This is a genomic window from Rhodococcus erythropolis NBRC 15567, assembly GCF_001552595.1.
Lineage (GTDB): Bacteria > Actinomycetota > Actinomycetes > Mycobacteriales > Mycobacteriaceae > Rhodococcus_F > Rhodococcus_F erythropolis.
In genome coordinates, this window is sequence record NZ_BCRM01000009.1 from 169,736 (window position 1) to 226,394 (window position 56,659).

Below are 56,659 nucleotides of genomic sequence, written 5' to 3' on the forward strand. Positions count from 1 at the left end.
TCCGGCGCGCGCTCCGCACAGGGCGAAGCGGCCTCCACCTGCGCTGGCCACTGTGTAGTCGGAATCGCGTCCTATGTAGGCGAAGTCGCTCGGTCCGTCGAAGACCGACGCGCGGCCGGTCAGGGCGATCTCCGTCCCCTCGGCAACTATCACGGCCGAACCCGACAGTGGAACGACGACTATCTCGTTCTCGCCGGACTGCAAGCGGACGCTCGCGCCAGGGGCGAGTTCGAGTGTCCACAAGCTGGATTCGGTCCAACCCGCGGACTCCGGCGTGACCACTGTCGTGAAATCACTGTCGGCGGACGATCCGGCGGGGACGTAGTACTTGCTGAACATCTTGCTCCTGCCAGGTCGGTTCTAGTGGACGAGCTTGACTGCGGTGTCGACGGCCGCGGTCACGTCGCCGTCCGGTGGGTAGAGCAGCGCGCGCCCGACGATCAGTCCGCGCACGGACGGCAGCTGAAGGGCAGCGTCCCACTTTGCGTACGTTTCTTCCGGCGCGATCTGCGGATCGCCGCCCAGGAGGAGCGTCGGGAGGGTGGTCGCATCCATGACGCGTTCCATCTCGTCGACGACCGGCAGTTTCATCCACGTATACGCCGAGGTGGAGCCGAGACCTTGGGAGATGTGGATGGACTTGATGACGGCGTCGGGGCTGAGATCGTTGACCACCTTGCCGTTGACGCGACTGGAGAGGAACGGCTCGAGCATCGCGATCAGTCCGGCCGCGGCCAGTTCGTCAACGGCCTCGGCACATGCCGTCATGGTGGGCAGGGTGCCCGCGTCGTCGAGGGCGATGCGCAGCAGCATCTTTCCGCCGTTCATTCCGAACTTCGCGGTGCCCGCCGCGGTATATCCGGTCATGCGGTCGTCGAGTTCGAAGCTCGCGCCCGCCAGGCCGCCGCGGTTCATCGACGAGAAGACGACCTTGTCCTCGAGGGCCCCGAGGAGGAGCAGATCGTCGAGAATGTCCGCGGTACCGAGAACGCCGTCGACTCCGGGATTGTCGAGCGCCGTGCGTAATCTGTCGAGCAGATCGGTACGACTGTTCATCGCTGTCGGCTTGCCGCCGACAGACAATGCCCCACGCGCTGGATGATCGGCAGCGACGATCATCAGTCGTCCGTTGCCTCGAACGGTGGCGCGAGGAGTTCTTGCTGCCCAGGACTTTTCGATGATCTGCGGATCGCTCGCACGCAGTTCCGTCACGTCGGCGTAGGTGGTGGCGAGGGGGCGGGCGGCGAGCTTGTCAGACATTGACTGCCTCCGTGGCTGTGGCTTCGGCGAGATCGTGGACTTCTTCAGCGGTTGGCATCGCAGTGGAGCATTCGAGCCGAGATGCGACTATCGCACCGGCCGCGTTGGCATAGCGCAGTACCTTCTCCAGTGGCCACCCGGCCAACAGTCCGTGGCACAGTGATCCGCCGAAGCTGTCGCCAGCACCCAGCCCGTTGACCACGTCGACGGCGTTGGGCGGCACGGTGATCGATTGCTTTCGTGTTTTGCCGAGGACACCCTTCGGGCCCTGCTTCACGATGGCCAGTTCGACTCCGAGGTCGAGAAGCGCGTCGGCGGCCTTGTTCGGATTGGTCTCACCGACCGCGATCTCGCACTCTTCGCGGTTTCCGACGGCTACCGTCACGTGCGCGAGAGCGCGCTGCACCTGAGTGGTCGCTTCTTGGGGTGTCGACCAGAACATCGGGCGGTAGTCCAGATCGAGGACCGTCAGCGGGCGTCGTTCGCGGGCTTCCCAGGCAGCGAAGTGTGCACTGCGACTCGGTTCTTCGGACAGCCCTGTCACAGTCGACCAGTAGAGGGACGCTGTTCGAACGGCGTCGAGGTCGATATCGTCCGGGGTGATCCGAAGATCGGGCGCATGCGGCTTGCGGTAGAAGTACAGCGGGAAGTCGTCAGGGGGGAAGATCTCGCAGAACGTCACCGGTGTCGGGTACTCGGAATTGGTGACGACAAACCTGTTGTCGACGCCCAGACGTGCCAACTCGCGTGTGACGAACTTTCCGAAGGGATCGCTGCCTACGCCGGAGATCAGTGCTGCTCGCCGGCCGAGGCGTGCAGCCGCCACCGAGACGTTTGCCGCGCTGCCGCCGAGAAACTTGCCGAAGGTCTCGACGTCTTCGAGTCCGACACCGGTTTGAAGTGGGTAGATGTCCACCCCCGATCGGCCGATGGCAAGCACGTCGAATGGTGCGTCAGGGATGTGTGACCCGCTCTGGTGAGTGTTGATGCTTGTCAAGACTGACTCCCGAGAGTTCGTGGTGGGCTGCCCGCGCAGGGCACCGTTGTATGACTGAAACTGTGCGCCGCGACACAGCGATTGTCAATAGTTTGTCTGGACATTATGACTTGCGGTCAAGTGAATGTTAGTGTTCGCATACACTGCCGAGAGAAGTAGCGTCGATACGGCGCCTTCCCAAGACAGATCGGAGTTGACCGTGGTCGCAGCACTCGCCGTCGAGTTGGACCGCTCGAGCCCGGTGCCGCTGTATTTTCAGCTGGCCCAGGCAATCGAGGGCGCTATTCTCGGTGGCGAACTTGCCCCAGGTGATCGCTTCGAGAACGAACTGGCGTTGGCCAAACGGCTCAATCTCTCACGTCCGACCACTCGACGTGCGATCCAGGAACTGGTGGACAAGGGCCTACTTGTTCGTAAGCGGGGAGTCGGAACTCAGGTGGTGCAAAGTCCGGTGCACCGCCCGGTCGAGCTCACCAGCCTGTTCGACGACCTTGCGAGGGCCGGCCAGGCGCCGACGACCAAGCTGCTCGAGTTCACGGTGGGAGTTCCCGTCGAGGACGTTGCCGCGGAACTCAACCTCGAACCTGACGCCGAAGTGGCCACCATCAGGCGTCTGCGAAGCACCAACGGCGAACCGCTTGCAGTGATGACCAACTACATTCCGGTGGACATCGCACCCGATCCCGAGGAGTTGGAGACGCAAGGGCTGTACCAAACCTTGCGAACTCGCGGCGTTCACATCCGTGTGGCGCGGCAGCGAATCGGCGCTCGGGCGGCGACTCGCGAAGAAGCAGGATTGCTCGACGAGAAAGTGGGTGCTGCCCTCTTGACCATGAGCCGCACTGCATTTGACGATTCAGGTAGTGCCGTCGAGTACGGCAGCCACTGCTACCGAGCGTCGCGTTACTACTTCGACACCACCGTGGTCGACCGCTAGATCTCGATCCCGGTGACACGAGTACCCGCCTGACCGAGTCAGTGGGGGTGATTTGTGATCCCAGCATTTCTGCGATCCTTCGATCATTTGACCCGAACGGAGCCTCATGACAGGCATTTCAGTAGCAGTTGCCGGATTCGGATGGATGGGCCGCGTACACACGCAGGCGTATCTGCGTCTGCGGCAGCACTATCCCCAGCTTCCCGTGATCCGCCTGGCCGCCGTCGCCGACGAGGTGCCGGGCCGAGGGGAGGAAGCGGCGGACCAATTCGGTTTCGAAGCTTTCACCCAGGACTGGCGCGATATCGCAGCCGATCCGGCCATCGACGCGGTGAGCATCACGGCCCCGAACTTCTTGCACCGTGAAATCGGCGTCGCAATGGCAGAAGCCGGCAAACACATCTGGATCGAGAAGCCCGTCGGCTTGTCCACGGAAGACGCCAAAGCTGTTGCCGCAGCGGTCTCGAAGGCCGGTGTGCAGTCGACCGTCGGCTTCAACTACCGAAACGCGCCGGCTGTAGCCCTGGCAAAAAGCCTGATCGACTCAGGGGAGTTGGGCACGATCACGCACTCGCGGTTTCGTTTCCTCAGCGACTATGCGGCCCACCCTGAAGGCGCTTTGAGTTGGCGATACGAGCGTGAGCGCGGCGGCGCCGGCGTCCTGGGCGACTTGGCTTCGCACGGCATCGATCTGATTCGTCATCTTCTCGGTGACGTCGACGCTCTCGTTGCTGATACTGCGATCTTCATCCCGGAGCGTGCGCGTCCGTCCGCCGCTACCAGTGGACATGCCCGAGCCAGCGGCGGGGAGATGGGAGCTGTCGAGAACGAAGACTTCGTCAGCGCACTGCTGCGGCTCGGCTCGGGCGGCCGCTGCACCCTCGAAGCGTGCCGCGTCGCCGTGGGAGAGCAGAACAACTACGGATTCGAGATTCACGGTACGAAGGGTGCCGTGTTCTGGGATTACCGCCGGATGGGTGAACTGGGCACCAGCCTCGGCTCGAAGTATCAGGACCAATCCGTCACGACGGTTTTGGTCGGCCCCGAGTCGGGAGAGTTCGGCCGCTTCCAACCCGGCGCGGCCAACGCCATGGGTTATGACGACCTGAAGGTCATCGAGGCTCGCAATTTCGTCTCCTCGATCGTGGACGGAGCGCCGCAGGGCGCGACCATCGCTGATGCTGTCGCGTCGGCGCAGGCTCTGGACGCGATGGTTGCCTCGGTCTCCTCCGGTGGCTGGATTTCTCTCGGCTGATCGAGAATTGCTCCGAAAGGCTCTGGCGCAGTGACATTTCCCCGCGGACTGGCGTTGCTGGTGGCAGCAGCACTGTTCATGGAGATGCTCGATGCGACGATTCTCGCAACCGCACTGCCGTCGATCGCCCAATCCTTCGGAGTTGACGCCGTCGACGTCAATGTCGCCGTTTCGTCGTATCTCCTGGTGTTGGCCGTCCTGATCCCGGCGAGCGGATGGATGGCCGACAGGTTCGGAACGCGACGTGTCTTCATCTCTGCCATAGCCGTTTTCACGGTGGCGTCGGTGGGATGTGCACTGAGCACGTCCCTCCCGATGCTGGTGGGAATGCGCGCACTACAAGGGGTAGGCGGCGCCATGATGGTGCCGGTAGGGCGGCTCGCAGTATTGCGGGTGACGTCGAAGGCGGAACTCGTACGGGCTATCGCTTACTTGACGTGGCCGGCGCTCACAGCGCCGGTTCTTGCGCCCGCTGTGGGTGGAGCCATCGTGTCGATCGCTTCGTGGCGCTGGATCTTTCTGATCAACGTTCCGATCGGGATCGTCGGGTTTCTGCTGGCATTGCGCATGGTGCCCGACATTCGGCAAACGCAGAAACGGAGCCTTGACTGGCTGGGATTGGTGGTGATCGGAGCAGGCGTCGCAGTGCTTGTCGTGGCGCTCGACAGCGTGCACAGTGCCGGAACCGACTGGCTACGAGTGGGCCTCGGGATCATTGCGGCTCTGATCTTGTTGAGCTTGGCCGTCATTCACCTCGTCCGGTCGGATCATCCGCTCATCGCGCTCCGCGTCCTCCGACTTCGATCGTTTCGGCTCGTCGCGTCGAGCGGCTCGCTGTACCGGCTCGTGATCATGGGCGTGCCGTTTGTGCTGCCGTTGTTGTTCCAAGTGGGATTCGGAATGTCGGCGTTCAAGGCCGGTCTGCTGGTGATGGCTCTGTTCGCGGGGAATATCGCGATCAAACCGCTCACCACTCCGCTCATGCGTAGATTCGGGATCAGACGAGTTCTGGTGGGAAACGGAGTTCTGTCGGTGGTGTGCTTCGGTGCGCTGGTACTGATCTCGTCGACGACACCGGACGTCGTTATCGCTGTTGCACTGTTTGTCAGTGGCGCGTTGCGATCCATCGGGTTCACCGCGTACAACAGCTTGGCGTTCGCCGACGTCGACTCGGGTGAGCTGACCGATGCAAATACTCTGCATGCAACGCTGCAAGAGTTGGCATCCGGTCTGGGTATTGCACTGTCCGCGTTGGTGATCACGCTCTGCACACCGTTGGCGGAGTCGGAGGATCTGAGCGGCGGAGTGCCGTTTTCTCTGACGCTGGGTGTTCTCGGGGCCATGCTGGTGCCGACGGTGATCGAGAGTTGGCGGCTCCCACGCGATACAGGTGCTGTGGTGTTGGTGCGCCGATAATGAAGCGTCTTCCGCCACCTTCATCATAACGCGGGACCCGGGGCTTGCGGCAAGGCCCCGGTGATGGTGCACACTCGTCTGCTGCGAGCAAGCAAAAGCCTTGCCCGAAGGAGGGGATCGCATGAGTGACGTCATCATTGTCGGTGCTGGACCAACTGGATTGATGCTGGCAGGTGAGCTCCGGCTACAGGGCGTCGATGTCGTCGTCGTGGACAAGGACGAGGAGCCGACTCAGTTCGTCCGTGCCCTCGGCATCCATGTGCGCAGCATCGAAATCATGGAGCAGCGCGGGTTGCTGGACAAGTTCCTCGCGCACGGCCGCAAGTATCCGCTCGGTGGATTCTTCGCGGGGATCAGCAAACCGGCACCCGCGCACCTCGATACTGCGCACGGGTACGTCCTGGGCATACCTCAGCCCGAGATCGACAGGATTCTTGCCGAACATGCCACCGAAGTCGGCGCGGACATTCAGCGAGGGAAGCGCGTCGTCGCGATCCGTCAAGATACCGACAACGTCGCAGCGGAATTGTCCGACGGCACAACACTTCACGCGCGGTACCTTGTAGGCTGCGACGGCGGCCGCAGCACTGTTCGGAAGCTGATCGACGTCGGGTTTCCCGGCGAGCCGTCGAGCGCCGACACGTTGATCGGCGAAATGGACGTGACCATGCCTGCTGATGAACTGGCCGCCGTTGTCGCCGAAATCCGGGAAACGCACAAACGATTCGGAGTCGGTCCCGCCGGCAACGGTGCTTTTCGTGTCGTGGTCCCTGCGGCCGAAGTTGCCGACGGTCGCGCAACACCGACCACCCTCGACGACATCAAACAACAGCTACTGGCCATTGCCGGTACCGACTTCGGTGTGCACTCGCCGCGGTGGCTCTCGCGCTTCGGCGACGCCACTCGTCTGGCGGAGCACTACCGGCGCGACCGGGTGTTTCTCGCCGGCGACGCCGCACACATCCACCCACCGATGGGCGGTCAAGGTCTCAATCTCGGTGTGCAGGACGCCTTCAACCTCGGCTGGAAGCTCGCCGCCGAGATCAACGGCTGGGCACCGGTGGGCCTGCTCGACACGTACGAATCGGAACGGCGTCCGGTGGCTGCCGACGTGCTGGACAACACGCGCGCCCAGGCCGAGTTGATCTCCACCGCTGCCGGACCACAAGCGGTGCGGCGCTTGATCTCCGAGCTGATGGAATTCGAAGACGTCAAGCGCTATTTGACCGAGAAGATCACTGCGATCTCGATTCGCTACGATTTCGGCGAAGGCGACGACCTACTCGGTCGGAGGCTGCGGAACATCGCGTTGACGCGCGGCAACCTGTACGACCTGATGCGATCCGGCCGCGGACTTCTTCTCGACCAGGGTGGCCAACTGTCCGTCGATGGTTGGAGCGATCGCGCCGACCATATCGTTGACACAAGCACTGAATTGGAAGCTCCGGCTGTCCTGCTTCGGCCGGACGGTCATGTGGCATGGATCGGGGATGCGCAGGCGGAGTTGGATACTCAGCTGTCCACATGGTTCGGCCGGTCGGCGAGGGACCGCGCGTGACGCTTCGATTTCGGTAACCGAGCACCGTGACACCTCGGGTGCACTACCGTTGCCGTTTATGGGACAAGGATTGGGGCAGATCGCGCCCGCGGCCTTGATCGCCGTCGGAGTGCTGATACTCACGGGCTGCACGACCAATGTCGATGTGCCGAAGACATTTGCTGCCACATTGACGGTGACCGGTCAGGCAGAGCAAGTCGAGGCCGGCTCTGGAGAGTGCGTGATCGACTCGATCCGTGTCGCTCCGAACGACCAGATTCAAATTTTCGGGGGCAGTGGCGCTGCGTCCGTCAGGTCGACACTCGAGGTCGAGGCAATCGATCAACTTCCTGACGGAATGAGCACGTGCTCCTACACCGCACATTTTGATGCCGTCCCCGCAAACCAGAAAAACTACGAGGTGAGCTTGGGCCGCTTTTCCCCGAAGTCGTTCAGCTCGGACGAGTTGGAAAACGGTGTCACCTATCAACTGCGCCGGCCCTGACCGAACCAGTTCTCCCTCACCCGAATTCTCGAACAGTAGCGATCCCTGTACTGCACGTCGAAAAAACCCATACAGCATGTTGTATCCGGCGCGACTTTCAGTCAGCGTGCTTGGCGGTCCCTTCGCCTCCCCGCTGCCGAGCCCTACCGGGATTGATGTGGAGCCGAACACCCTCATAGGTGACTGTGTACGGCACATCGTCATCGTTGTCCGGGTCGCCGGAGTCCGCAGGATCCGGCAGTTCCGCGATCTGTTCGATGACCGTCTGTGCTCGCGCCGCACCAGGATCGAACATTTCCTGAAACGGCCCCACGAACGAGCCACCGAGTCCGCGGCGCTTCGCCCGAACAGCCGCCCACCCGAACGTCGCCAACGGGCCGATCATGGCGAACAGCACTAACAAGTCCCACCCCATGCTTCGAGCGTACCGACCGATCGGCATTAAGCGGCCCAAGTCTCTTCAGCGCTGCCGTCCCTCAGCTCATTCGTCTCGCTGACTGTGCCTTCAGTAGATCGGCCAGTCGATCAGGTGAGATCCGCTCGCGAACCGCTTCCGTCACGAGTTCGGCCTGCGTCTGAGGCGCGAGGCCGTCGATCGGTTGGTCTCGGTCCAGATTGGTCGGGAAGGCGTAGCCCTCGGCCGAGGCGGCGACGGCGCACCGAACTGCCTCGTCGGACCCCGCCTCGCTGAGAGCGAGCAGTGCCGGATAGATCGCGTTGACGAGTGCCTCCCGGTCGATGGTTCCGAGGGCTCGACCGAAGGCCGACGACACCTGGAGAAGATTTGCCATACGCAGGACGTCCGCGGACTTGTTGTGGCCTGCCGCGTGGAACAGCGCTGGGTTGAAGAAGACGGCATCTCCCTTCTTCAAAGGTAATTGGACGTAGTTGGCTTCGAAGAACTCCTTGAACTCGGGACGCTCGAACGCGAGGTATCCGGCTTCGAATTGCTGGGAGTACGGCAGATACTTGGTCGGGCCCGTCTCGGCCGGCATATCCACGTGGGCGACTGCACCTTGCAAGGTGAGGGCAGGGGTCAAGCGGTGAACATGCGCCCGAAACTTCGCGGCTACGTCGCTCGACATGAAACCGAGGTGGTAGTCGCGATGTGGATTCTGTGCGGCGCCACCGGGATTGACGACGTTGACATCCGACGTCACCTGATACATGGGGCCGAGCCACGCTTCCGAAGCCAAAGCGACAATGCTGTTTGCGTAGTAGTCGACGTAAGCCTTGGGATCTTCGAGCGCCAACTTCAGTTGTGCGCCCCAGATTCGGTCATTGGCACCAGGTTTGGCGAAGTGATCTCCGGACGCTGCACCGGATTCGTGTTGGCGTGCAATGAGTTCACGGAAGACCGCGCTGGCGCGATCCAGTATCTCCGCGTCGAATGCGCCTTGAAAGACTGTGATGCCGGGGCCGGTGAGTAACGCCCGGGCGATCTCGTCTTGGATCTCGGCCCGGGTTTCAGGATTCGACGATTGCTCTACCAATGCTTCGGAGCGGTACAGAAGAACCCCGTCGGCCACTGAATCGGCGTACGGGTAATCGGCAAGGTCGGTGTCGTGCGCGACCAAAGCGGCGAAGTCGTCGATGTTGCAGTCTTCTCGGTGCAACCTACCTGCGGACGGCACGGTGTGGTCGGTCAGTGATGGAGTCATTCGGGGCCTTTCCTGCGGTGTTCAAGATGCGCTGTACCTCAAAGACTGCCAAGGAGAACCCATCGAAACTACCCCTGAAATCCATCAAAAAGACATCAGAAACTTTCCCCCACGGGCTCGACCGAGACAGTTGCCCCCGCGGAGTGCATCGACTTGATCACGGCAGCTGCCACGAGATTTGCCCGCAGGCCGTCCGCGGCTGTGGCCAACGTCGACGGTCTTCCGGTGCTCAATGCGTCGATCCACTCTTGAAGTTGGCGGCGATACGACTCGGCAAAACGCGGAATCCAATCCGCCGCATAGCCGTACGAGTGGGATCGATCCGCGTCGGTGTGGATGACCACCGGTTCGGCGAGACGAGCGGCGCCGATTTCGCCCACGACCTCGCACCGAGTGTCGTAGCCGTACCGCGCGTTGAGAAAGACCTCGACCGTGGTGAGAACGCCGTCGGCGGTGCGCAGCATGATTATTTGCGGATCCTGGCGATCGGTCACCAGCGAACTCGAGCGCCCGCAGTGCCAGCTGGCTGCGACGACGGGGGAGTTCAAGATCCACGGCACGATGTCGAGTTCGTGAATCGCGGAGTTGGTCACCGTGGATTCCGAGCTGCCACCCGGGTAGGCGCTGACAGTGCGACTCGAGCAGTGCACGATCAGTGGGTCACCGATACGGCCGGAATGTGTTTCGGCCTTCAGCGCCACGTATCCCGGATCGAAGCGGCGCATGAATCCGACGCTCACAAGGGGGCTTTCGGGGTTCTCGGCCGCAGCGACGCGTCGGCAGTCCTCTGCTGTCACTGCGAGGGGCTTTTCACACAGAACCGGTATTCCGGCTTCGACAGCAGCAAGCGTGAGGTCGGCATGCGTTGAATCATGGGAAGCGATGACTACGGCGTCCACACCGGCGTCGTTGATCAGTTTCAACGGATCGGTCACCCACCGTGCGCCGACTGCGGACGCTACGGACTTTGCTCGCTCTTGATCGAGGTCTGCAACCACAGAGACCGTTGCCCCGGAGACCGTGGAGTGGAGATTGCGGACGTGGTCGGCGCCCATGACGCCGGTTCCGATCACACCGACACGAATCTACATGAGGTTCCTACTTTCAGAGGATTGAAACGGACAACCTAATGTCCTTACATATTTCGAGATTCGACTCTACAGTTCGAGGCATGACTTCTTCTACAGTTCTGGAACTCCCTCGCACCAGGGTCCCCGATCCGGTCGACGCTCCGACTTTGCGCTGGGGGATCCTCGGGCCTGGCTGGATCGCACAGCGCTTCGTGGAGTCACTCCAGAGAAATACAGCGCAGGAAGTCACGGCCGTCGCTTCGCGCGGACTCACCCGCGCTCAGGCCTTCGCGGACAATTGGGGGATCCGACGCGCTCACGGTAGCTACGACGCTTTGCTCGCCTCCGAGGATGTGGACGTCGTCTATGTCGCAACACCGCACACTGCTCATTTCGATTGCGCGATGGCGGCATTGGATCACGGCAAGCATGTCGTGATCGAAAAGCCGCTGGCTTTGAACGGAGCGCAGGGACGGGCGATTCAGGAGCGGGCGGCTGCGCTCGGATTGTTTTGCATGGAGGCGATGTGGACGTCGTTTCTGCCCAAGTTCGACGTGATCGACCAGATCCTCGAGGCGGGGCTGCTGGGAACCATACGTACGGTTCTGGCCGATCACGGCGAACGGTTCGAGACTGATCATCGTATCTACGATCCAGCGCTTGCGGGTGGTCCACTTCTCGACCTCGGGACCTATCCGGTCAGTCTCGCGTATCGGGTATTGGGTGTTCCTACTGCGGTTGCTGCCCTGGGCGAGCCGGCGAATGACGTGGTGAACGGCCAGATCTCAGCGGTTCTGTCCTGGGCAGGCATTGCTCAGGCCAGTCTGAACACCACGATCCTTGCTGACACGCCCAACACGGCCTCGATCTGCGGCGACAAGGGGATGATCGTTCTGGACTCGACGTTCTACCGGCCCGGGGCCTTCACTGTCCGGCTAGGTGACGGAAGATCTGCGCGCTACGACGATCCGGTCGACGGATACGTCGGAGGTCTCGCATTCGAGGCGGCCGAGGCGGCGCGGCGGATCACCGCCGGGGATATCGAGTCGCCGGTCCATCCGCTCGACGCGGCCATTGCGACGCTCGACATCCTCGACGAGATCCGCCGTCACGTGGGGATCACGTTCCCGGGTGAGGGCTAGAGCGTAAAGGCCTTCCGGAAAGCAGTGAGTGCGGTGTCACTGTCTCCGGATGCCCAGCCCTCCAAACCGATCGTGCCGGTGTAACCCTGGTCGGCGAGCACGCGTGCGATGGCGGGGTAGTTGATCTCGCCGGTTCCGGGTTCGCATCGGCCGGGTACGTCGGCCACCTGAATCTCGCCGATGTTGTCACCACAACGCCGCACGAGTTCGATGAGGTTTCCTTCGCCGATCTGTGCGTGGTAGAGGTCGAGCATCATCTTGAGGTTGGGGTGTGAGACGGATTCCACCAGTGCCAGAGTGTCTTTGGCGCGGGCCATCGGTACGCCGGGGTGATCGACGATCGTATTGAGATTCTCGAGGCAGAAGACGACTCCGGCTTCTTCGCCCAGTCTCGCGATCTTCTCGAGAGCGCGTTGGGCGGTCAGCCACATCGCTCCCGTAGTTCGATACTGCGGGCGCGCAGCCTGTCCGTCGATCAGCTCGCCGGTATGGAAGTTCAGCCGGGGAACGCCGAGTTTCGCTGCTGGAGCGAGGCATAGCGCCGCTGTGCGTACCAGTTCGGCGCTGCCGGCTTCGTCGAACAAATCGCCGTGGAGATAGCCGGTCATCGAGGAGAACCGAGCTCCGGTGGCGACCAGAGCATCGAGGTCTTTGTCTTGCCAACTCCAGATCTCAGCTGCGAACCCCGCCTCCGAGATCCGCCGAACACGCTCGACGACAGGGAGTTCGGTGAACGTCATCTCGGCAGAGACCGCCAAATCGAAGGGGCTCACTGCGGCACCGCCAGCAATGATACGGGCAGTCCGGTTTCCACGGATTCCTTTGCGGCCAATGCAATTTCCAGCGCATTGCGGGCATCCAGACCGTCGACCGACGGCGCGCTGCCGGAGCGGATGCAGTCTGCGAAGTGCACCAGCTGGGCAACATAGGCGTCGTGAAACAGTTCGATGTTCACCCGAGGTGTGTCGGCCAGAACGCCCTGTGAGCTGTAATGACGCATCGCGGTCCGCGTGACCTCGCCTGCACTCACCATTCCACCGGAACCGAAAACTTCGCCGCGCACGTCGTAACCGTAGGTGGCTTGGAAGTTGGCCTCGGCCGACGCGAGGGCGCCGTTGTCGAAGCGCAACTGAACCATCGACGTGTCGAGGTACCCCTGCTCCTTGTACTGCGGATGGATGAGAGCATCGGCCTGCGCGAACACCTCGACGACGCGTGCCCCGGGGTTGAGCCAGAGCAGAGCGTCGAAGTCGTGAATCAGCGTCTCGTTGAAGATGGTCCACGGCTTGACTCGGGAGGCGACGTCGGCGGTGATTCCTGGGTCGCGGGTCAGAGAACGAAGTAGCTGTGGGGTTCCGATCCCGCCGGCGGTGATCACGTCGTGGGTCGCGGTGAAGTCGGCGGCGAAGCGCCGGTTGAAACCGACTTGCAGCGCAACGTTGTTCGCGGCACATGCGCCGATCGCGCGATCGGCGTCCTCGAGTGTCAAGGCCATCGGCTTTTCGCAGAAGACATGTTTGCCGGCCTCCGCGGCGGCCACCACGAGATCGGTGTGAGTTGATGCGGGCGTGCTGATGAGCACCGCTTCGACGGTCGGATCGGTAATCAGCTCAAGGGCGTCGGTGTACGCGCGGGCGTCGGGACTGACACGTTCGATCAACGACGCCGCAGCGCCGGGCGCAGGATCGGCGACGGCGACGAGACGGGTGCCGGAGATGCGCAGCGCGACGGACTCGCCGTGGAAGCGGCCGATCCATCCGGCGCCGATGAGACCGACTGCAACAGAGGCAGACATGGGGGCTCCGTTCGGAGTGAGAATGAGGAACTAGATCGTTCTAGTCCATGCCAGTAAAGCGCCGGATGCGGCGCGCGTCAATGCTTCGGTGCTTATTCGCTGGAACGATCTAGTCTGTGGAGGTGAACAGTCGACGCCCCACCTTGCAAGACGTAGCAGACCTGGCCGGTGTGTCACGCGCTCTGGTGTCCATCGTCATTCGTGATGTCCCAGGTGCCAGCGATGCGACGCGGGTACGGGTCAAGGCGGCCGCGGACGAACTCGGCTATCGACCCGACAACGCGGCGCGACTGCTGCGCCAACATCGCAGCCGCCTGATCGGTGTCAGTTACGTTGCGGCGCAAACATTTCACGCGGAGCTGCTCGACGAAATCTATGTGGCCGCCGAACGGTCGCGCTACGACGTCGTCCTCAGTGCGGTCTCGGAGCGACGGCCGGATTCTCGTGCAACGCGGACCCTGCTCGACGACCGGTGTGAGGCGATCTTGCTGTTGGGTTCACAGGCGCCGGAAGCAGAGATCGTCGGCCTGGCCGACAAGGTTCCCGTTGTCGTAATCGCGCGGAAGATGTCGTCAGTGCACGTGGATGTTGTCCGAACAGATGACGAGGCGGGCGCGGTGACGGCCGTGAATCACCTTGTCGAACTCGGGCACCGCTCGATCGCCCACGTCGACGGCGGGCGAGGCCCGGGCGCCCAGGAACGGCGTCAGGGCTACCGCAAGGCCATGCGAGCGGCAGGTCTGGAGCCGAGAATTCTTCCCGGCGGTCTCACGGAGGAGTTCGGCGCAGCTGCCGCCAGGTCGATGGTCGAGGGTGGGTTACCCGGGGCGGTCTTCGCTTTCAACGATCGCTGCGCGCTCGGAGTTCTCGACGTCTTCCTGCGTGCCGGGATCTCGGTGCCTGGCGACGTTTCCGTGATCGGATTCGACAACAGTGCATTGGCAGGCTTGGCGCACATCGATCTGACCAGTGTCGGGCAGGACACGGCGTTTCTGGGCGGCGCCGCGGTGGAGCGGATCTCCGAACGCCTCGACGGCGGAAGTGGGCCGTTGGGCAAGGACATTGTCGCGCAGCCACAACTGGTGGTTCGAGGTTCAACTGGACCCGCAGGGCATTGACCTGCAGTTTCGACTTCAATCAGTTTGTTTGGTCTTTGATAAGCAGTCCTAATGTCAGAACAAACTATTGACATTCGACTGTGACGGGTATTACATCTTTCACATACAACCGAGCACCATCCGTTCGCGGGCCGTTGGTTGATGTCGAGAGGGAGTTCACATGTCGTTTCTCACGGGACGCAAGAGCGTTGCCGTACTGGCCGGAGCCTCAGTCGTGGTCTTGGGTCTGGCCGCCTGTTCAAGCACCGGCGGAAAGCCGGATTCTTCCGGATCCGGAATGGGCGCGGGTACGGCGGACACGCCCCGCGCCACCATTGCGATGATCACCCACGAAGTTCCCGGTGACACGTTCTGGGATCTGGTGCGCAAGGGAGCCGAAACCGCAGCGGCCAAGGACAATATCGAGCTTCGGTACTCCGCCGATCCCGAGGCGCCGAATCAGGCCAACTTGGTTCAGAGTGCGATCGACAGCAAGGTCGACGGGATTGCGGTGACCCTCGCGAAGCCCGACGCCATGGTTGCCGCGGTCCAAAGTGCCACCGCCGCAGGTATTCCGGTGGTCGCCCTCAACTCGGGCCTCGAGACCTGGAAGGACATGGGCGTCAAGGAGTACTTCGGTCAGGACGAGTCGATTGCCGGTGAAGCTGCCGGCGAGCGACTCAACACCGAAGGTGCCACCAAGGTGTTGTGCGTCATTCAGGAGCAGGGCAACGTGAGCCTCGAATCACGTTGTGCCGGAGTGAAGAAGTCGTTCAAGGGAACGACGGAGATTCTCAACGTCAACGGCAAGGACATGCCGTCGGTGGAATCGACCATCACCGCGAAACTTCAACAGGACCCGGCAATCGATCGAGTTCTCGCACTCGGTGCTCCATTTGCTTTGACGTCCGTGACGTCGGTCGGCAATGCGGGCAGCAAGGCGAAGGTCGTCACCTTCGACACCAACGCGGCGCTCGTCGACGCCATCAAATCCGGTGACGTGCAGTGGGCAGTGGACCAGCAACCCTTCCTGCAGGGCTACCTCGCCATCGATTCGCTGTGGCTTTACCTCAACAACGGCAACGTGATCGGTGGCGGCTTGCCGACCCTGACCGGACCCGCGTTCATCGACAACACCAACATCGACTCGGTCGCCGAGTACGCCAAGAACGGAACTCGCTGATCCGGGCGCACGGAGGGCTGAGAGTCCGCCCGACGTGCGCCTGTCCAGCACGGAAGGGAAATCATGTCCACTCAGGCAGATCTCGACCTTGCCGCCCACAAAGTCGTGACCGATGAACGGGTGAAGGAGCAAAAGCGCATTCAGCGCCTACTGCTCCGCCCGGAGATGGGTTCACTTGTCGGCGCCATCGCCATCTTCATCTTCTTCTGTATCGTCGCGGCACCGTTCCGTACGCCGGAAGCGCTTGCGACAGTGCTCTACTCCAGCTCCACGATCGGCATCATGGCTTGCGCGGTCGCCCTGCTCATGATCGGCGGCGAGTTCGACCTATCCGCCGGCGTCGCAGTCACCACGTCCTCGCTCGCCGCGTCGATGATCGCCTACAACCTGCACCTCAATCTGTGGGTGGGTGCGATTCTGGCGCTGGTCGTCTCGCTCGCAGTCGGATTCTTCAACGGCTACCTCGTCATGAAGACGAAGATTCCCAGCTTCCTCATCACCCTGAGCTCGTTCCTGATGTTGACCGGAATCAACCTGGCCGTCACCAAGCTCGTGAGTGGTCAGGTTGCCACACCCAGCGTCTCCGACATGGCCGGATTCGATTCCGCGAAAAAGGTATTCGCGTCGTCGTTCTCGGTCTTCGGGGTGTCCGTCAAGATCACGGTCGTGTGGTGGCTGCTGTTCACCGCGATTGCAACATTTGTTTTGTTCAAGACCAAGATCGGCAACTGGATCTTCGCGGTCGGCGGCAATCAGGACAGTGCCCGCGCGATCGGTGTGCCGGTGACCGCAGTCAAGATCGGTTTGTTCATGACCGTCGGCTTTGCTGCCTGGTTCGTGGGCATGCATCTGCTGTTCTCGTTCAATACCGTTCAGTCCGGTCAGGGTGTCGGTAACGAGTTCCTGTACATCATCGCCGCAGTCATCGGCGGTTGCCTGCTCACCGGTGGTTACGGAACCGCGATCGGTGCTGCGATCGGCGCATTCATCTTCGGTATGACCAACCAGGGCATCGTCTACGCAGGCTGGAACCCGGACTGGTTCAAGTTCTTCCTCGGCGCCATGCTGCTGTTCGCGGTCATCGCCAACAACGCATTCCGCAACTACGCTGCGAAAAGGTGACACATGAGTACCACAGCTGAAGTTCCCGCTCTCTCGAACTCGGGCGGCAACGTGCCACTGATCGAGCTCAAGGACGTCGGTAAGCAATACGGAAACATCATCGCGCTCAAGGGAATCAACCTGCGCGTCGGTGCGGGTGAAGTGACCGGTGTGCTCGGTGACAACGGCGCAGGCAAGTCCACGCTGATCAAGATCATCGCCGGTCTGCACCAGCAGAGCGAAGGTGAACTACTCGTCGACGGCGAACCGACAACGTTCCACTCGCCTAAAGAAGCGCTTGGCAAAGGCATCGCGACGGTCTATCAGGACCTCGCCGTTGTTGCGTTGATGCCGGTGTGGCGCAACTTCTTCCTCGGGCAGGAACTGCGCAAGGGTGGTCTGATCAAGTCGCTCGACGCCAACGCCATGCGCGCGACGACTCTTTCGGAACTGTCGAAGATGGGCATCGAACTGCCTGACGTCGACGCACCGATTGGTAGTCTCTCCGGCGGTCAGCGTCAGTGTGTTGCCATCGCCCGCGCCATCTTCTTCGGTGCCCGCGTGCTGATTCTCGACGAGCCGACAGCAGCGCTCGGCGTCAAGCAGTCGGGAATGGTGTTGCGCTACATCACCGCTGCCAAGGAACAGGGATTCGGCGTCATCTTCATCACGCACAATCCGCACCACGCGTACATGGTCGGCGATCACTTCGTGCTCCTCAACCGAGGCAGGCAGAAGCTCGACGCCAAGTACGACGACATCTCACTCGAAGAACTGACCAAGGAGATGGCGGGCGGTGACGAGCTCGAGACACTGACCCACGAGCTTCGCCGTTAGATCAAAACCTCGCGACTACAGCCTCGGTTCGAATCGAACCGAGGCTGTAGTCGTTTCGTCAGAGGATGGTCGTCGGCCGAACCCCGAGGCCGGAATGCATGTACGCCTCGTCGATCATCGTCATGTTGGCTACCGCGTCGCCCGGTCCGATCGGCAGCGCCGAGACCCCGGACAGATGATCGGCGAACGCTTCGAGTTGCCAGGTGTACGACGACTTCGTGCCCAGATGCTCGATACTCGTGCGCCCATCGACAGTGACGGAGACACGGTCGTCGACGTCCGGCTGGAGGAAGTTGTGCACCAGGACGTCTCCGTTGGTTCCGAAGACCCGGAAGGTGAAGTGGTACTGCTCGTCCAACATCGTTGTCACAACGGATGCCCGCGCTCCGCCGGGATACTCGAGTTCGATGTCGAACCACGAATCGACCCCCGGAGCGTATTCCTCGTGGCGGGTCTCGGTCACCACCGGCGCACCACCACAGACGTCACTCAGCATCCGGGAAGCATGTAACCCGTAGCAGCTCAGGTCCATCAGTGACCCGCCTGCCAAGGCGAGCTCCCACCGCGGGTCGTTCTCGGATCGTTTGGGCATCCGCAGTACGGTTTCCACCCGAGTGACCGCGCCGACTGTGCCGCTCCGAACCACATCCAGCAGGCGCCGGTTCACCGGATGAAAGAGGTAGTGGAACCCCTCGAGCAGCGTCACTCCGCTCACGCGTGCTGCTTCGGCTACAGCACGCGCTTCCACCGCGTTGCTCGAAAACGGTTTCTCCGTCAGCACGTGCTTGCCGGCCTGAACGGCGGCGAGATTCCACGGTCCGTGCAGGCTGTTGGGCAGCGCGTTGTAGACGACGTCCACCTCCGGATCCGAGATCAGCTCGGCGTACGAACCGACCACCCGTTCGATCCCATGCTGGGCTGCATAGGCTCTGGCCCGCTCGGGGCTGCGTGCGGCAACGGCCACCAGGCGGTGCCCGGTGGCCGTTGCAGGTTTGATCATCGCGTTCTCGGCGATGCGTGAGGCTCCCAGAATGCCTATCCGCAGCGGGGCAGGTGTCACAGAACCGACCGCAGATACTCGACGCTCGCTCGCACATCGCGCACCGGTCCCTCGTCGGACGGAGCCTCGGCCAGAATGGTGTCCTGCTCGAGCACGTACCACCCGTCGAAACCGTGGCGCTGCAATATGGCTGTGACACCGGCGATGTCGACGTCGCCGCCACCGAGTGGACGGTACATTCCCGCCTTCACGCCGTCGGTGTAGGTGAGCTCACCACTGCGAACGCGTGATGCGAGGGCATCGTCGACGTCCTTGAGATGCACGTGGGTGATGCGCTCGGGAGCTTGACGCGCCAGGTCGACCGGATCGGTGCCGCCGATCAACAGGTGGCCGGTGTCCAGGCACAGTGGGATGGCCGAGCCGTCGAGCACTCGCAGGACCTCGTCGCGCTGCTCGATCATCGTTCCGACGTGAGGGTGGACAACTGCCCTGATTCCACGCTCGGCCGCGGCGTCGGTGAGGCGATCGAGATTGTGTAGCAGGGTTTTCCAACTCTGCTCGTCCAGTTCTGGGCGTGAATCGTAGCCGTCGGAACCCGTCGCGGCGGCCAGAACCAAAACCTCGGCACCCGAGGCGACAAAACCGTCGAGGATGGGGGAGATGCCGGGTACCGGATCATGATCGTCATCGTGCAGCAGTACTGGTGCAAACCCGCCGACTGCGCTCAGGTCGTGATCCGCGAGCACCTTGGCCATTTCGGCGGGTGCTGTCGGCAGAAAGCCCTCCGGTCCGATTTCCGTTGCCGCCAGACCGACTTCGCGCATTTCCCGGAGGACTTGCGCAGGGTCGAGTTGGTAGCCCCAGCCCGGGACTTCGCACACGCCCCAGGAGATCGGTGCGCCGGCGATGCGAGGAGTGCTCATGTGTGTGCCTCATTCTTGTCGTGAAGGAACAGATCTTTGACTTCGGTGATCGTGACGGGCCGACCCTCGCGCAGAGAGTGCGTTGCAGCTTCGGAGATCCATGCCGACTCGACCGCATCTGTGGGCGTGCACGGTGATTCCCGACGCCCGGCGACAACGCCGAGGAATGCTTCGAGTTCCGCACGGTAGGCGGACGTGAAGCGGTCCATGAAGAACGTGTACGGCTCCTTCGAGGGGAACGATGTTTCGGGGTCGAGAGAGCGGAGTGGCAAGCGGTCGTCCAGCCCGGCAACGACGGAGTCCGCCGAGCCGAGTACCTCGAGTCGGCAGTCGTAGCCGCGGCCGTTGTAGCGGGTATTTGACACGACCGCGATGGTTCCGCCTTCGAAAGTGAGAACCGTTGCGGCGGTGTCGACGTCACCGGCATCGGCGATCCCGCGATCACCCTGACTCGAGCCGGTGGCAAAAACCGTGGTGACTTCGCGGCCGCTGACCCACCTGACGATGTCGAAATCGTGGATCGAGCAGTCGCGGAAGATGCCGCCGGAGTGTTCGATGTACGAGATCGGCGGGGGAGCGGGGTCGAGGGTGGTCGATCGGAGAGTGTGGATCCAACCGAGTTCTCCAGATCGAACTGCGTCGTACGCCGCCACAAATGACGGGTCGAATCGGCGCTGAAATCCGATCTGGACTGGTACCGACGTCTGCTCGGCAGTCGCGAGTACACGAACCGAGGATTCGATCGAGTCGGCTACCGGCTTTTCGCAGAACGTCGGGATGTCTCGGCGGACAGCGGCTTCGATCAGGTCGGCGTGCGAACTCGACGACGCGGCGATCAGAACGCCGTCGATGCCTGACGCTAGAAGCGCGTCGGGATCGGCAGCGGACTCCACGTCGAGTTCGCTTGCCACGTCCGAGGTTCGACGTGCGTCGACGTCGGTGACAACCAGTGCGTCGACGCCGTCCGTCGTCAGCAGGTTTCGGGCGTGGTAGCTGCCGATTCGTCCGAGGCCGATGACTCCGATTCGAGCGCCCATCAGTCCAGCCCTCCGAAGACGTTCTGGTCCCAGTCGATGATCGAACCTGTCACGACTCCGCTGCGATCGGAGAGCAGGAAGACGACGAAGTCGGCGATTTCGTAGACCTGTCCGAGCTTGCCCATGGGGAGGGTGCTGCCCGCACGTTCCTGCCAGTCGTCACCGGCGTCGTGAAAAGCTCTCTGCGTGAGGTCTTCTCCCTCGGTCTGTGTCCACCCGATGTCGAGACCGTTGATCCGGATACGATCCCAGCGATGCGCATGGGCGGCGTTGCGGGTCAGCCCCGCCAGCCCGGCCTTCGCTGCCACGTACGGCGCGAGATACGGTTGCCCGCCGAGTTCGGACGTCGAGATGATGTTGACGATGGACCCGGGGACCGCACGCTCGCGCATGTCCTTGACCGCTGCCTGCATCGTGAACAACGGACCGCGGAGGTTCACTGCGATGTGCTGGTCGAAGAGTTCCTCGGTGGTGTCGAGCAGCGTGCCGCGCGAGGTGAGTCCGGCAGAATTGACGAGGGCATCCACGCGGCCGAAATGTGAGATCGTCTCGGCCACGCTGGCGAGCGCGGAATCGGTCTGCGCCACATCGGCTTCGATGAAGTGTGTTCCCGGAAGTTCTGCCTCGAGAGCTTTTCCGACGTCCGGGCGTCGGCCGGTGAAAGCCACCTGAGCGCCCTCACGGACTGCGGCGCGTACGACGCCGGCGCCGACGCCTTGCGAGCCGCCACTGACCAGTACGACGGTGTCGGCTAGGAGTACGGGCCTGGTTACGCCCGGCGGAGAAGTCATGGGTTTAGTCTGGCTGTGACGAAGACCTCGAGCAACAGCGAAAAACCATCAAATATCCATCATCGTGAGGTAGTTGTGGCGCATCGATTCAAAGTACGGGAGATCGCTCAGCAGTCGGGCCTGAGTGAGGCCACCGTCGACCGGGTGCTCAACGACCGTCCTGGAGTTCGGGAGGGCACACGATCGGAGGTTCGCCAAGCGATCACAGACCTGGAACGTCAACGCTCGCAACTGAAACTGGTCGGGCGCACGTTCATCGTCGACGTCGTGTTGCAAACTCCCGCAAGGTTTTCCGACGCAGTCCGTGACGCGCTCGAGGCCGAACTGCCGACCCTTGCGCCTGCTGTTGTTCGTTCTCGGTTCCACTTTCGTGAAACCGGTTCGGTCGAAGCGATGACGTCGACGCTCGACAAGATTCGTCGACGCGGATCCCACGGAGTCATCGTCAAGGCTCCCGACACTCCGGAAGTCGTGGCGGCGATCGACCGGTTGGTGGCGGCCAAGATTCCGGTCGTCACGTTGGTGACCGATGTTCCCGGTAGCAGGCGAGCCGCCTACATCGGCATCGACAACCGAGCCGCCGGAGCCACCGCCGCGTACTTGATCGATCAGTGGCTGGGGAATCGGGACGGCAACGTGCTGGTCAGCATGAGTAGCGGCTTCTTCCGCGGGGAGGAAGAACGGGAGATGGGATTTCGCTCCGCTATGCGCGTCTCGGCTCCGCATCGCCGTTTGATCGACATTCCGAACAGTGACGGTCTGGATCAGACGAGTAGGAAACTGGTGCGAGCGGCACTCGAATCCGATCCGCAGATCCGTGCCGTGTACTCGATCGGTGGTGGCAACCTGGCCACTGTCGACGCGTTCGAAGAACTGAACCGGGAGTGCAGTGTCTTCATCGCTCACGATCTCGACGGTGACAATCGAAAGTTGCTGGGGGAGAGGCGAATATCAGCGGTGCTCCACCACGATCTGCGGGCGGATGTTCGCACTGCCTGTCAGGTGGTCATGAAAGAACACGGCGCCATGGGCGCTCACTTCGGCTTTACGACGTCACCGGTTCAAGTCGTGACACCGCTCAACATGCCCCCGACATAGCTGTGCGCGGTTAAGGAGTCCGGAGACTCCCTAACCGCGCACAGGGCCGAAGGCCTGACTATCGAGCGAAGAGCAGCGCTCGCTTGACTTCCTGAATTGCCTTTGTCACCTGGATGCCGCGGGGGCATGCGTCGGTGCAGTTGAACGTGGTGCGGCAACGCCACACGCCGTCCTTGTCGTTCAGGATGTCGAGACGCTCGGAAGCGGCCTCGTCGCGGCTGTCGAAGATGAACCGGTGTGCGTTGACGATGGCAGCGGGACCGAAGTAGCTGCCGTCGCTCCAGTACACGGGGCACGACGTGGTGCAGCATGCGCAGAGGATGCACTTCGTCGTGTCGTCGAAACGAGCACGGTCGTGCTGGCTCTGGATGCGCTCACGAGTGGGCTCGTTGCCACTGGTGATGAGGAACGGCTTCACGGCGCGGAATGCGTCGAAGAAGGGTTCCATGTCGACAACCAGGTCCTTCTCGACGGGCAGGCCCTTGATGGGCTCGACCGTGATGGTGACCGGCTTGCCGTCCTTGGGCAGCATGTCCTTCATCAGCAGCTTGCAGGCCAGACGGTTCACACCGTTGATCCGCATGGCGTCCGATCCACAGACACCGTGTGCGCAGCTGCGACGGAACGTGAGGGTGCCGTCGAGGTAACCCTTCACGTACAGCAGCAGGTTGAGCAGACGGTCGGTGGGCAGTGCCGGGACCTGGAAACTGTCCCAGTGCTGGCCCTCGCCCGATTCGGGGTTCATCCGCGCGATCTTGAGAGTGACCATGACGGCCCCCTCGGGAACAGCGGGGAGTTTGGGTGCATCTACAGCAGGCGCAGACATCAGTACTTACGCTCCATCGGCTCGTAGCGGGTCTGGATCACCGGCTTGTAGTCCAGACGGATGTCGGAGAGCAGGCCGTCACCCTCCTTGTACGCCATCGTGTGCTTCATGTACTCGGCGTCGTTCCGGTCCGGGAAGTCCTCGCGAGCGTGGCCGCCGCGCGATTCCTTGCGGTTGAGGGCGCCGACGACGGTGACCTCTGCCATTTCGAGGAGGAAGCCCAGCTCGATGGCCTCGAGCAGGTCGCTGTTGTAGCGCTTGCCCTTGTCCTGGACCGTGATGTGGTTGTAGCGCTCCTTGAGAGCACGCACATCCTTGAGTGCCTGGGTGAGGCGCTCTTCGGTGCGGAAGACGGAGGCGTTGTTGTCCATCGACTGCTGCAGCTCGGTGCGGATGTCCGCAACGCGCTCGTGGCCGTGATCGGACAGGATGACGCCGACCCAGTCTTCGACCATCGCAGCCGGGGTTTCCGGCAGGTCGACGAACTCGGTGGAGTTCGCGTACTCAGCGGCAGCGATGCCGGCGCGGCGGCCGAACACGTTGATGTCGAGGAGCGAGTTGGTGCCGAGGCGGTTTGCACCGTGCACGGAAACGCAGGCACATTCGCCGGCGGCGTACAGGCCCTTGACGACCTCGTCGTTGTTGCGCAGAACCTCACCGTTGATCTTGGTGGGGATACCGCCCATGACGTAGTGGCACGTCGGGTAGACGGGCACGGGCTCCTTGACGGGGTCCACGCCGAGGTAGGTGCGCGAGAACTCCATGATGTCGGGGAGCTTCTCGTCGAGAACTTCCTCGGGGATGTGCGTCACGTCGATGTAGACGTAGTCCTTGTTCGGGCCGGCGCCGCGGCCTTCCAGAACCTCGAGGACCATCGAACGGGCCACGATGTCACGCGGAGCGAGGTCCTTGATGGTGGGGGCGTAGCGCTCCATGAAGCGCTCGCCGTCGGCATTACGGAGAATGCCACCTTCACCACGGACGGCTTCCGAGATCAGGATGCCGAGACCGGCGAGTCCTGTCGGGTGGAACTGGTGGAACTCCATGTCCTCGAGGGGCAGGCCCTTGCGGAAGATGATGCCCATGCCGTCACCGGTGAGGGTGTGCGCGTTGGACGTCGTCTTGTACATGCGTCCCGAGCCGCCGGTCGCGAAGATGATCGACTTGGCGTGGAAGATGTGCAGCTCGCCGGTCGAGAGCTCGTAGCAGATGACACCGGTGGCAACCGGGCCGTCCTCGGTCTCGGTGATGGCGATGTCGAGCGCGTAGAACTCGTTGAAGAACTCGACATCGTGCTTGACGCAGTTCTGGTACAGCGTCTGCAGGATCATGTGACCGGTGCGGTCGGCTGCGTAACACGCACGGCGGACGGGTGCCTTGCCGTGGTCACGTGTGTGGCCACCGAATCGACGCTGGTCGATCTTGCCTTCGGGCGTGCGGTTGAACGGCAGACCCATCTTCTCGAGGTCGAGCACCGCGTCGATGGCCTCTTTGGCCATGATCTCGACGGCGTCCTGGTCGGCGAGGTAGTCGCCGCCCTTGACGGTGTCGAAGGTGTGCCACTCCCAGTTGTCTTCCTCCACGTTCGCCAGGGCGGCACACATGCCGCCCTGGGCCGCGCCGGTGTGGCTGCGGGTGGGGTAGAGCTTGGTCAGTACGGCCGTGCGGGCACGGGGGCCAGCTTCGATTGCCGCACGCATGCCTGCGCCGCCGGCGCCGACGATGACCACGTCATAACGATGTTCCTGCATGAAGTCTGTGCTCCCCTAGCTCGCCGAGATATTGGGGTCGAAGGTGAAGATGACGTACGTGCCCAGGCCCATGATCAGGATCATCGAGAGAACGAGGATCGTGGTCAGCCAGAAGCGCGTGGAGTCCTTGCGGGAGTAGTCCGCGATGACCGTGCGCAGGCCGTTACCGCCGTGCAGCTGTGCCAGCCACAACATCGTCAGATCCCAGAACTGCCAGAACGGGCTGGACCAGCGACCTGCGACGAATGCGAAGTTCAGACGGTGAACGCCACCGTCGAGCATCAGCATGATGAACATGTGGCCCAGGACCAGAACGATCAGGGCGACGCCGGAGAAGCGCATGAACAGCCATGCGTACAACTCGAAGTTGTTCCGAGCCTTCGCGCGCGGGGACCGCGGGTTGTCCAGGCTTGCGGGACGGTCGTATGAGGTGCCCAGGCTCTTGGCTTCGGGTCCGTGAGTAGTCGCCATGTCAGTGCTCCGCAAACATGTTGATGAGGATGCGTCCGGCGCCTGGGATCATCACCAGGAACCAGATCGTCAAAATGGTCCAGAGCATGACGCGCTGGTACTTCGGGCCCTTCGACCAGAAGTCCACCAACATCACGCGCACGCCGTTGAGGGCGTGGTAGAGGACTACGCCGACGAGGCCGATCTCCATGAGGCCGACGAGGGGGTTCTTGTACGTGTCGATGACGGCGTCGTACGTATCGGGATTGACCCGAACGAGTGCCGTATCGAGAACGTGTACGAATAGGAAGAAGAAAGTAGCGACGCCTGTGATCCGGTGTAGAACCCAGGACCACATTCCGGGGTCGCCCCGGTAAAGCGACCTCGTGCGCTCCTTCTGAGGAGCGGCTTCAGTCGTAGTACTCATCGAGTGCTGTGCCTCCAACGTCATTGGTGGACGCGTCGAGCCTGCAGAGAGCTTCGATGTACCTCAGCCCGGGCTCGACGGGATCCTGAACCGACTTGACTCAGACTCTAAACCTATGTGAAACCGGGAACTAATCAGATGCGGGATTCGTACGCGTACCAAACTCTTTGTAAGGTTTGCCTTTCCAATCTCACCTAGTCGGTTTCGGCGTGGTTTCTGCATCCATTCAGTCGGCGTGATTGGATAACGAACCATGGGTGACATCGACTGGAAGTTGTTGCGGCACAACGCGCAAGTGGTCATGCGGCAGGCTTATGCACCGTACTCGGGCTATGCAGTGGGTGCAGCTGCCCTGGTAGACGATGGTCGGATCGTCTCAGGATGCAATGTGGAAAATGTCTCATACGGTTTGAGCCTGTGTGCCGAATGTGGACTCGTCGGTAACTTAGCCGCCACCGGGGGCGGGCGGCTGGTTGCCTTCACGTGCTGCGACGCGAAGGGCTCGATTCTGATGCCTTGTGGCAGGTGCAGACAGCTTCTTCTCGAGCACGGCGGGGGTGAGATGCTTGTCGACACGAGCAGTGGGTTCAAGCCGCTGAGCGAGCTGTTGCCTGATGCTTTCGGGCCGGAACAAGCAGAGGGGCTCCGCCATGTTTGACGCAGTTTCCATCATCGGCGCCAAGCGTGACGGCCGCGAGTTGTCGGGAACCGAGATCGACTGGATAGTTCAGGCGTTCACTGAGGGGGTCGTCGGCGACGAGCAGATGTCGGCGCTCGCGATGGCGATCTATTTCCGAGGAATGTCACGAGCAGAGACCGGCCGATGGACCGAGGCAATGATCGAATCCGGCGGGAGGATGGACTTTTCGGACTTGCCGCTGCCCACTGTCGACAAGCATTCGACCGGTGGTGTTGGGGACAAGATCACCCTTCCGCTCGCGCCCCTCGTCGCGGCATGTGGTCTTGCAGTCCCGCAGTTGTCGGGAGGCGGACTCGGCCACACCGGCGGAACTCTCGACAAGCTCGAGGCCATTCCAGGTTGGCGAGCCGAGCTCACGGCGACGGAGATGGTCGACATTCTCGCGGACCCGAAAATCGGCGCGGTGATCTGCGCTGCCGGAGCGAACCTGGCCCCCGCCGACAAGAAGCTCTACGCGCTGCGCGACGTGACCGGAACGGTGGAATCCATTCCGCTGATCGCAAGTTCGATCATGAGCAAGAAGATTGCCGAGGGAACCGGCGCCCTGGTGCTCGACGTCAAAGTCGGTTCCGGAGCGTTCATGAAGGACCTCGGCGACGCGCGAGAGTTGGCACGCACGATGGTCGAGTTGGGCAACGACGCCGGCGTGCGTACAAGTGCTCTCATCACCGGGATGGACACCCCGCTGGGATTGACGGCTGGCAACGCTCTCGAGGTGCGTGAATCCGTCGAGGTGCTGGCAGGCGGCGGGCCGTCCGACGTCGTCGAGCTGACCCTGGTCCTGGCTCGGGAGATGCTGTCCGCGGCTGGGATCGACGGTATCGACCCCGCAGACAGACTGGCCGACGGCACGGCCATGGACCGGTGGCGCGCGATGATCGCCGCACAAGGTGGGGACCCACACGCGACGCTGCCGGTGGCCCGGCACAGCGACGTCGTCACCGCGGACCGAGACGGCGTGCTGACCCGACTCGACGCCATGGCGGTGGGCATCGCGGCCTGGAAGCTCGGAGCCGGACGCGAACGACAGGGCGAAGCCGTTCAGGCCGGTGCCGGCATCGAGATGCACGCGAAGCCCGGCGACGTGGTCCGCGCCGGACAGAAGCTGATGACACTGCACACCGACACTCCCGAGAGATTTGATGCTGCGCGGCGGAGCCTCGGCGGAGGCTGGTCGATCGGGGCCGATTCCGACACCGTTTCGCGACCGTTGCTCATCGAGCGAATTGTGGGTGATTCGCGTTAGCGTTGGCGAATGAACGCACCGGAGTTGACCACGATCCGCAGCGCACCCAAAGTTCTTCTCCACGATCATCTCGACGGAGGACTCCGACCCGAGACTGTCCTCGAACTGGCCGAGCAGTGTGGCTACGACGAGCTGCCGGCGACTACGGCATCCGAACTCGCGCAATGGTTCCGAACTGCCGCTGACAGTGGATCGCTCGAGCTCTACCTCGAAACGTTCGCGCACACGGTCGCGGTGATGCAGACCCCGGAAGGGCTTGCACGGGTAGCGCGTGAATGCGCCGAGGATCTGGCCGACGACAACGTCGTCTATGCCGAAATCCGTTTTGCGCCCGAGCAGCACCTGGAACAAGGCCTGAGTTTGGACGAGGTCGTCGAGCACGTTCTCGAAGGTTTCCGGGCCGGCGAATCCGCTGCCAGGGTCGCGGGACGGGAGATCCGAATCGGGTGTCTTCTCACGGCGATGAGGCATGCCGCCCGGTCACGGGAGATCGCCGAACTCGCTGTGCGATTCCGGGACCGCGGCGTCGTCGGTTTCGACATCGCCGGTGCCGAGGCCGGTAACCCGCCGAGCCGGCACCTCGACGCCTTCGAATACATGCGTGATGCGAACGCCCACTTCACGATTCACGCGGGTGAGGCGTTCGGGTTGCCGTCGATCCACGAAGCCATCGCCTTCTGTGGAGCGGATCGGTTGGGCCACGGCGTGCGGATCGTGGACGACATCGACGTAGGTGGCCAAGGTGGGGCAGAACTGGGTCGACTCGCGAACTACGTCCGTGACATGCGCATTCCCCTGGAACTGTGCCCGAGTTCGAACGTGCAGACCGGAGCGGTAGCCGCCCTGGCGGACCATCCGTTCGGACTGTTGGCGGACTTGCGCTTCCGCGTGACCGTCAACACTGACAACAGACTGATGAGCGACACCAGCATGAGCCGGGAAATGGCCGCGTTGGTCGAGACCTTCGGTTACGGCTGGACCGATCTGGAACGCTTCACCATCAACGCGATGAAGTCGGCCTTCATCCCGTTCGACGAGCGCCTCGCGTTGATCGACGACGTCATCAAGCCGGGTTACGCCGTGCTCATCGGCTAGCTGACGTGCACCCGACTACTCAGATCGCAGCCGGGCCTCGAACTCACGCTCGAGTTCGCGCCAGGCCTCGGATTCCTTGGTGAACGGCGCACTCGGAGCCATCCGCGACGGATCTGGGTTGAGGAGGTACGAGACGTACCAACCCAGCTCGTTCGACGCGGACAGAGCCTCCTCGGTGGAGTCGTCGTCGGCGAAATCCGCTGCATCGGTGAACAATTCGACGGCAAGTTCCAGTTGCTCGGCGTCGACGACGTCCGGACCCTGGGCGAGGTCGTCGGCGATGCCGGGCAGAACGTAGACGTTCTCGTCCGTGACCTCGATTTCGAGTGAACCGTCGACGGCAGCATTCTGAATTTCGCCGTACGTGCTGACCTGCGAGAGATCGTGTTCGTGGTTGTCGGCGAGGTAGCGAGCGAGTGCGCGCTCGCTACGGAAGACGGTGATCAGTCCGTCCTTGCCGAGGAAGATCGCCTGATCGCCCATGTAGCAGCGCAGAGTGTAGAACGTCTCGGCTGAGGTGATGATGCGGATCGGGTCGACACCGACCTCGCCCCAGAAGGTCTCGACTTCGTCTTCCTCCTCGTCGAGGTCGTCTTCGTCGAATTCCTCGTCCTCGCCCTCCTCGGCGACATCGTCGGCGTCGACGGTGTTCTCGGCGGCAGCGAGCAGTTCAGCTTCGGCGACCGCGACGGCCGCTGCGTCGACCTTCGGGGAGGTGACCACCTTGTCGATGGCGTCGAGAACGGCGTCCCAGTCCTTGACGATCGCAGCGCCGACCTGGTCCCACAGCTCCAGGCCTTCGCGACCTTCGAAGGCGCCGGCGCCGGTCGCAAGCGCGCCGAGAACCGGATGGCCGCTGAAGAAGCGGATGACCGCGTCCAGTTCGCACACCTCGCCGATGTTGCGAGCCATGTTCAAGGTGTCTTCGAGTTCCGAGACCGCCAGTGCCTCAGGATCACCTGCGGCCAGTTCCGGCACGCCGACGAAGTCGAACGTGAAGTTCTCCTCCGGTTCGAGCTCGGCTGCCGACAGCCCGGAGACGACGGCCCACGCCGGATGCTCGACCAGGTCGTTGTCGGAGTCCGTTCGGATGAAGGCCGCGAGTTCTGCGACGGAGGAGAACCCGTACAGGTCTTCCTCATGGCCGAGGAACGCTTCCCACTCGTCGTCGCCCTCGCGCCAGCGGGGTGCCCACAAAGTGACGAGGTCTCCGTCGGTGAGTCCGATTTCGATAGGGACGATGTCTCCAGCCATGGGCGGAAGCCTATCCACCGCAGAGCGAAAGGCATAGCGGGGGTTCGTCACGTTTGTTTCAGTGCCACTCGGAGCTCACTGACCAGTCGCTCTCGTTCGTCGTTGGACTGTCGAACTGCCTGGTGAATTGTTGCGACCGTCAATGCGGCCACTGTGCGCGAATTCATCGCGGTGATTGCGTCGGTAATCCGTAGATCGACCAGAGCGCCCAGCCCGTCGACAGTCGCCGTGACTATCCCACCCTCGCTCGAGACGACTGCCCGCAGAGCGCCGACCCCGTCGACGGCGTCCTGCAAGAGTCCGGTCCGGTGTTTCGCCAACTCCATGATTCGATCAATCTCGCTCATATCGAACGCATCCAGCTCGACGGAAGGTTCTGGCCCTCGGCGGCGTCGACATCGGCCAGTTCGTCTCGGGTCGCGAGACCGAGCCGATCGAGGATCGCTGCCGGGACTCCGGTCTCCTCGAGCTCCACACGATGGCGGGCGCCGGCCTCGATCGCTGCTTTCGAGCACAGCGTGAGTATCTGTTGCGCCAACCGTTCCCCGCCGTACCGCAGTTCCTCCTGGCTGATCCGCAGGTCCACGGGCACGGCGTGCTCCGTGGCGCGGACCGCGATGGTTCCAGCGCGGTTGACGGAGACGGCTGTGATGATCGGCGGTGATTCCCGCATGTTCTCGTTCATGTTTCCTGTCATTCTGTCGGACGGTAGAAACCGTGAAAGCCCATGCCGCTGTTCGTGGTTCGGATGGCGCTGATTTCGACTGGGTCGCCGGCTTCGATCATCTGGCCGCCGCCAATCACCATCGCGACGTGGCCGTCCCAGACCGCGAGGTCGCCCGGCATCAGATTGTTCTGATCGACCTGGTTCCCGATTCCCTGTTCCTGAGCCAACCTCGGAATATCGACTCCGGCCTGGCCGTACGCCCATTGCGTCAGACCACTGCAGTCCAGACCGACTCCGGGTGTCGTGCCTCCCCAGGCGTACGGGACACCCTGTTGAGTAAGCGCGTTGCGTACGGCAGCAGCGGCCTCGGCGTTCGGTGCGGTGGCAATCGAGCCGTCGGGAAGTTCGACCTCTACTCCACCGACGGAACCAGAACCACCGACGGAACCGGAACCACCGACGGAACCGGAACCACCCACCGAACCGGAGACTCCAGGTGCGGGATCGGGTATCGGGACGGACGGGACGAGGGCGGACATCTTGTCGGTCGACCCCGCCAGCTCACCGCGTACCCGCTCGATAACCGATACCGCGCGTCCGAGGTGCTCCAACGCGGCCGACAACAACATCAATTGGCCCGTCGGTGTCATCAGCGTCGGCCCGGCCTTGATCGCGAGTGTCAGAAACGACTGGAGAATCTCACCGAGTTCGGTCATTCCCGCGTACACGGACGTTGTTGCTTCGTCCACGACGCCGGCGATGTCGGTCCCACGATCGGCGAGGTTTCGCGTCGACGTCTGCGTCTGCTCGGTTTTGGTCACCGCAGCGGTGAGTGCCGTGGACGAGCTCTGAGAGGACGCCAATTCGCTCAGAGCAGCGCTTCCCAATTGGTATGCGATCTCGAGGGCGTCCGTAGCGATTCGGATGCCGACGTCGGGTCCACTTGCGCTGGGGACGCCAGTCCCGACAATGTCGACCAGATCGATGATCGGTCGTGCGAGTGCGTCGACGTCGATCATGAGCGTGCGGCTTCAGCGAGAGTCGTTCGTACCGATTCCTCGGAGTCGAGATAGACGGCGTGAGCGTCGCGGGTGGCTGACTGGACGCTGGAGATCACAGCGGACAGTCGATCGATGTCGTCGATGTGCGCTTGCTGTGCTCGGCTCGCGACATCGACGAAGTCGCCGCCGATCAGCCCCAGCACAGTGGACAGAGCCAAGTGATCGCCACCCGCCGCGTCCTGTCGCGCTTGCGCGACGTTGTCGGCAACAGTGCCCAACCGCGTGGCGAACTCCGCGATGCTTTCAGTGTCCAGATCCAGATTTGTCAACTTGTCTTCCCCCCGTTGCGCTTACTCCTTCTTGGACGCCGCGCGGGGTGCTCCGGTTCCCGAGGAACTATTCTGATGGTCATGCAAACGCACGTAGTCGACCATCCGCTCGCGGCGGCCCTCTTGACGACAATGCGTGATGCACGCAGTGAGAACGCAACTTTTCGTTCCGCACTTCGCAGGCTCACGCACATGCTGGTCTACGAGGCCATGCGTGACGCGGAGGTCGAGGAGTTTCCGGTCGACACCCCGGTAGCAGCGACGACGGGCATCCGGCTCGCGAAGCCGCCGTTGTTGGTACCCGTGCTGCGGGCCGGTCTGGGCATGGTCGAACAGGCGAGTGCGCTGATTCCGTCGGCCGGCGTCGGCTTTGTCGGAATGGCACGTGACGAAGAGACTCATCAGCCGGTTCCGTACCTCGAATCCCTGCCTGCGGATCTGTCCGGTATCCCGGTGTTCGTGCTCGATCCGATGCTCGCCACCGGTGGCTCGATGGTGCACACCATCGACTTGCTGGTTGCGCGTGGCGCGACGGATGTCACGGCAGTGTGCGTCGTGGCCGCTCCGGCCGGCGTCGACGCGCTGGCAGCGTCCGGCCACCCGGTTCGTCTGGTCATCGCGAGCATCGATGACGGACTCGACGAGAACGCTTTCATCGTCCCCGGTCTCGGTGACGCCGGCGATCGGCAGTTCGGACCCCGCTAGAGCGAAAGGGCGAAGGTTCGGAGTTCCGCCAGCCGGGCCTTCGCCTGCTCTAGTGCGTTCGCGAGGTCGTCGCGGTTCGCCACCGGGACGACAACTTCGAGATAACACTTGAGCTTGGGCTCGGTTCCGGACGGTCGAACAACCACGCGGATCGACGGCCCGTCGAATATCACTGCGTCGGTGCGCATACCACCGCGAACCAGGGACAAGTCCTCGGTCGTGACCGGCTCACCCGCGAGTTGGCCAGGAGGATCGGCGCGTAGTCGTTTCATCATTTCGGCGATGTCGCTCAAATCCTCGACGCGGCGGGATACTTGGTCCCCGCGATGCAGTCCGAATTCGACGGCATAGTCGCCTAGAACGTCCAACAGGGTTCTGTTGCTGCCCGCGAGGGTGGCAGCCAAGTCGGCCACCAGAACGGCAGCTGAGATTCCGTCCTTGTCCCGCACCACATCCGGATCGACGCAGTGCCCGATCGCTTCCTCGTAGGCGTAGACGAGTCCGTCGCCGGCGCGCGTGAGCCACTTGAATCCGGTGAGTGTCTGCGCAAACCTGGCTCCGCGAGCTTTCGCCAACTTCGAGAGCAGAGTCGAGGAGACGATCGTCGTCGCCACCAACGAATCTCCGGGCGCCGTGTGCAGTACGTGGTCGGCCAGGAGCACCCCGGTTTCGTCGCCGCGCAACATGCGCCACTGATCACCGTCGCGAACTCCGACGGCGCAGCGGTCGGCATCCGGGTCGAGTGCGATCGCCAGATCCGCGTCGACACTTCGGGCAAGGGCGAGCAGGCGGTCTGCGGCGCCAGGCTCTTCGGGATTGGGGAACTCGACGGTCGGAAACGTGGGGTCGGGATCGAACTGCTCCGCCACGACGTGCAGGTCCTCGAATCCTGCTGCTCGCAGAGCCGCGGTCGCAGTCTCCCCGCCGACGCCGTGCATTGCCGTGAGCGCAATCCGGATCGAGCGGGCGTCGCCGTGCGGGAGGGTCGCGATGCGGGCGATGTACTCCTCGACCAGAGAATCGTCGGCCGGAATCACCGATGCTCGCGCGACGTCGGCGGCACCACCGATGCGGGCGATCTCGCTCTCGATTTCACGATCGGCGGGGGAGACGAGTTGCGCTCCGCCCGAGAGATACACCTTGTAACCGTTGTCGGCGGCAGGATTGTGGGAGGCAGTGATCTGGATACCTGCCGCTGCCCCGAGCCTGCGCACCGCGAACGCCACCAGCGGTGTCGGCAGTGGGCGGGGGAGCAGGGTCACCTCGAACCCGGCCGCTGCCATGACCTCGGCGGCCGCGAGAGCAAATGCCTCTGAACCGAGCCGGGCGTCGCGGCCGACCACAACGCGGGACCCGCCCTGGCAGCGAGCTGTCAGCCAGGCCGCCAGACCGGCCGTGGTCCGGATGACGACCGCGAGGTTCATGCCGTTGGGTCCGCCGCGCACCGGCCCGCGAAGCCCAGCAGTGCCGAACGTCAGTGGTGCGGAAAAGCGTTCGGCCAGTTCATGTTCGGAAAGGGCGGCTAATTCTGTGCGGGTAACTGGGTCCGGATCGGCGTCGATCCACTCGGTGACGTTCAGTGGTGTCACAGCTGCTCGACCAGTTGACGCAGCAGCACTCCCATCCGGGCCGCCGATGCTTTGCCTGCCGCCAGCACTTCCTGATGGTCGAGCGGGGCGCCCGTGATTCCGGCGGCCAGATTGGTGACCATGGAGATGCCGAGAACGCGGGCGCCGAGCGCGCGGGCCGCGATGGTCTCGTGAACCGTCGACATGCCGACCAGATCGGCGCCGAGTGTACGAAGCATTCGAATCTCGGCCGGAGTCTCGTAGTGCGGACCGGGAAGCCCGGCGTAAACACCCTCGGCAAGGTCCGGGTCGATCGAGCGAGCCAGCGCGCGCAGTTCCGGCGAATAGGCGTCGACCAGGTCGACGAACTCTGCGCCGACGAGGGGAGAGCGGGCCGTCAGGTTCAGGTGGTCACTGATCAGCACCGGTTGACCGACTGTGTAGTTTTCGCGAATACCGCCGGCCGCATTGGTGAGGATGACCGTGTCGGCGCCGGCAGCAATGGCTGTCCGGACCGGGTGGACGACGGTACCGAGATCGTGGCCCTCGTATGCGTGCGCGCGCCCGAGCAGCAGCAGGACTTCGGTGTTTCCGACGCGCACCGAACGAATGGTGCCCGCGTGACCGAGCGCGGACGGTGGGGCGAAGCCAGGAAGATCCGCCATCGAGACTTCGGCTGTCACGTCCGCACCGGCGTCGCCGAACACGTCTGCGGCATCGGTCCACCCCGACCCGAGCACGATGGCGACTGACGGTGACGAAGAGCCAGTCATGGCGGACAGAGCAGCGGCGGCGGCCTCGGCGATCGTTCCCATGTGAGCAACCCTACTGAGGAGTCGGGTCGGTTCGCCGGGTGAGTTGGCGGGCGTTACTCTCCCATCCATGCCTTATCTCGAACGCGACGGCGACGTATTCATCCTGTACCTCGGCAACGAGGGCGAAACGGACAACGAGAACCGCTTCGGCCCTGAGTGGATCGACGCTGTTCACAGCAAGTTGGACGAGGTCGAAGCGCACGAGGGGCCCGCAGCCCTGGTGACCACCGCGACGGGCAAGTTCTACACGAACGGCCTGGACACGACGTGGATCTTCGGCAATCTCGACGGTCTGCCCGGCTACCTGGACAAGGTCCACACCATCTACAGCCGTTTGTTGACCTTCCCGATGGCCACGGTCGCGGCCGTGCAGGGGCACGCGTTCGGCGCCGGCGCCATGCTCGCGTCCTCACACGATTTCCAGATCATGCGCGCGGACCGCGGCTTCTACTGCCTCCCCGAGGTCGGACTGAACATGCCGTTCACTGTCGGCATGTCAGCACTGTTGAACAGTCGTCTGCCCAAGCAGACGGCAGTCGACGCGATGACGACGGGGCGTCGATTCGGCGGCGCCGACGCGCTTGCTGCCGGCATCGTGCAGGAAACGGTCGACGGCGACGGAGTACTCGCCGCAGCAGTGACCAAGGCGTCGGCACTGACGTCGACTCACGGCAAGAACTTGGCGGGAATCAAGGCAGGCATCCACCGCGATGCTCTTGCGGACCTCGCTCAGGTGACTGACAAGAGCAACTTCTCCTTCGGGTGAGACAATGATCGCGTGAACCAGAATGTCGACAGCGCAGTCAGGTCCGTAGAGGCCGATCTGATTGCGCTGTCGCATTCGATTCACAGCGATCCGGAACTTGCCTTCGAGGAGTTCCGCAGCGCTGCCAAAGTGTCGGACCTGCTGGCGCAGCACGGTTTCGCGGTCACTCACGGGATCGTCGATCTGCCGACGGCATTCGATGCCACCTACGGCAGTGGAGAGTTGGTCATCGCGATCTGCGCCGAGTACGACGCGCTGCCCGAGATCGGTCATGCCTGTGGGCACAACATCATTGCCGCCGCCGCGGTCGGGGCCGGCATCGCGTTGGCTACCGTGGCCGACGAACTGGGGATCACAGTCCGAGTGATCGGTACTCCCGCGGAGGAAACCGGTGGCGGCAAAGTTCTGATGCTCGAGCGTGGTGCATTCGACGGCGTCGGCGCGGCCATGATGGTTCATCCAGGACCGATCGACATCATCGGTGCCACCTCGCTGGCCCTGGCGGACATCGCCGTCAGCTATCACGGTCGCGAAGCGCACGCCTCTGCTGCGCCGGAATTCGGTCGTAATGCCGCCGATGCCGCGACGCTCGCGCAGGTGGCGGTCGGACTGTTGCGCCAGCACCTCCAGCCAGGGCAACAGATTCACGGAATCGTCAGTGATGGCGGCACTGCTCCCAACATCGTTCCGGCTCGGTCCGAACTGCTGTACTACCTGCGTGCCGAGACGGCCGCGTCGTTGGCCAATCTGTCCGAGCGTGCCGACGCCTGCTTCGCCTCGGGCGCACTCGGCACCGGATGCACCCACGAAATCCGCACGGTATCGCCCACTTACACCGAGTTGACCCCCGATCCGTGGCTGGCGGCGGCGTACCGTGAACAGATCGTCGACCTCGGGCGGGTGCCACTGGCAGCGGAATGGGAGCGCTCCCGTCCACTGGGTAGTACGGATATGGGTAATGTGACCAATGTGATTCCGGGAATTCACCCGGTCATAGGCTTGGATTCATCGGGGGCAGTGACACATCAGCCGGAGTTCGCGGCCGCGTGTATCACCACCTCCGCAGATCGAGCGGTAGTCGACGGTGCAATTGCGTTGGCCCGCACTGCTCTCCGGGTAGCGTCCGATCCAGAACAACGCGCCCGTCTGTTGGAAGGGGTAGATCGCCGGTGAACGCGGCAATCGACACGTGGATTCACGCGCACACCGACGACCTAGTCGCGTGGCGTCGACACATCCATGCCAACCCGGAGTTGGCTCGCCGCGAATACGCGACCACCGAATTCGTCGCGACCCGCCTCACCGCCGCTGGGCTGTCGCCGAAGATCCTTCCCGGTGGCACCGGACTCACGTGCGACATCGGACCTGAGGGGCCGCGAATCGCACTTCGCGCCGACATGGACGCTTTGCCGATGCAGGAGGCGACCGGGGCGACGTATTCGTCCACGGTCCCCGGTGTGTCTCATGCATGCGGGCACGACGCCCACACCACCATCCTGCTCGGCGCCGGATTGGCTCTGGCCACGCTGCCCGAACTTCCCGTCGGGGTTCGGCTGATCTTCCAGCCCGCCGAGGAAGTCATGCCTGGTGGTGCACTCGACGTCATCGCTGCCGGCGCGCTCGATGGTGTGTCCAGAATCTTTGCTCTGCACTGCGATCCGCGACTCGAGGCAGGCCAGGTCGGAATGCGTCTTGGCGCGATCACCTCTGCTGCAGACACGATCGAGGTCGTTCTCGACTCTCCGGGTGGGCACACGTCGAGGCCGCACCTGACCACGGACCTCATCTACGCACTCGGCACAGTCGTGACCGGGCTGCCGGGAATGCTCAGCCGTCGTATCGATCCGCGTACCGGCACCGTGATGGTGTGGGGTGCGGTCAGTGCAGGTCAGGCGCCCAACGCGATTCCGCAGACCGGCATGATGACGGGCACGGTACGTACCGGCGATCACGACACGTGGGAGTTGCTCGAACCGCTCGTGGAAGAAATCGTCCACGGACTGCTCGCGCCCACCGGAGTTCGCTACCAACTCAACTATCGTCGCGGAGTGCCACCGGTCGTCAACGACGAGGTGTCCACTCGGATGTTCGAGGACGCCATCGCGACCGTCGGACAAGATGCTTTGGCGGACACCCCGCAATCCGGTGGTGGCGAAGACTTTTCGTGGTACCTCGAAACCGTGCCGGGTGCCATGGCGCGGCTCGGCGTGTGGTCGGGTGAAGGCGATCAGCTCGACATCCACCAACCCACTTTCGATCTCGACGAGCGTGCACTCGGCGTCGGTGTGAAGGTTCTGACGAGCCTGGTTCTGGGATAGTTCCGGTTCCCGTCGGGGGTACCGTTTTTCGTGTCGTTCGAGTGAAGGTACGGGCATGTCCATAGGTGTGGGAGTGCGAATCGGCACATTGGTGTCGACGGCTGTAGTTGCGTCCAACGATCCGGGTTCGGCCGATCCGGTGGTGTTGGTCAGGGACACGATTCTCAATCAACGCAAGGACGGAACGACCGTGCTCGGCGGTACCGAGCAATTGGGTGCCGGCCGTGAATTCTCGGAATCATGGTCAGGTTTTGTCGGCCGTGTGGGGGACCCGAGTGGCGTCTCCGGAACGGCCGATACCCGTTACCGCGCCGAGGATTTGGTGGCGACGTCGATTCGCTGCCTGTTGCAGGAATGCGAGCCGCTGCCCGATCGTGGTGGTCGAAGTGGGGGAGCGCCCGACATCGTCGCGACCTACCCGTCGCGCTGGGACTCGTCCACAGCGGCCCTCATGCAGGATTCACTGGTCTATGCAGGCCTCGAGCGTGTCACTCTCGTCTCGGACGCCGAGGCGGTCTCGGCGTGGTTCGAGTCGGAAATCGCGGCACTCGCCGGCACGCTCATCGGCATCTATCACGTCGATGACACCGGGGCCGCGGTCACGTTGGTGCGTTCGGGCGTCGCCGCCGGTCGCGCATTCGGCTTCGCCGGCGACGGGAGTTCACCGAGTTCACGCCTCGCGACGGCACTGGGTGCGTTCGGTTGGATGCCGGAGAACCTGGACGCCGTAGTCGTCACCGGTGACGGAGAACCGGCGACAGACAAAGCAGCCATGATGTCCATAGCGGCCGGAATCGCCGAAAAGCTCGGTGTCAGATGTGAACTCGGGCCCGGACCGGAGCAGTCGGCCGCGCTGGGAGCCGCAATTCTGGCTGCCGGATTCACCTCGACGTCGCACACGATCGTTCCGATCGGTTTGCCGCCTTCACACGACGTGACGGAGGTGTTCGACACTCTCGGACGTGAGAAGGTGGCGACTGAAACTGCAACCGGGGTGGCAACAGTCGAGCCGGAAACTGCAGTTGTCGCAGGCGAATCGGAGTCACGCGGTTCCAAGCGTGTGCTCATCGGCCTGACGATTGTGGTGGTACTCGCAGCACTGGCAGTGCTCGCGTATTTCCTGCTGCTTTGAGCAGGACAGCTATCTAATCGGTAACACCGTTACCCGGACCCACGTTGCGGCTGTTTCTCGTCCGCAACTCTCGCACGTACTCGGCCGGCGCTCCGGCAATCTCGGCGGCGTCGGCCATCACGCCGATGTAGCGGGCCGACGGCAGTCCGCCTTCGTACGCATCCATGACGTAGAGCCAAGCGAGCACCGCATCGCCTGCGGTGTCGACCCGCACGCGGATCTTGCGGTGCAGACCGAGTTCGGCACCTTCCCAGCGGTCCAGACTCACTTCGTCCTCTTCCGGGACGTCGTAGAGGACCACGAAAACACTGGAATCGGGGTCTTCGACCACGGTGGCGAGAGCCCCCTCCCAGCCGAGGTCCTCGCCGCTGAAGGTCAGGCGCCAGCCTCGCAGCCACCCTGTCCCGGACATGGGCGAGTGTGGGCAGCGCAACAACATCTGCTCGGGATGCATGTTGGAACCGTAGGCGGCATAAATCGACACGGGCGCAAGCCTAAACCGTGGTCCGAGGGTGTGGCGAAGCGGACCACCGGACGCAAGTAATCTGGTACAAGCACTGCGCGACACGTGGTGCTCGAATAGCGTGACACTGGTCGACGGGAGACCCCTGCCGGCCACGCGAGGACTTGGAGGACACATGACCCGGATCGTGATCATCGGTGGCGGACCCGCCGGCTACGAGGCGGCACTGGTAGCCGCGCAGCACGGGGCCACGGTCACCCTGGTCGATTCGGACGGCGTCGGCGGCGCGTGTGTGCTGTTCGACTGTGTCCCGTCGAAGACGTTCATCGCGTCCACCGGAATCCGCACCGACATGCGTCGTGCATCCGACCTCGGCATCACTCTGGATCCGGAGCAGGCTTCGGTGTCACTGCCGAAGATCCACTCCCGAGTCAAGAGTCTCGCGTTGTCCCAGTCCTCGGACATTCGCGCACGGTTGCAGACGGTCGGCGTCGAGGTTCTCTCCGGCACCGCCGAACTGACCGATCCGCTCCTCGGTATGGCAGCACACCAGGTTCGCGCGACGCTCGGAAGCGGCGAGCAGAAGACCATCGACGCAGACGTCGTGTTGATCGCCACCGGCGCCAGCCCCCGCATCATCCCGGGAGCCGAGCCCGACGGTGAGCGAATCATGACGTGGCGTCAGCTCTACGACTTGGACGAGCTGCCCGAGCACCTGGTCGTGGTCGGTTCCGGTGTCACCGGTGCCGAGTTCGTCTCCGCATACACCGAGATGGGCGTCAAGGTCACACTCGTGTCCAGTCGTGACCGTGTTCTGCCCGGCGAGGATGCCGATGCGGCGCTCGTGCTCGAGGACGCCCTCGCCGAGCGCGGTGTCACCCTCGTCAAGCACGCCCGCGCAGACGCCGTCGAGCGCACCGAGAAGGGCATCATCGTCAAGCTCTCCGACGGCCGCACGGTCGAAGGAAGCCACGCTCTGATGACCGTCGGTTCCGTCCCCAACACCAACGGTCTCGGCCTGGAGCGGGTCGGCATCGAGTTGGACAAGGGTGGATACCTGCGTGTCGACCGGGTCTCGCGCACCACGGTTTCCGGTATCTACGCCGCCGGTGACTGCACCGGACTGCTCCCGCTCGCGTCGGTGGCTGCGATGCAGGGACGTATCGCGATGTACCACGCACTCGGTGAAGGCGTCAGCCCGATCAAGTTGAAGACCGTCGCATCGGCCGTCTTCACGCGCCCCGAAATTGCAACGGTGGGTGTTTCGCAGGCCGCGATCGACAACGGAGAGGTGCCTGCTCGCACCGTCATGTTGCCGCTCAACACCAACCCGCGCGCCAAGATGTCCGGTTTGCGCCGCGGCTTCGTGAAAATCTTCTGCCGCCCGGCTACCGGCGTGGTCATCGGCGGTGTTGTGGTCGCGCCCACCGCTTCGGAACTCATCCTGCCGATTGCGATCGCCGTGCAGAACAACCTGACGGTCAACGACCTGGCTCAGACGTTCTCGGTGTACCCGTCGCTGACCGGATCGATCACCGAGGCAGCTCGTCAGCTCATGCGTCACGACGACCTGGACTGAGAACGGACCAGAGTCTTCTTACAATGTGAGAAATCTGTTTCACATACTGAAGTATTGGTGAGATAGTCGAGATACCGACCGAATCAAGGGTCGGTATCTCGGCGCTCTCCCGCCCCGTTGACCCAGGACGGCTCAGGGTGTTTCCTCTGACCTTCATTCTGCGTGCCTGGGAGCTTCACATGACACACGCCGCGCTGTCCGCTCGTATGGACGGACTCCGTAGTTCTGCAATTCGCGATCTGCTCACCTTGACTGCCCGACCCGACGTCATCAGCTTGGCCGGCGGACTACCCGATCCTGATTTCATTCCGCGGGAACGAATCTCGAAGGCAGCCCACGACGCACTCGGTGACCCCTCGTCCGTTCAATACGGCGAGACGTCAGGCCTGCGGCGCCTCCGTGAGGTGATCGCCGAGCGCGAATCCTCCAAGATCGGGCGGGCACTCGACGTGTCCGAAGTTGTGATCACACACGGTTCTCAGCAAGGTTTGAGCCTGCTCGCGCAGGTCCTCCTCGACGCCGGTGACGTTGTGGTCGTGGAGGAACCGGCATATACCGGTGCGCTGCAGGTCTTTCGGACGGCGCAGGCTCGTCTCGTTCCCGTCCAGCTGGACGAGGACGGAATGGACACCGACGCGCTCGAGACGAAACTCGCCGCCGGTCTTCGGCCCAAAGTCGTGCACACCGTGAGCAATTTCCACAACCCGCGGGGCGCGGTGCTTTCGGCGCAGCGGCGAGCGCACTTGGCGGCGCTGGCGGACCGATACGGGTTCTGGGTTCTCGAGGACGACCCGTACGGCGAACTGTACTTCGGCGAGAAACCGCCCGCACCGCTGGCGGCGTTGTCGGACAGGGTGATTCGGCTGTCCAGTGCTTCCAAAGTGTTGGCACCGGCGCTGCGCGTCGGCTGGCTGCACGGCGACCGAAAGGTCTGCGAGGCGGTCGAACTGATCAAGCAAGGCGCTGACCTGTGCGGGTCTTCGCTCACCCAGCAGATCGCCGCAGACCTCTTCTCCGACGTCGAATGGTTCGAAACGCACCTCGACAAGCTCCGGGAGGGTTACGGCGCCAGAGCGAAGGCGTTGGTCACCGCCGCCGAGACGGAATTGAGTGGGCGTGCACGCTTTTCCGAGGTCCGCGGCGGGATGTTCTGTTGGATGGATTTCGTCGACGACGTCGACACCACCGAACTCCTGGGTGCCGCGCTCGAGCACGGCGTGGCATTTGTCCCAGGTTCGGCCTTCGCGGTCGAAGCTGACCTCGGTCGAAGCGCTCGACTGTGTTTCGCGACGTATCCCGAAGCCGTGCTGGTCGATGCCGTCGGCAGGCTCCGGAAGAGTGTTACCGCAGGTACAGCCTGACCTTGTCGATAGTGTTGCGGAGCAGATCGATCTCCGTGCTCGATGGTGGGGTGGTGATGGTGATGTGCTCGGCGACGGCGAGGTCCCATCCCGTCGACTCTCGGACTTGATCGACCGAGATTCCCTCGTGGACGCTGGTCAACTCCAATTCGCCGCCGGGGCCCTGGTGTGTCAGGACGCCGAGGTTGGTGAATACCTTGGTCACTCCTGCACCTGCCGGCATGATGCCCTTACCGCTGGCGTGGGCGCGGGCGGGGCTGGGTGAGGTGCAGAAGTCGAGCTCGGCCGGAAAGGAACTGAGATCGTGGCGACGCATCACGACGAAGATCTCGGCGGCGTTCGCGATGATCTCGACGGCCCCGCCCGCTCCGGGCAGTCTGACCGTCGGGTTCTTCCAGTCACCGATGAAACTTGTGTTCAGACTGCCCGTTCGATCGATTTGAGCGGCCCCGAGAAATCCGACGTCGACGTTGCCACCTTGCAGGACGTAACCGAAGAGCGCGGCCATGCTCAGCACGGATTCGGCACCGGAGACAACCACGGAGTCCGCGATACCCTCGGCCATTGCCGACGGATGTGCACCGCACACTCCGGATTCGTAGATCAGCTCGACGTCCGGATTCGACGTGTGCCGCGCGAGATCGACTGCGAGCGTGGGTAGCCCAACTCCGGCGAAGACTCGGCGCTTACCCGCCAATTCGCGTGCCGCGACGGCGACGATCGTTTCGGTGGAGGTGGTGTTACCGGTCCCGATCGTGGTGGTCATAGTCTGCTCCCGTAGTCGACTGGTGTGGAGAGTTTTGGTCCGACCTCGAGATCCGACCAGTAGTCGGCTCCGAGTTTGGCGAGATACTCGCCGTGACTGTCGAGTGCGTACACCCATTCGTCGAGCCAATTTCTCAGCCGTGAAGGGTCTTTGGAGATTTCGGTCCAGCGTCGGTAGAAGCCGCAATCGCGGTCGTAGTATCCCTGCGCGTACGACGGGTGTGCGCCGCGCGGGCAGACGACAACCGCGTCGACTGCATGCGAGGGAATCAGAGTTCGGCTCGGGTCTGACCTGATGACCTCGTCGTCGACCAGTTCTTCGACAACGACGATTGCCTTCTTCGCGGCGTACACGGCCTCTTGCTGCACCCCGGCGATGCCCCAGATCTGCGCATTCCCGGACGAGTCCGCTCGCTGTGCGCCGATGATCGTGACATCCGGATTCAATGGCGGCACAACGTAGACGCTCCCGCCGCCGTACGGGTCCTCGACGAGTCTCAGTTGTGGGTTGAGTGCGGGTAGATCACTACCGGCGTACGACCGTAGCGGGAAGAAGGGAAGCCTGGCGGCTCCCGCCTGATACCGGCACACCATGCCGTAATGGCTGTATTCCTCGACTTCGAGGGGGAGCGGGTCCTGGTTCTCGATGCGTCTGCGTAACTCGTACAGAGAACCTGCGGAGCCGCTGGCGAAGAACGAAGCGACCAGCTTTCGGACGCAGCCGGCGGCGACGAGTTGATCGGAAACGATGTCCGGCGTCATCCGGCACAGCGTGAGGTCCTTCCTGCCCTGCCGGATGATCTCGTGTGCCGCGGCAAATGGAATGAGATGCGAAAAGCCCTCCAACGCAACAGTCATTCCGTCGCCGACGTATCGACCGATAGCCTCTTTCATCGAGAGCGTCTTGTCCACGTGTGTACCTCTTCTTACGTTCTCGCGCACTTGGTCGGTTTCGGAAACTTGACATGGTCGGCCGGTGTGGCGCAACAATGTCGGGTGGAAATTCATCAGATCAACGCATTTCTCGCGGTGGCTGAGGAGCTACATTTCGGCCGTGCGGCTCAGCGGCTTCGGATTGCGCAACCGCCGCTGAGTCGAACCATCAGGCAATTCGAGAAACAGCTCGGTTCGCCGTTGTTCGATCGAAGTACTCGAACTGTGCGGTTGACTGCTGCCGGTGAAGCACTGCTGCTTCCGGCGCGCGAAATTTTGGACGCGTGCCGGATGGCCGAGATCGCGGTATCCGCGGCAGGCCAGGGAACGACAGGTCGCGTTCGCCTGGGCTTCGCGGGAACCTCGTCGCACCTGCTCGTCGGGCGGTGGGCGAAATTGGTGAGAAAGACGAATCCCGGTATCGAATTTGTGCTCGACAGTTCCGCTTTCGCGAACGAGGCGTTGTTGATGTTGCTCGATCGACGACTCGACATCGGGATGGTCCGGTGGACCGTCCCGCCGCTCGGGATCACGTCGAGATTGATCGCCGAGGAGAACTTTCTGGTTGCCATGTCGAAAGACCATCCGTTGGCGTCGAGGGAATCGGTTCGGTTGATCGAATTGGAGTCCGAGAATTGGGTGACGCTTCCGGCGGAACCGGGTTCGATTCTGCGGGAGTCTCTGCTCAGTGCATCGAAGAACGCAGGGTTCCTGGCTCGAATCGTGCAGACGGCACCGGATTCGATGTCGTTGATCGCGCTGGTGTCCGCGGAAATCGGATGCTCGTTGACTATTTCGTCGGTGGCCCAAAGCATCGTGAACCCTGATGTTGTCTTTGTTCCCGTCATGGATCCACCTCCTCCCCTTCAACTGCGTATCGCCTGGCGAGATGGAGACGACAGACCTGCGCTTCTCGAAGTGTTGAAATTGTCCGAGCAGGCGCTGCCGTCCCTGGCTTAGACGGTTGCCCGACCGGTAGGAATTTCACCCGCTTCGGACTTCGGCGAGTTTGCAGTATCGGCAAGAGCGTTCTCGAGTTCGAGCTCGTCGTAATCCGCTTGCTCGGCCGTCGAGAGTTCGCTTGCGTTGTAGCCGGTACGTCGGAGTAGGAGAAGGGTGCAGATCAGCGAGACAAGTGCGTACAGTCCGGACACGATCGCGACCCCGACGATGTTGCCTGACGTGTTGAGCATCCACTGCGCCAGTACCGGAGTTCCGCCGCCGACGACAAGGGAACACAGTTGATACGCCGTCGACAGACCCGTGTAACGGATGTTCGCAGGGAAGGCGCGAGCGAGAACGCCGGCGATGGCGCCGTAGAACATCGAGTGCGGGATCGTGGCGAGACACATCGCAACGACTGCGATGGTGAAGTTCCCGGTTCTGATGGCAAAGAACATCGCGGGCATGAGAACGAACTCCGGTATCACCATCAGGCACATGGCCTTCCGCATGTCTATCTTGGAAACCAGAACGGCCCCGAACGGTTGGACGATGAACTGCACGACAAGTGCGATCGCGATAGCGGCGAGGAATGTGCCGCGGTCGTATCCGAGTTCTTTTGTAGCCCAGGACAATGCGAAGGTGTTCTTGAAATAGGTGACCTGTGCGAGGGGGAGTGCGCCGGCGCCGAGGAGAACCAGCACCCAATGCTTGCGCAATACTTCGGCGAGCGGAAGTTTGACGACCTTCTTGCGGGCGAGAACGGCCTTCATCTCGTCGGACTCTTCGAGTTTCAGGCGAATGATCATGCCGAGGATGACCAGGCCTGCCGAAACGAGAAAAGGGATTCGCCAGCCGTAGAGAAGGAATGACGGCGTCGGCATCGAGGACAGCAGGAAGAATGCGATGGTCGCCAACAGATTTCCCGCGGGCGAGCCCTGCTGAGCGAACGCGGAGTAGAGGATGCTCTTACCCTTCGGTGCGTTCTCGCTGGCGATGAGTACCGCGCCACCCCACTCACCACCGACCGCAATTCCTTGGATCACGCGAAGGGTGACCAGACCGATCGGGGCCCACATGCCGACCTGCGCGTAGGTGGGGAGGAGTCCGATCCCGACAGTGGCGACGCCCATCATCATCAAGGTGATGACCAGAGTGTTCTTGCGCCCGATCCGGTCGCCGAGATGGCCGAAGATGATCCCGCCGATCGGCCTGGCGAGGAAGCCTGCCCACAGGGTGATGAAGGCGAGGAGCGTGCCGACTCCGTTCGGCAGTGTGTCGGAGAAGAAGATCTCGCCGAATACCAGGGCAGCCGCGGTGCCGTAGATATAGAAGTCGTACCACTCGATGGTGGTTCCGATGAATGAAGCGATACCGGCTCTTCGTGCCTTGGCGTTGATCTCCTCGGAACTGCGAGTGGGTGAACTCATGCGTGGCGACCTTTCTCTGCAACATTCGCGGCGCCGAAACGTGGCGCGCCTGAATGAGATTCGCAGAGTGGTGTAGGTCACGTCCAATACCAACTTGGTCGCCTATTGATACCTCAGGAGTATCAATAGGCGACCATGATCAGCTCTTCCGGTATGGAAGGATCGGGGTGATTACTCGGACCAGTTGTACGTCCGCTCGACGGCCTTGTTCCACTCCGCGTACAGCCGTGACCTTTCGGACTCGTCCATCGCCGGTTCCCAGGTTTGGCCGACGGCCCAGTTGTTGCGGATGTCTTCGGTGTCGGCCCAGTAACCGATGGCGAGGCCCGCTGCATACGCAGCGCCGAGTGCTGTCGTTTCGTTGACCACCGGGCGGATGACGGGAACTCCGAGGATGTCCGACTGGAACTGCATCAGGGTTTCGTTGACCACCATGCCGCCGTCGACCTTCAGCGCGGACAGTTCGACTCCCGAATCCGCACGCATGGCGTCGATGACCTCACGGGTTTGGTATGCCGTCGCCTCGAGGGCCGCGCGAGCCAGGTGTCCCTTGTTGACGAACCGCGTCAGGCCGACGATCACGCCGCGTGCATCCGGTCGCCACCGGGGTGCGAACAGTCCGGAGAACGCGGGTACGAAGTAGGCGCCGCCGTTGTCGTCGACACTCGCGGCGAGCGGCTCGATGTCCTTGGCGTTCTGAATGATTCCGAGATTGTCCCGAAGCCACTGGACCAAGGAGCCGGTCACCGCGACGGAACCTTCGAGTGCGTAGACGGCAGGGGCTTCGCCGAGTTTGTAGCAGACGGTCGTCAGCAGTCCGTGCTTGCTGTGCACCGGCTTCGTTCCGGTGTTGAGAAGCATGAAATTGCCGGTGCCGTAGGTGTTCTTGGCTTCACCCTCGGAGAGGCAGGCCTGGCCGAATGTGGCTGCCTGCTGGTCACCGAGGATTCCGGCGACCGGCACACCGGCGAGATTGCCGCGAGGACGGCCGGTGCCGTAGACCTCGGACGAACTACGGATTTCAGGGAGCATCGACATCGGGATTCCGAAGTCCGCGCAGATCGATTCGTCCCACTGAAGGGTCTCGAGATCCATCAGCATCGTGCGTGACGCATTGGTGACATCTGTCACGTGAACACCGTCGGTCAGGTTCCATACGATCCACGTGTCGACGGTGCCGAAGCACAATTCTCCGGCCTCCGCTTTGGCTCTCGCGCCGTCCACGTTGTCGAGAATCCACCGGATCTTCGGCCCGGCGAAGTAGGTCGAGAGCGGCAGCCCGGTCTTGTCTCGGTACTTGTCCGGACCCTCGTCGCCGCCCAGTTCGACACACAGTTGATCCGTGCGCGTGTCCTGCCACACGATCGCGTTGTAGATCGGCTTGCCCGTCGAACGCTCCCAAACGACGGTCGTCTCACGCTGATTCGTGATTCCGACGGCCGCGATGTCGGCCCGCGTGAGGTCGACCTTCGCGAGAGCGCCGGCCACCACCTCCCGGGTGTTGATCCACAGCGCAACCGGGTCGTGCTCGACCCAACCGGCGCGCGGGAAAATCTGCTCGTGTTCTTTCTGCGCAACGCTCACCACGGCGCCGTCGTGATCGAAGATCATGCAGCGGCTCGACGTCGTGCCTTGGTCGATGGCGGCGATGTATTGATTCACTGTGCTCCTATGTTCGGGCGCGTTCGCAGTTATCCGTGCGCTGTCGCAGTATGTGGATCAAGCTACTAGCCTGTAAACGGATTCGTCGTCGACTTACAGGAGACCGGGTTGAGTAAGCAGCAAGGTGCGCAGTTTCTCGGCCCGCAGCAGCGTGAAGCTGCTTGGGAACAGCTTCAGACCGAGCAATTCGACGTCGTCGTTGTCGGCGGCGGTGTTGTCGGTGTCGGAGCTGCGCTCGATGCGGCCACCCGCGGACTCAAGGTTGCGTTGGTCGAGGCCCGTGACTACGCATCCGGCACGTCCAGTCGCTCGTCGAAGATGTTCCACGGCGGTCTCCGCTATCTAGAGCAACTCGAATTCGGCCTCGTTCGTGAAGCATTGCGTGAGCGCGAACTCTCGCTGACCACGCTCGCTCCGCACCTGGTCAAGCCGCTGAAGTTCCTGTTCCCTCTGGCTCACCGAGTGTGGGAGCGCCCGTACATGGCGGCGGGAATCTTCCTCTACGACCGAATGGGCGGCGCAAAGTCGGTCCCCTCCCAGAAGCACTTGACGCGGGCGGGCGCACTACGCATGTCGCCGAGCCTCAAGCGCAGTTCGCTGACCGGTGGCATCCAGTACTACGACACCGTCGTCGACGACGCTCGGCACACCATGACCGTCGCACGGACCGCTGCACACTACGGCGCAGTCGTCCGAACGTCGACGCAGGTAGTCGGCTTTCTGCGGGAAGCGGATCGGGTCTCGGGAGTTCGTGTTCGCGACTGCGAAGACGGCCGTACCGCCGAGGTCAAGGGTCACGTCGTCATCAATGCGACCGGTGTCTGGACGGACGAGATCCAAGCGCTCTCACGTCAGCGCGGACGGTTCCGGGTGCGAGCGTCGAAGGGCGTACACATCGTCGTCCCGCGCGATCGCATCGTCAGTGAAGCCGCCATCATCCTGCGTACCGAGAAGTCGGTGCTGTTCGTCATTCCGTGGGGCAGTCACTGGATCATCGGCACCACTGATACCGACTGGAACCTGGATCTCGCACATCCGGCGGCAACCAAAGCAGATATCGACTACATCCTCGGCCACGTGAACTCCGTCCTGGTCACGCCGCTGACGCACGCCGACATCGACGGTGTGTACGCCGGTCTGCGTCCGCTGCTTGCCGGTGAAAGCGACGAGACGTCGAAGCTCTCGCGCGAGCACGCCGTTGCCCGTGTGGCTCCAGGTCTGGTCGCCATCGCCGGCGGAAAGTACACGACGTATCGGGTCATGGCGGAAGACGCCGTCGACGTCGCAGCAGAAGACATTCCGGCGCGGGTTGCGTCGTCGATCACGGAGAAGGTACCGCTCGTCGGCGCCGACGGATACTTCGCGTTGATCAACCAGACCGTGCAACTGGGCGAGCAGTACGGCTTGCATCCGTATCGCGTCAAGCACCTGCTCGACCGCTACGGTTCGCTCATCACCGAGGTCCTCGAACTCGGCCGGCAGACACCGGAGTTGTTGCAGCCCATCACGGACGCGCCCGATTACCTTCAGGTCGAAGCTGTGTACGCCGCCGCGGCCGAGGGGGCACTGCACCTCGACGACATCCTCGCCCGCCGTACGCGTATCGCAATCGAATATCCGCATCGTGGTGTCAACTGCGCACAGCAGGTGGCCGGATTGGTTGCCCCGATTCTCGGTTGGGATGCCGCCACCGTCGAACGCGAGGTCGACACGTACCGAGCGCGTGTCGAAGCGGAGATCGAGTCTCAGACCCAGCCGGACGACGAGTCGGCCGACGCATTGCGCGCCGCAGCGCCGGAGTCGCGGGCCGAGATCCTCGAGCCCGTCGTCGTGGTGCCGGATCGGGTCTGAGTCGCCTGTCGTTTGTTCTCGGTCTGTCGCGGGTAGGCGGATGGCGAATCACCACCCGTGTCAGCACAGACCGGTCGAGCGTCACCCAGGAGGATCTCAATGTTCGGTAATCGGTCGCGATCTGCTGAGGAACACATAGCTACCGGCTATCTGGTCACTCACCTGTGCGGGGCGATGGTGGGGCTGCAACTCTCGCGGTCACTCTCGGACTCGTACGGCGCCTGGGCCGACGGTGAGCTGGATTCGTTGCCGGGTGAGCTCGAGTACGAGATCGAGCAGCTGCTGCAACTTATCGAGGACACCCAGGGCATATCTCTGCCGCGGTACTCCAAGATCGACGCGACGGTCAATCGGATCAGACGTCTCGTCCATGTCGACGCCATCTGGCGTAATCGCCTCGTGAAGTTGGCAACGCTCGAGATCATGCGGACCGCGCTGTGCGGCAAGAGTGCGATGTGGGAGGTCCTGCGAGACATTCCGGCCGGGGAGACCGAGGAGCAGTATCGCGAACTCAACGACCTGGTGTCCAAGCAGATCACCACGGTCACGGCGCTGCATCACCGCGCAGCTACGGAGGCTTTCCAGGGGACGGACGGGCGGGAATCGGCGAGCGGCGGCGACCCCATCAGGTCGAGTAAGTAAGGTTTGTACCGTTCGATGAAGAATTCGATGAACGGTAGACCCCGAGGTGTATGGAGATGGCTGAGCGCGACCAAGCACTGACAGAACCCAAGGCAGTGTTCGCGGCGTTGGCGGAGATCCTCTACTCCGCGGCAGACAGCGCCGAGGTGTACTCCGCGATCTGTTCGGCGGCTGTCGAGTTGATTCCCGGTTGCGACCACGCAAGTCTGATGCTGCGACGTGGAAACACCAACGTCACCGTAGCGGCGAGCGACGAGATCGCCGATTATGCAGACGATCTCGAGCGTGCCACCGGTGAGGGGCCGTGCATCGATGCCCTCGATACGGAGGCGCCGCAACTCGAGTCGGACCTTCGCACCCCGAATCAGTGGCCCGAGTTCGCTCGGAAAGTCGTGGCGGAGACACCCATTCGCGGATCGATGGGGTTCCGGCTGATGGTCGATCGTCAGAAGTTCGGTGCCCTCAACCTCTTCTCGGACACTCCGGGGGCTTTCACCGAAACCGTTGCCGACCACGCGATCATGTTGGCGTCATTTGCATCCGTGGCCGTCACTGCGCTGACGCGAGGCGAGGACGCCGACTCGCTGCGGCGTGGTCTGGCAAGCAGCCGCGAAATCGGTCAGGCCGTCGGTCTGCTGATGGCACTGCATCGTGTGTCCGACGACGAGGCCTTCGACATTCTGGTGCGAACCTCACAGAACATGAACGTCAAGATCGCCGAATTGGCGCGCAAGGTCATCGTCCAGCATCGTTCGACTCTGGACTGAGCGCTTCGTTCGTTCCGGGAGCGCCGAGGAGTTGAGATCGCTTGCGATCCACCGTCTCTCGAAGAGCTGTCACCACCGCTGCGACCTCCGGGCGTCGCAAGGATTCCGAACGGGCCACCAACCAGTACGAAAGTCTGACTTCGATGTGAGCCGGTAGAACGCGAATCAAATCGTCGTGCTGCTCGGCCATGAAACAGGGGAGAAGGCCGATGCCGGCACCCGCGCGCGTTGCCTCGATGTGGACGAACACGTTGGTGGACGTGACGGCCTCGCGCATGGAAACCGTGAGCTTGCGAGCCAGATCGAGTTCGTCGACCTGCAGCATCGAGTCGATGAAATACACGAGCGAGTGTTCGGCCAGATCTTCGGCATTTTCGGGAACAGCATTCTGCCGTAGATACTCTCGGGAGGCGTACAAACCCAGCGCGTAGTCGGCCAGATGGACTGCTTCGGCGCGGTGAACGTGAGGCTTGCCGACCACAACCTCGATGTCGAGGCCCGAGCGAATCTGCGACGCCTTTCTGGTTGCGACAACAATCTCGACGCTGACGCGGGGATGGCGTCTGCGAACCGCGGCGCCGGCGGGCGCCGCGATGTATGCGCTGAATCCGTCGGTCGCCGAGACTCGCACGACGCCGTCGAGTTGCTGCTGACCGGTGGAGTCGAGCGCCAGTTCGTTCACCGCGGCCTCGATGCGCTCGGCCGCGCTGAGGGCTTGTCTGCCCAGGTCGGTCAGCTCCCAGCCGCCGGACGAGCGAACCAGGACACGGCCGCCGAGACACTTCTCGAGCGAGGAAATGCGGCGCGAGATGGTGGTGTGATTGAGGCCGAGGTCGTCGGCGGCGGTGTTGAAGCGACCGGTGCGACCGACCGCGAGAAGCACCAGTAGGTCGTCCGGGCTCAGTCCGAGAGTCATATCTGCATTTTTGCACCTATATGGTGCGAGATTTGTCATTGTCGTGCCATCAATCTGCACTGATACTCATCGAGTCACAAAAAATGTGCGAGCGGTCACATTCCTGATCGTGAAGAGCAGGCGAATCGCGAACTGAAGACGAGGGAGTCCACGATGAGCGTCGACAACATGCCGAAACCCGAGAGCCAAGCCCCACCATCGGGGCTGAAGAAGGTGGTCGGCGCCTCGATGGCGGGCACCGTGGTCGAGTGGTACGAGTTCTTTCTGTACGGCACGGCGGCCACGCTGGTCTTCAGCAAGGTCTTCTTCCCCGGCGGCGGCAACGAGCTGGATGCGATCATCGCGGCTTTCATCACCTACGCCGTCGGATTCGCCGCCCGGCCACTCGGCGGAATCGTCTTCGGATACTTCGGAGACAAATTCGGCCGAAAGCAGTTGCTGCAGTTCAGTTTGCTGTTGGTCGGCGCCGCAACGTTCTTGATGGGCTGCCTGCCTACCTACGGTCAGATCGGCTACTGGGCGCCGGCAATGCTGGTCACGCTGCGCTTCATCCAAGGATTCGCGGTCGGCGGCGAATGGGGTGGGGCGGTACTCCTGGTCGCCGAGCACAGCCCGAATCGATCGCGCGGATTCTGGTCGTCGTGGCCTCAGGCCGGCGTGCCGATGGGCAACCTGGTGGCGACGGTCGTGCTGTTGATCCTGACGTCGACGCTCTCGGACGAATCCTTCATGAGTTGGGGCTGGCGCGTTGCCTTCTGGCTCTCCGCGGTGATCGTTCTGGTCGGGTACTACGTTCGGACCAAGGTCACCGATGCTCCCATTTTCATTGCGGCGCAGAAGGAAGCAGAACTGGTCAAGGCAACCTCGTACAGCGTTTTCGAGGTCGTCAAGCGTTACCCGCGCGGAGTGTTGACCGCGATGGGGCTGCGTTTCGCCGAAAACGTCATGTACTACCTCGTGGTGACCTTCTCGATCACTTACCTCAAGGTCGTCGTTCATGCGGACACGGCGCACATCCTCTGGTGGATGCTGATGGCACATGCCGTGCACTTCGCAGTGATTCCGTTGTTAGGCAAACTGTCCGACACGATCGGTCGACGCCCGGTGTACATGATCGGCGCCGTCACCGCCGGAACGTGGGGATTCTTCGCCTTCCCGATGATGAACAGCGGGCACAATGCAGTCATCTTGTCGGCAATCATCATCGGGCTCGTGTTCCACGCGTTCATGTACGCAGGCCAACCCGCGATCATGGCCGAGATGTTCCCGACTCGGATGCGCTACTCCGGTGTCTCCCTGGGTTATCAGGTCACGTCCATCGTGGCGGGTTCACTGGCTCCGATCATCGCGACCGGATTGCTGAGCAAGTTCGACTCCTCGGTCCCCATCGCGATCTATCTCCTGCTGGCATCCCTGGTCACCATCGTTGCAGTCATTTTCGCGCGGGAGACCAAGGGAATCTCGCTCGAGTCCGTCGACGCCGCTGACGCCCGTGTTCTCGCCGACGAGCGGGCCGGTGTGTCTGTATGACGCTGACCGGAAAGTCTGCTCTGGTCACCGGTGGTGCCAGCGGGATCGGCGAGGCGTGTGCTCGACTCCTCGCCGCCCGCGGCGCGCACGTGACCGTCGCCGATCTCGACGACGTCGCCGCGAAGTCGCTGGCCGAGGAGATCGACGGCACTGCATGGGCCGTCGATCTCCTCGACACCGACCAACTCGTGGATCTGTCACTCGAGACGGACATACTCGTCAACAACGCCGGCATACAACGGGTCAGTCCTATCGAGGATTTCGACGTCGAGGACTTCCGGAAGATTCAGCGCCTCATGGTCGAAGCGCCATTCCTCCTCGCTCGGGCCGCCCTGCCGTACATGTACCGCAACAGTTTCGGTCGCATCGTGAACATTTCCTCGGTCCACGGGCTCCGCGCTTCGGCATTCAAGAGTGCATACGTCACGGCTAAGCACGGACTCGAAGGACTGTCGAAAGTTGTTGCGCTCGAAGGCGCCTCACACGGTGTCACCAGCAACTGCGTCAATCCGGGCTATGTCCTGACGCCACTGGTGCGATCCCAGATCTCCGACCAGGCAAAGGTTCACGGAATCAGTGAATCCGAGGTTGTCGAAAAGGTGATGCTCACCGAGAGCGCAATCAAACGGATGGTCGAGCCTGCGGAGGTGGCATCGCTGGTGGGCTGGTTGGCATCGACCGATGCGTCGATGGTGACGGGGGCGTCGTACACCATCGACGGAGGGTGGAGCGCCAGCTAGACCACGCGAGCTGCTGGGTTTTTCACGCTTCGGGGATCTCGATTCCGAACTTCTCGCGAGTGATGACCTCGGGTTCGGGACCACCGCGAACTCCGGTGTCGAGTGCGTCGATTGCGGAGAGTTCTTCGGCGGTGAGTTCGAAGTCGAACACGTCGAAGTTCTCCGCAATGCGTGAGGGAGTCACCGACTTGGGGATCACCTGGCGGCCCTGCTGGAGGTGCCAGCGGAGCATCACCTGTGCGGGAGACTTGCCGTGAGAGGAAGCGATAGCACCGATGGTGGCGTCCTCGAGGGTTGAGCCGTGAGAGCCGTCGCGATAGAACGTGATTCCGCCGATCGGTGACCATGCCTGAGACAGAATGCCGTGATCGGCGTCGGCCTCGAGCAAGGTCGACTGCCTGAAGTATGGATGGACCTCGATCTGGTTGACCGCCGGCACTACGGACGTTGCGTCCAATAGTCGGGTGAGGTGATCCGGCATGAAGTTACTGACTCCGATGGCACGAACCTTGCCGTCTGCGAGAAGTGTTTCCAGGGCCTTGTATGCGTCAATGGTGCGCTCGAACTCGCTCGGCAACGCCTGGTGAAGGATGAGGAGGTCAAGTTGCTCGACTCCGAGTTTGCCTGCGCTCTTGTCGAAGGCGTGCAAGGTCTCGTCGTATCCGTAGTCGGTGATCCAGACTTTCGTTTCGACGAAGATCTCACCGCGATCGAGACCGGATCGCCGGATCGCCTCGCCGACACCCTTCTCGTTGCCGTAGGCCGCAGCCGTATCGATATGGCGATAACCCACCGACAGCGCGGACTCGACTGCGGCGACAGTTTCGTCCGGCGGGGTCTGGTAGACGCCGAAGCCCAGCGCGGGGATGTCGACGCCGTTGTTCAGTTTCAGGCTCGGGATGCTCATGTCGTCCACGGTAGCGGCGGCCACTGGTTCGGTGGGAGTGACTGCTCAGCCGGGTAACGGCAGTACCCCTTCAGGCCTGGCAATTTGCACTTGTGGCTCGTCAATGAGTGAGCACTATCTTCAAGCCGACTATGAGGGTGGCGACGGCAGCGAGGCCGAAGGCTGCCAGATGTGTGTTCGTGCTGACTTTCTCGCCGTGAAGACGGCTGATCACGTAACTGGTGGATCCGATGCGCAGGATCAAGACGATTTCCGCGATCAACTGCGCCGTCCGTGGTTCCAGGAAGTTGAACCACGCCGTCGCGAGAATGGCGACAGGAACAACCGCGGAGGTGAGGATCGGGACAGAATCGCGCAGCGAGTCGATTCTCTCCGCGGTGGTGAGACGGCGGTCGTTGCGAATGCTCTCGCCGACGCTCTCGGCAAATGTGTGGGCGATGTACGTCGACAATGCCGTGCCGACCACAATCGCGGCGCCC

58 protein-coding genes (2 of these 58 cut by a window edge) are annotated in these 56,659 nt (G+C 62.7%); 27 read left to right on the forward strand and 31 right to left on the reverse strand.

Features of this window, described 5'->3' with window-relative positions; genetic code table 11:
* The 3 genes in view from iolB to iolC are tightly spaced (at most 21 nt apart) and all read right to left on the reverse strand, a layout consistent with a single transcriptional unit that may run on beyond the window.
* Window positions 1-339: the 5' end (the start) of a 5-deoxy-glucuronate isomerase gene (gene iolB, locus RE4_RS15025; protein WP_060938835.1), read on the reverse strand. The gene continues 534 nt to the left of window position 1, outside the view; the window shows 339 of its 873 coding nt (coding positions 1-339); the start codon lies at window positions 337-339; its stop codon lies beyond the left edge, outside the window.
* Window positions 340-360: 21 nt separating this feature from the next.
* Complete coding sequence (locus RE4_RS15030; protein WP_046378298.1) at window positions 361-1,260, reverse strand: Cgl0159 family (beta/alpha)8-fold protein; 900 nt, start codon at window positions 1,258-1,260, stop codon at window positions 361-363.
* Window positions 1,253-2,257, reverse strand: coding sequence for a 5-dehydro-2-deoxygluconokinase (gene iolC / locus RE4_RS15035; protein ID WP_174531769.1), 1,005 nt, complete (start codon window positions 2,255-2,257; stop codon window positions 1,253-1,255). Before iolC ends, RE4_RS15030 begins: the two co-directional genes overlap by 8 nt.
* A 199-nt stretch (window positions 2,258-2,456) precedes the next feature.
* Between iolC and RE4_RS15040 the strand changes: the two genes are divergently transcribed.
* From RE4_RS15040 to RE4_RS15060, 5 genes are all read left to right on the forward strand, one after another.
* On the forward strand, window positions 2,457-3,194 hold the full coding sequence (locus RE4_RS15040; protein ID WP_060938836.1) for a GntR family transcriptional regulator: 738 nt from the start codon (window positions 2,457-2,459) through the stop codon (window positions 3,192-3,194).
* A gap of 106 nt (window positions 3,195-3,300) precedes the next feature.
* On the forward strand, window positions 3,301-4,449 hold the full coding sequence (locus RE4_RS15045) for a Gfo/Idh/MocA family protein (protein WP_046378299.1): 1,149 nt from the start codon (window positions 3,301-3,303) through the stop codon (window positions 4,447-4,449).
* A 30-nt stretch (window positions 4,450-4,479) separates the two neighbouring features.
* Entirely contained in the window at window positions 4,480-5,865 is a 1,386-nt protein-coding gene (locus tag RE4_RS15050) for an MFS transporter (RefSeq protein WP_078377402.1), read from the forward strand.
* 121 nt (window positions 5,866-5,986) lie between these two features.
* Window positions 5,987-7,423: a rifampin monooxygenase Iri gene (iri, locus tag RE4_RS15055; protein WP_060938837.1), complete on the forward strand. Its 1,437-nt coding sequence runs from the start codon at window positions 5,987-5,989 to the stop codon at window positions 7,421-7,423.
* 58 nt (window positions 7,424-7,481) lie between these two features.
* Window positions 7,482-7,907 (forward strand): hypothetical protein, encoded by a 426-nt coding sequence (locus RE4_RS15060; protein WP_029254990.1) that lies wholly within the window; start codon window positions 7,482-7,484, stop codon window positions 7,905-7,907.
* A 97-nt stretch (window positions 7,908-8,004) separates the two neighbouring features.
* On the opposite strand, the gene RE4_RS15065 is transcribed toward RE4_RS15060, so the two are convergent.
* From RE4_RS15065 to RE4_RS15075, 3 genes are all read right to left on the reverse strand, one after another.
* Window positions 8,005-8,322 (reverse strand): hypothetical protein, encoded by a 318-nt coding sequence (locus RE4_RS15065; protein WP_037119347.1) that lies wholly within the window; start codon window positions 8,320-8,322, stop codon window positions 8,005-8,007.
* 61 nt (window positions 8,323-8,383) lie between these two features.
* Window positions 8,384-9,568 carry a phytanoyl-CoA dioxygenase family protein gene (locus RE4_RS15070; protein WP_060938838.1) on the reverse strand — a complete coding sequence of 395 codons (1,185 nt, stop codon included), beginning with the start codon at window positions 9,566-9,568 and terminating at the stop codon, window positions 8,384-8,386.
* A gap of 95 nt (window positions 9,569-9,663) precedes the next feature.
* Window positions 9,664-10,641: a Gfo/Idh/MocA family oxidoreductase gene (locus tag RE4_RS15075; RefSeq protein ID WP_370671298.1), complete on the reverse strand. Its 978-nt coding sequence runs from the start codon at window positions 10,639-10,641 to the stop codon at window positions 9,664-9,666.
* Between the two features lie 98 nt (window positions 10,642-10,739).
* Here RE4_RS15075 and RE4_RS15080 point away from each other — a divergent pair, with 98 nt between their 5' ends.
* Window positions 10,740-11,780: a Gfo/Idh/MocA family protein gene (locus RE4_RS15080; protein WP_060938839.1), complete on the forward strand. Its 1,041-nt coding sequence runs from the start codon at window positions 10,740-10,742 to the stop codon at window positions 11,778-11,780.
* Here the strand turns inward: RE4_RS15080 and RE4_RS15085 are convergent.
* Together RE4_RS15085 and RE4_RS15090 are read right to left on the reverse strand one after the other, a co-directional pair.
* Window positions 11,777-12,553, reverse strand: a complete 777-nt coding sequence (locus RE4_RS15085) for a TIM barrel protein (RefSeq protein WP_081098366.1) — start codon at window positions 12,551-12,553, stop codon at window positions 11,777-11,779. The genes RE4_RS15080 and RE4_RS15085 overlap by 4 nt on opposite strands.
* Entirely contained in the window at window positions 12,550-13,575 is a 1,026-nt protein-coding gene (locus RE4_RS15090; RefSeq protein ID WP_060938840.1) for a Gfo/Idh/MocA family oxidoreductase, read from the reverse strand. Before RE4_RS15090 ends, RE4_RS15085 begins: the two co-directional genes overlap by 4 nt.
* A gap of 116 nt (window positions 13,576-13,691) precedes the next feature.
* Between RE4_RS15090 and RE4_RS15095 the strand changes: the two genes are divergently transcribed.
* From RE4_RS15095 to RE4_RS15110, 4 genes are all read left to right on the forward strand, one after another.
* Window positions 13,692-14,693 carry a LacI family DNA-binding transcriptional regulator gene (locus RE4_RS15095; protein WP_060938841.1) on the forward strand — a complete coding sequence of 334 codons (1,002 nt, stop codon included), beginning with the start codon at window positions 13,692-13,694 and terminating at the stop codon, window positions 14,691-14,693.
* 160 nt (window positions 14,694-14,853) lie between these two features.
* Window positions 14,854-15,855: a substrate-binding domain-containing protein gene (locus tag RE4_RS15100; RefSeq protein ID WP_007727338.1), complete on the forward strand. Its 1,002-nt coding sequence runs from the start codon at window positions 14,854-14,856 to the stop codon at window positions 15,853-15,855.
* Window positions 15,856-15,918: 63 nt separating this feature from the next.
* Complete coding sequence (locus RE4_RS15105) at window positions 15,919-16,977, forward strand: ABC transporter permease (RefSeq protein ID WP_003940759.1); 1,059 nt, start codon at window positions 15,919-15,921, stop codon at window positions 16,975-16,977.
* Window positions 16,978-16,980: 3 nt separating this feature from the next.
* A complete protein-coding gene (locus RE4_RS15110) occupies window positions 16,981-17,793 on the forward strand; it encodes an ATP-binding cassette domain-containing protein (RefSeq protein WP_007727336.1) in 813 nt (270 codons plus the stop codon).
* Between the two features lie 58 nt (window positions 17,794-17,851).
* Here the strand turns inward: RE4_RS15110 and RE4_RS15115 are convergent, their stop codons facing one another.
* Genes RE4_RS15115 through RE4_RS15130 form a run of 4 tightly spaced genes read right to left on the reverse strand, consistent with a single transcriptional unit; the run spans window position 17,852 to window position 21,544 of the window.
* A complete protein-coding gene (locus RE4_RS15115) occupies window positions 17,852-18,853 on the reverse strand; it encodes a Gfo/Idh/MocA family protein (protein WP_081098367.1) in 1,002 nt (333 codons plus the stop codon).
* Entirely contained in the window at window positions 18,850-19,716 is an 867-nt protein-coding gene (locus RE4_RS15120; protein ID WP_020969151.1) for a TIM barrel protein, read from the reverse strand. Before RE4_RS15120 ends, RE4_RS15115 begins: the two co-directional genes overlap by 4 nt.
* Window positions 19,713-20,753 carry a Gfo/Idh/MocA family protein gene (locus RE4_RS15125; RefSeq protein ID WP_060938842.1) on the reverse strand — a complete coding sequence of 347 codons (1,041 nt, stop codon included), beginning with the start codon at window positions 20,751-20,753 and terminating at the stop codon, window positions 19,713-19,715. Before RE4_RS15125 ends, RE4_RS15120 begins: the two co-directional genes overlap by 4 nt.
* The gene (locus RE4_RS15130) at window positions 20,753-21,544 is read right to left on the reverse strand and encodes an SDR family oxidoreductase (RefSeq protein WP_060938843.1); all 792 of its coding nucleotides are present in this window, start codon (window positions 21,542-21,544) and stop codon (window positions 20,753-20,755) included. The genes RE4_RS15125 and RE4_RS15130 overlap by 1 nt, the downstream gene beginning before the upstream one ends.
* Before the next feature lie 75 nt (window positions 21,545-21,619).
* Here RE4_RS15130 and RE4_RS15135 point away from each other — a divergent pair, with 75 nt between their 5' ends.
* A complete protein-coding gene (locus tag RE4_RS15135; RefSeq protein WP_060938844.1) occupies window positions 21,620-22,642 on the forward strand; it encodes a LacI family DNA-binding transcriptional regulator in 1,023 nt (340 codons plus the stop codon).
* Between the two features lie 58 nt (window positions 22,643-22,700).
* Here RE4_RS15135 and RE4_RS15140 read toward each other — a convergent pair whose 3' ends face one another.
* The 4 genes from RE4_RS15140 to sdhC are packed head-to-tail and all read right to left on the reverse strand — an operon-like array spanning window position 22,701 to window position 26,096.
* Window positions 22,701-23,468, reverse strand: coding sequence for a succinate dehydrogenase iron-sulfur subunit (locus tag RE4_RS15140; protein ID WP_003940925.1), 768 nt, complete (start codon window positions 23,466-23,468; stop codon window positions 22,701-22,703).
* On the reverse strand, window positions 23,468-25,219 hold the full coding sequence (gene sdhA / locus RE4_RS15145) for a succinate dehydrogenase flavoprotein subunit (protein WP_019747692.1): 1,752 nt from the start codon (window positions 25,217-25,219) through the stop codon (window positions 23,468-23,470). Before sdhA ends, RE4_RS15140 begins: the two co-directional genes overlap by 1 nt.
* A gap of 15 nt (window positions 25,220-25,234) precedes the next feature.
* On the reverse strand, window positions 25,235-25,690 hold the full coding sequence (locus RE4_RS15150) for a succinate dehydrogenase hydrophobic membrane anchor subunit (RefSeq protein WP_003940699.1): 456 nt from the start codon (window positions 25,688-25,690) through the stop codon (window positions 25,235-25,237).
* 1 nt (window position 25,691) lies between these two features.
* Window positions 25,692-26,096 (reverse strand): succinate dehydrogenase, cytochrome b556 subunit, encoded by a 405-nt coding sequence (sdhC, locus tag RE4_RS15155; protein WP_020969155.1) that lies wholly within the window; start codon window positions 26,094-26,096, stop codon window positions 25,692-25,694.
* A gap of 253 nt (window positions 26,097-26,349) precedes the next feature.
* On the opposite strand from sdhC, the gene RE4_RS15160 reads away from it, so the two are divergent.
* Genes RE4_RS15160 through RE4_RS15170 form a run of 3 tightly spaced genes read left to right on the forward strand, consistent with a single transcriptional unit; the run spans window position 26,350 to window position 29,137 of the window.
* Window positions 26,350-26,754 (forward strand): cytidine deaminase, encoded by a 405-nt coding sequence (locus RE4_RS15160; protein ID WP_019747693.1) that lies wholly within the window; start codon window positions 26,350-26,352, stop codon window positions 26,752-26,754.
* Entirely contained in the window at window positions 26,747-28,042 is a 1,296-nt protein-coding gene (locus tag RE4_RS15165) for a thymidine phosphorylase (RefSeq protein ID WP_060938845.1), read from the forward strand. The genes RE4_RS15160 and RE4_RS15165 overlap by 8 nt, the downstream gene beginning before the upstream one ends.
* Window positions 28,043-28,051: 9 nt before the next feature.
* Window positions 28,052-29,137: an adenosine deaminase gene (locus RE4_RS15170; RefSeq protein WP_042951360.1), complete on the forward strand. Its 1,086-nt coding sequence runs from the start codon at window positions 28,052-28,054 to the stop codon at window positions 29,135-29,137.
* Window positions 29,138-29,152: 15 nt separating this feature from the next.
* On the opposite strand, the gene RE4_RS15175 is transcribed toward RE4_RS15170, so the two are convergent.
* From RE4_RS15175 to RE4_RS15195, 5 genes are read right to left on the reverse strand one after another with little or no spacing between them, the layout of a single operon-like run.
* Complete coding sequence (locus tag RE4_RS15175; protein WP_060938846.1) at window positions 29,153-30,391, reverse strand: SatS C-terminal domain-containing protein; 1,239 nt, start codon at window positions 30,389-30,391, stop codon at window positions 29,153-29,155.
* A gap of 47 nt (window positions 30,392-30,438) precedes the next feature.
* Entirely contained in the window at window positions 30,439-30,738 is a 300-nt protein-coding gene (locus RE4_RS15180; protein WP_029255004.1) for a YbaB/EbfC family nucleoid-associated protein, read from the reverse strand.
* Window positions 30,735-31,088 (reverse strand): hypothetical protein, encoded by a 354-nt coding sequence (locus tag RE4_RS15185; protein WP_370671299.1) that lies wholly within the window; start codon window positions 31,086-31,088, stop codon window positions 30,735-30,737. The genes RE4_RS15180 and RE4_RS15185 overlap by 4 nt, the downstream gene beginning before the upstream one ends.
* Window positions 31,085-32,077, reverse strand: a complete 993-nt coding sequence (locus tag RE4_RS15190; RefSeq protein WP_042951361.1) for a C40 family peptidase — start codon at window positions 32,075-32,077, stop codon at window positions 31,085-31,087. Before RE4_RS15190 ends, RE4_RS15185 begins: the two co-directional genes overlap by 4 nt.
* Window positions 32,074-32,388, reverse strand: a complete 315-nt coding sequence (locus RE4_RS15195) for a type VII secretion target (RefSeq protein ID WP_020969162.1) — start codon at window positions 32,386-32,388, stop codon at window positions 32,074-32,076. Before RE4_RS15195 ends, RE4_RS15190 begins: the two co-directional genes overlap by 4 nt.
* Before the next feature lie 81 nt (window positions 32,389-32,469).
* Here RE4_RS15195 and upp point away from each other — a divergent pair, with 81 nt between their 5' ends.
* Window positions 32,470-33,093 carry a uracil phosphoribosyltransferase gene (gene upp, locus RE4_RS15200; RefSeq protein ID WP_007727319.1) on the forward strand — a complete coding sequence of 208 codons (624 nt, stop codon included), beginning with the start codon at window positions 32,470-32,472 and terminating at the stop codon, window positions 33,091-33,093.
* Here the strand turns inward: upp and RE4_RS15205 are convergent.
* A complete protein-coding gene (locus RE4_RS15205; RefSeq protein WP_060938847.1) occupies window positions 33,090-34,682 on the reverse strand; it encodes a phospho-sugar mutase in 1,593 nt (530 codons plus the stop codon). The two genes, upp and RE4_RS15205, sit on opposite strands and share 4 nt — an antisense overlap.
* A complete protein-coding gene (locus RE4_RS15210) occupies window positions 34,679-35,476 on the reverse strand; it encodes a purine-nucleoside phosphorylase (RefSeq protein ID WP_020907041.1) in 798 nt (265 codons plus the stop codon). Before RE4_RS15210 ends, RE4_RS15205 begins: the two co-directional genes overlap by 4 nt.
* A 67-nt stretch (window positions 35,477-35,543) precedes the next feature.
* Between RE4_RS15210 and RE4_RS15215 the strand changes: the two genes are divergently transcribed.
* Genes RE4_RS15215 through RE4_RS15230 form a run of 4 tightly spaced genes read left to right on the forward strand, consistent with a single transcriptional unit; the run spans window position 35,544 to window position 39,692 of the window.
* On the forward strand, window positions 35,544-36,242 hold the full coding sequence (locus RE4_RS15215) for an enoyl-CoA hydratase-related protein (RefSeq protein ID WP_019747702.1): 699 nt from the start codon (window positions 35,544-35,546) through the stop codon (window positions 36,240-36,242).
* 12 nt (window positions 36,243-36,254) lie between these two features.
* Complete coding sequence (locus RE4_RS15220; protein ID WP_060938848.1) at window positions 36,255-37,415, forward strand: M20 family metallopeptidase; 1,161 nt, start codon at window positions 36,255-36,257, stop codon at window positions 37,413-37,415.
* Window positions 37,412-38,560, forward strand: coding sequence for a M20 family metallopeptidase (locus RE4_RS15225; protein ID WP_003940741.1), 1,149 nt, complete (start codon window positions 37,412-37,414; stop codon window positions 38,558-38,560). Before RE4_RS15220 ends, RE4_RS15225 begins: the two co-directional genes overlap by 4 nt.
* Window positions 38,561-38,615: 55 nt before the next feature.
* Complete coding sequence (locus RE4_RS15230) at window positions 38,616-39,692, forward strand: hypothetical protein (RefSeq protein WP_060938849.1); 1,077 nt, start codon at window positions 38,616-38,618, stop codon at window positions 39,690-39,692.
* A 13-nt stretch (window positions 39,693-39,705) separates the two neighbouring features.
* Here RE4_RS15230 and RE4_RS15235 read toward each other — a convergent pair whose 3' ends face one another.
* Window positions 39,706-40,176, reverse strand: coding sequence for a gamma-glutamylcyclotransferase family protein (locus RE4_RS15235; RefSeq protein ID WP_003940753.1), 471 nt, complete (start codon window positions 40,174-40,176; stop codon window positions 39,706-39,708).
* Between the two features lie 154 nt (window positions 40,177-40,330).
* Between RE4_RS15235 and RE4_RS15240 the strand changes: the two genes are divergently transcribed.
* Both RE4_RS15240 and RE4_RS15245 read left to right on the forward strand, forming a co-directional pair.
* Entirely contained in the window at window positions 40,331-41,734 is a 1,404-nt protein-coding gene (locus RE4_RS15240; RefSeq protein WP_020969166.1) for an NAD(P)H-quinone dehydrogenase, read from the forward strand.
* A gap of 179 nt (window positions 41,735-41,913) precedes the next feature.
* A complete protein-coding gene (locus tag RE4_RS15245; protein ID WP_060938877.1) occupies window positions 41,914-43,095 on the forward strand; it encodes an aminotransferase-like domain-containing protein in 1,182 nt (393 codons plus the stop codon).
* Here RE4_RS15245 and RE4_RS15250 read toward each other — a convergent pair.
* Window positions 43,076-43,861: a CoA-transferase subunit beta gene (locus RE4_RS15250; protein WP_060938850.1), complete on the reverse strand. Its 786-nt coding sequence runs from the start codon at window positions 43,859-43,861 to the stop codon at window positions 43,076-43,078. The two genes, RE4_RS15245 and RE4_RS15250, sit on opposite strands and share 20 nt — an antisense overlap.
* The gene (locus tag RE4_RS15255; protein ID WP_019747708.1) at window positions 43,858-44,772 is read right to left on the reverse strand and encodes a CoA transferase subunit A; all 915 of its coding nucleotides are present in this window, start codon (window positions 44,770-44,772) and stop codon (window positions 43,858-43,860) included. Before RE4_RS15255 ends, RE4_RS15250 begins: the two co-directional genes overlap by 4 nt.
* Before the next feature lie 84 nt (window positions 44,773-44,856).
* Between RE4_RS15255 and RE4_RS15260 the strand changes: the two genes are divergently transcribed.
* A complete protein-coding gene (locus tag RE4_RS15260) occupies window positions 44,857-45,753 on the forward strand; it encodes a LysR substrate-binding domain-containing protein (protein WP_060938878.1) in 897 nt (298 codons plus the stop codon).
* Here RE4_RS15260 and RE4_RS15265 read toward each other — a convergent pair.
* Both RE4_RS15265 and glpK read right to left on the reverse strand, forming a co-directional pair.
* Window positions 45,750-47,165 (reverse strand): MFS transporter, encoded by a 1,416-nt coding sequence (locus tag RE4_RS15265; RefSeq protein ID WP_019747710.1) that lies wholly within the window; start codon window positions 47,163-47,165, stop codon window positions 45,750-45,752. The two genes, RE4_RS15260 and RE4_RS15265, sit on opposite strands and share 4 nt — an antisense overlap.
* A 171-nt stretch (window positions 47,166-47,336) precedes the next feature.
* A complete protein-coding gene (glpK, locus tag RE4_RS15270) occupies window positions 47,337-48,827 on the reverse strand; it encodes a glycerol kinase GlpK (protein ID WP_019747711.1) in 1,491 nt (496 codons plus the stop codon).
* A 108-nt stretch (window positions 48,828-48,935) separates the two neighbouring features.
* Here glpK and RE4_RS15275 point away from each other — a divergent pair, with 108 nt between their 5' ends.
* From RE4_RS15275 to RE4_RS15285, 3 genes are all read left to right on the forward strand, one after another.
* Window positions 48,936-50,678, forward strand: a complete 1,743-nt coding sequence (locus RE4_RS15275) for a glycerol-3-phosphate dehydrogenase/oxidase (protein ID WP_047890264.1) — start codon at window positions 48,936-48,938, stop codon at window positions 50,676-50,678.
* Between the two features lie 99 nt (window positions 50,679-50,777).
* Window positions 50,778-51,320, forward strand: coding sequence for a hypothetical protein (locus RE4_RS15280; RefSeq protein WP_041814839.1), 543 nt, complete (start codon window positions 50,778-50,780; stop codon window positions 51,318-51,320).
* Window positions 51,321-51,370: 50 nt separating this feature from the next.
* Window positions 51,371-52,087 carry a GAF and ANTAR domain-containing protein gene (locus tag RE4_RS15285; protein WP_019747714.1) on the forward strand — a complete coding sequence of 239 codons (717 nt, stop codon included), beginning with the start codon at window positions 51,371-51,373 and terminating at the stop codon, window positions 52,085-52,087.
* Here the strand turns inward: RE4_RS15285 and RE4_RS15290 are convergent.
* A complete protein-coding gene (locus RE4_RS15290; protein WP_060938851.1) occupies window positions 52,056-53,003 on the reverse strand; it encodes a LysR family transcriptional regulator in 948 nt (315 codons plus the stop codon). The genes RE4_RS15285 and RE4_RS15290 overlap by 32 nt on opposite strands.
* A 153-nt stretch (window positions 53,004-53,156) precedes the next feature.
* Here RE4_RS15290 and RE4_RS15295 point away from each other — a divergent pair, with 153 nt between their 5' ends.
* On the forward strand, window positions 53,157-54,533 hold the full coding sequence (locus tag RE4_RS15295) for an MFS transporter (protein ID WP_060938852.1): 1,377 nt from the start codon (window positions 53,157-53,159) through the stop codon (window positions 54,531-54,533).
* Window positions 54,530-55,273: a 3-hydroxybutyrate dehydrogenase gene (locus RE4_RS15300; RefSeq protein ID WP_060938853.1), complete on the forward strand. Its 744-nt coding sequence runs from the start codon at window positions 54,530-54,532 to the stop codon at window positions 55,271-55,273. Before RE4_RS15295 ends, RE4_RS15300 begins: the two co-directional genes overlap by 4 nt.
* Window positions 55,274-55,295: 22 nt before the next feature.
* Here the strand turns inward: RE4_RS15300 and RE4_RS15305 are convergent, their stop codons facing one another.
* Both RE4_RS15305 and RE4_RS15310 read right to left on the reverse strand, forming a co-directional pair.
* Entirely contained in the window at window positions 55,296-56,180 is an 885-nt protein-coding gene (locus RE4_RS15305; RefSeq protein ID WP_029537905.1) for an aldo/keto reductase, read from the reverse strand.
* 100 nt (window positions 56,181-56,280) lie between these two features.
* Window positions 56,281-56,659, reverse strand: partial view of a hypothetical protein gene (locus tag RE4_RS15310; protein WP_019747719.1) — the 3' portion only. 158 nt of this gene lie beyond the right edge of the window; only the last 379 of its 537 coding nucleotides appear in the window; its start codon lies off the right edge, out of view; the stop codon is at window positions 56,281-56,283.

Coding starts and splice junctions, on each gene's coding strand:
- RE4_RS15030 (WP_046378298.1), bottom strand. CDS start 1,260: ATGTCTGACAAGCTCGCCGCCCGCCCCCTCGCCACCACCTACGCCGAC.
- RE4_RS15045 (WP_046378299.1), top strand. CDS start 3,301: ATGACAGGCATTTCAGTAGCAGTTGCCGGATTCGGATGGATGGGCCGC.
- iri (WP_060938837.1), top strand. CDS start 5,987: ATGAGTGACGTCATCATTGTCGGTGCTGGACCAACTGGATTGATGCTG.
- RE4_RS15060 (WP_029254990.1), top strand. CDS start 7,482: ATGGGACAAGGATTGGGGCAGATCGCGCCCGCGGCCTTGATCGCCGTC.
- RE4_RS15065 (WP_037119347.1), bottom strand. CDS start 8,322: ATGGGGTGGGACTTGTTAGTGCTGTTCGCCATGATCGGCCCGTTGGCG.
- RE4_RS15070 (WP_060938838.1), bottom strand. CDS start 9,568: ATGACTCCATCACTGACCGACCACACCGTGCCGTCCGCAGGTAGGTTG.
- RE4_RS15080 (WP_060938839.1), top strand. CDS start 10,740: ATGACTTCTTCTACAGTTCTGGAACTCCCTCGCACCAGGGTCCCCGAT.
- RE4_RS15090 (WP_060938840.1), bottom strand. CDS start 13,575: ATGTCTGCCTCTGTTGCAGTCGGTCTCATCGGCGCCGGATGGATCGGC.
- RE4_RS15100 (WP_007727338.1), top strand. CDS start 14,854: ATGTCGTTTCTCACGGGACGCAAGAGCGTTGCCGTACTGGCCGGAGCC.
- RE4_RS15105 (WP_003940759.1), top strand. CDS start 15,919: ATGTCCACTCAGGCAGATCTCGACCTTGCCGCCCACAAAGTCGTGACC.
- RE4_RS15110 (WP_007727336.1), top strand. CDS start 16,981: ATGAGTACCACAGCTGAAGTTCCCGCTCTCTCGAACTCGGGCGGCAAC.
- RE4_RS15120 (WP_020969151.1), bottom strand. CDS start 19,716: ATGAGCACTCCTCGCATCGCCGGCGCACCGATCTCCTGGGGCGTGTGC.
- RE4_RS15125 (WP_060938842.1), bottom strand. CDS start 20,753: ATGGGCGCTCGAATCGGAGTCATCGGCCTCGGACGAATCGGCAGCTAC.
- RE4_RS15130 (WP_060938843.1), bottom strand. CDS start 21,544: ATGACTTCTCCGCCGGGCGTAACCAGGCCCGTACTCCTAGCCGACACC.
- RE4_RS15140 (WP_003940925.1), bottom strand. CDS start 23,468: ATGTCTGCGCCTGCTGTAGATGCACCCAAACTCCCCGCTGTTCCCGAG.
- sdhA (WP_019747692.1), bottom strand. CDS start 25,219: ATGCAGGAACATCGTTATGACGTGGTCATCGTCGGCGCCGGCGGCGCA.
- RE4_RS15150 (WP_003940699.1), bottom strand. CDS start 25,690: ATGGCGACTACTCACGGACCCGAAGCCAAGAGCCTGGGCACCTCATAC.
- sdhC (WP_020969155.1), bottom strand. CDS start 26,096: ATGAGTACTACGACTGAAGCCGCTCCTCAGAAGGAGCGCACGAGGTCG.
- RE4_RS15160 (WP_019747693.1), top strand. CDS start 26,350: ATGGGTGACATCGACTGGAAGTTGTTGCGGCACAACGCGCAAGTGGTC.
- RE4_RS15165 (WP_060938845.1), top strand. CDS start 26,747: ATGTTTGACGCAGTTTCCATCATCGGCGCCAAGCGTGACGGCCGCGAG.
- RE4_RS15170 (WP_042951360.1), top strand. CDS start 28,052: ATGAACGCACCGGAGTTGACCACGATCCGCAGCGCACCCAAAGTTCTT.
- RE4_RS15175 (WP_060938846.1), bottom strand. CDS start 30,391: ATGGCTGGAGACATCGTCCCTATCGAAATCGGACTCACCGACGGAGAC.
- RE4_RS15180 (WP_029255004.1), bottom strand. CDS start 30,738: ATGAGCGAGATTGATCGAATCATGGAGTTGGCGAAACACCGGACCGGA.
- RE4_RS15185 (WP_370671299.1), bottom strand. CDS start 31,088: ATGACAGGAAACATGAACGAGAACATGCGGGAATCACCGCCGATCATC.
- RE4_RS15190 (WP_042951361.1), bottom strand. CDS start 32,077: ATGATCGACGTCGACGCACTCGCACGACCGATCATCGATCTGGTCGAC.
- upp (WP_007727319.1), top strand. CDS start 32,470: ATGCAAACGCACGTAGTCGACCATCCGCTCGCGGCGGCCCTCTTGACG.
- RE4_RS15210 (WP_020907041.1), bottom strand. CDS start 35,476: ATGGGAACGATCGCCGAGGCCGCCGCCGCTGCTCTGTCCGCCATGACT.
- RE4_RS15215 (WP_019747702.1), top strand. CDS start 35,544: ATGCCTTATCTCGAACGCGACGGCGACGTATTCATCCTGTACCTCGGC.
- RE4_RS15230 (WP_060938849.1), top strand. CDS start 38,616: ATGTCCATAGGTGTGGGAGTGCGAATCGGCACATTGGTGTCGACGGCT.
- RE4_RS15240 (WP_020969166.1), top strand. CDS start 40,331: ATGACCCGGATCGTGATCATCGGTGGCGGACCCGCCGGCTACGAGGCG.
- RE4_RS15245 (WP_060938877.1), top strand. CDS start 41,914: ATGACACACGCCGCGCTGTCCGCTCGTATGGACGGACTCCGTAGTTCT.
- RE4_RS15250 (WP_060938850.1), bottom strand. CDS start 43,861: ATGACCACCACGATCGGGACCGGTAACACCACCTCCACCGAAACGATC.
- RE4_RS15265 (WP_019747710.1), bottom strand. CDS start 47,165: ATGAGTTCACCCACTCGCAGTTCCGAGGAGATCAACGCCAAGGCACGA.
- RE4_RS15280 (WP_041814839.1), top strand. CDS start 50,778: ATGTTCGGTAATCGGTCGCGATCTGCTGAGGAACACATAGCTACCGGC.
- RE4_RS15285 (WP_019747714.1), top strand. CDS start 51,371: ATGGAGATGGCTGAGCGCGACCAAGCACTGACAGAACCCAAGGCAGTG.
- RE4_RS15290 (WP_060938851.1), bottom strand. CDS start 53,003: ATGACTCTCGGACTGAGCCCGGACGACCTACTGGTGCTTCTCGCGGTC.
- RE4_RS15295 (WP_060938852.1), top strand. CDS start 53,157: ATGAGCGTCGACAACATGCCGAAACCCGAGAGCCAAGCCCCACCATCG.
- RE4_RS15300 (WP_060938853.1), top strand. CDS start 54,530: ATGACGCTGACCGGAAAGTCTGCTCTGGTCACCGGTGGTGCCAGCGGG.
- RE4_RS15305 (WP_029537905.1), bottom strand. CDS start 56,180: ATGAGCATCCCGAGCCTGAAACTGAACAACGGCGTCGACATCCCCGCG.